51 protein-coding genes and 1 pseudogene (2 of these 52 only partly in view) are annotated in these 55,829 nt (G+C 71.1%); 36 read left to right on the top strand and 16 right to left on the bottom strand.

What is annotated here, in order from left to right; genetic code table 11:
* From JJQ90_RS02740 to JJQ90_RS02725, 4 genes are all read left to right on the top strand, one after another.
* Positions 1-2,556 carry the final stretch of a type I polyketide synthase gene (locus tag JJQ90_RS02740; RefSeq protein ID WP_216872909.1) on the top strand. It extends 4,743 nt beyond the left edge of the window, so 2,556 of the gene's 7,299 nt are visible here — the last part of the coding sequence; the start codon falls outside the window, past its left edge; its stop codon occupies positions 2,554-2,556.
* Between the two features lie 36 nt (positions 2,557-2,592).
* Positions 2,593-3,915 (top strand): aminotransferase class I/II-fold pyridoxal phosphate-dependent enzyme, encoded by a 1,323-nt coding sequence (locus JJQ90_RS02735; protein WP_216872908.1) that lies wholly within the window; start codon positions 2,593-2,595, stop codon positions 3,913-3,915.
* On the top strand, positions 3,912-5,024 hold the full coding sequence (locus JJQ90_RS02730) for a hypothetical protein (RefSeq protein WP_216872907.1): 1,113 nt from the start codon (positions 3,912-3,914) through the stop codon (positions 5,022-5,024). Before JJQ90_RS02735 ends, JJQ90_RS02730 begins: the two co-directional genes overlap by 4 nt.
* Before the next feature lie 92 nt (positions 5,025-5,116).
* The gene (locus JJQ90_RS02725; RefSeq protein ID WP_216872906.1) at positions 5,117-6,433 is read left to right on the top strand and encodes a capsule biosynthesis protein; all 1,317 of its coding nucleotides are present in this window, start codon (positions 5,117-5,119) and stop codon (positions 6,431-6,433) included.
* A 44-nt stretch (positions 6,434-6,477) separates the two neighbouring features.
* Here JJQ90_RS02725 and JJQ90_RS02720 read toward each other — a convergent pair whose 3' ends face one another.
* Positions 6,478-7,248, bottom strand: a complete 771-nt coding sequence (locus tag JJQ90_RS02720) for an SDR family NAD(P)-dependent oxidoreductase (RefSeq protein ID WP_329959350.1) — start codon at positions 7,246-7,248, stop codon at positions 6,478-6,480.
* Positions 7,245-8,996 (bottom strand): capsular polysaccharide export protein, LipB/KpsS family, encoded by a 1,752-nt coding sequence (locus JJQ90_RS27425; protein WP_216872905.1) that lies wholly within the window; start codon positions 8,994-8,996, stop codon positions 7,245-7,247. Before JJQ90_RS27425 ends, JJQ90_RS02720 begins: the two co-directional genes overlap by 4 nt.
* Positions 8,997-9,355: 359 nt before the next feature.
* Between JJQ90_RS27425 and JJQ90_RS02710 the strand changes: the two genes are divergently transcribed.
* The 8 genes from JJQ90_RS02710 to JJQ90_RS02675 all read left to right on the top strand — a co-directional run bounded on the left by JJQ90_RS02710 (position 9,356) and on the right by JJQ90_RS02675 (position 17,325).
* The gene (locus JJQ90_RS02710; protein WP_329959349.1) at positions 9,356-9,631 is read left to right on the top strand and encodes a DVU3141 family protein; all 276 of its coding nucleotides are present in this window, start codon (positions 9,356-9,358) and stop codon (positions 9,629-9,631) included.
* Between the two features lie 10 nt (positions 9,632-9,641).
* Positions 9,642-10,481, top strand: a complete 840-nt coding sequence (locus JJQ90_RS02705) for an ABC transporter permease (protein WP_216872903.1) — start codon at positions 9,642-9,644, stop codon at positions 10,479-10,481.
* A 9-nt stretch (positions 10,482-10,490) separates the two neighbouring features.
* Positions 10,491-11,141 (top strand): ABC transporter ATP-binding protein, encoded by a 651-nt coding sequence (locus JJQ90_RS02700; protein WP_216872902.1) that lies wholly within the window; start codon positions 10,491-10,493, stop codon positions 11,139-11,141.
* A gap of 28 nt (positions 11,142-11,169) precedes the next feature.
* On the top strand, positions 11,170-12,321 hold the full coding sequence (locus JJQ90_RS02695; RefSeq protein WP_230410310.1) for a capsule biosynthesis protein: 1,152 nt from the start codon (positions 11,170-11,172) through the stop codon (positions 12,319-12,321).
* 116 nt (positions 12,322-12,437) lie between these two features.
* Positions 12,438-14,192 carry a polysaccharide biosynthesis/export family protein gene (locus JJQ90_RS02690; RefSeq protein ID WP_230410309.1) on the top strand — a complete coding sequence of 585 codons (1,755 nt, stop codon included), beginning with the start codon at positions 12,438-12,440 and terminating at the stop codon, positions 14,190-14,192.
* Positions 14,193-14,345: 153 nt separating this feature from the next.
* Positions 14,346-15,326 (top strand): tripartite tricarboxylate transporter substrate binding protein, encoded by a 981-nt coding sequence (locus JJQ90_RS02685; protein WP_216872900.1) that lies wholly within the window; start codon positions 14,346-14,348, stop codon positions 15,324-15,326.
* Between the two features lie 67 nt (positions 15,327-15,393).
* Positions 15,394-16,317, top strand: a complete 924-nt coding sequence (locus JJQ90_RS02680) for a DUF1835 domain-containing protein (protein WP_216872899.1) — start codon at positions 15,394-15,396, stop codon at positions 16,315-16,317.
* Between the two features lie 54 nt (positions 16,318-16,371).
* Positions 16,372-17,325: a Bug family tripartite tricarboxylate transporter substrate binding protein gene (locus JJQ90_RS02675; protein ID WP_216872898.1), complete on the top strand. Its 954-nt coding sequence runs from the start codon at positions 16,372-16,374 to the stop codon at positions 17,323-17,325.
* A 59-nt stretch (positions 17,326-17,384) separates the two neighbouring features.
* On the opposite strand, the gene JJQ90_RS02670 is transcribed toward JJQ90_RS02675, so the two are convergent.
* Positions 17,385-17,816: a nucleoside deaminase gene (locus JJQ90_RS02670; RefSeq protein WP_216873740.1), complete on the bottom strand. Its 432-nt coding sequence runs from the start codon at positions 17,814-17,816 to the stop codon at positions 17,385-17,387.
* Positions 17,817-17,870: 54 nt separating this feature from the next.
* Here JJQ90_RS02670 and JJQ90_RS02665 point away from each other — a divergent pair, with 54 nt between their 5' ends.
* The 6 genes and pseudogenes from JJQ90_RS02665 (at position 17,871) to JJQ90_RS02640 (ending at position 23,186) form a co-directional block, all read left to right on the top strand.
* A complete protein-coding gene (locus JJQ90_RS02665) occupies positions 17,871-18,584 on the top strand; it encodes a gamma-glutamyl-gamma-aminobutyrate hydrolase family protein (protein ID WP_216872897.1) in 714 nt (237 codons plus the stop codon).
* Positions 18,581-19,342 (top strand): annotated as a pseudogene (locus tag JJQ90_RS02660) (pseudouridine synthase); the annotation flags it as partial. The gene JJQ90_RS02665 and the pseudogene JJQ90_RS02660, both read left to right, overlap by 4 nt.
* Before the next feature lie 136 nt (positions 19,343-19,478).
* Complete coding sequence (gene rsmD, locus JJQ90_RS02655) at positions 19,479-20,036, top strand: 16S rRNA (guanine(966)-N(2))-methyltransferase RsmD (RefSeq protein ID WP_329959346.1); 558 nt, start codon at positions 19,479-19,481, stop codon at positions 20,034-20,036.
* 11 nt (positions 20,037-20,047) lie between these two features.
* Complete coding sequence (locus tag JJQ90_RS02650; RefSeq protein WP_216872895.1) at positions 20,048-20,755, top strand: hypothetical protein; 708 nt, start codon at positions 20,048-20,050, stop codon at positions 20,753-20,755.
* A gap of 89 nt (positions 20,756-20,844) precedes the next feature.
* Positions 20,845-21,603 (top strand): EAL domain-containing protein, encoded by a 759-nt coding sequence (locus JJQ90_RS02645; RefSeq protein WP_216872894.1) that lies wholly within the window; start codon positions 20,845-20,847, stop codon positions 21,601-21,603.
* Between the two features lie 104 nt (positions 21,604-21,707).
* Complete coding sequence (locus tag JJQ90_RS02640; RefSeq protein ID WP_216872893.1) at positions 21,708-23,186, top strand: methyl-accepting chemotaxis protein; 1,479 nt, start codon at positions 21,708-21,710, stop codon at positions 23,184-23,186.
* A 20-nt stretch (positions 23,187-23,206) separates the two neighbouring features.
* On the opposite strand, the gene JJQ90_RS02635 is transcribed toward JJQ90_RS02640, so the two are convergent.
* The gene (locus JJQ90_RS02635; protein WP_216872892.1) at positions 23,207-24,562 is read right to left on the bottom strand and encodes a glycosyltransferase family 4 protein; all 1,356 of its coding nucleotides are present in this window, start codon (positions 24,560-24,562) and stop codon (positions 23,207-23,209) included.
* Between the two features lie 179 nt (positions 24,563-24,741).
* On the opposite strand from JJQ90_RS02635, the gene JJQ90_RS02630 reads away from it, so the two are divergent.
* The 3 genes from JJQ90_RS02630 (at position 24,742) to JJQ90_RS02620 (ending at position 29,267) form a co-directional block, all read left to right on the top strand.
* A complete protein-coding gene (locus JJQ90_RS02630) occupies positions 24,742-26,193 on the top strand; it encodes a mannose-1-phosphate guanylyltransferase/mannose-6-phosphate isomerase (RefSeq protein ID WP_216872891.1) in 1,452 nt (483 codons plus the stop codon).
* 63 nt (positions 26,194-26,256) lie between these two features.
* The gene (locus JJQ90_RS02625; RefSeq protein ID WP_216872890.1) at positions 26,257-27,051 is read left to right on the top strand and encodes a HugZ family pyridoxamine 5'-phosphate oxidase; all 795 of its coding nucleotides are present in this window, start codon (positions 26,257-26,259) and stop codon (positions 27,049-27,051) included.
* A gap of 38 nt (positions 27,052-27,089) precedes the next feature.
* The gene (locus JJQ90_RS02620) at positions 27,090-29,267 is read left to right on the top strand and encodes a glycosyltransferase (protein WP_216872889.1); all 2,178 of its coding nucleotides are present in this window, start codon (positions 27,090-27,092) and stop codon (positions 29,265-29,267) included.
* Positions 29,268-29,271: 4 nt separating this feature from the next.
* Here the strand turns inward: JJQ90_RS02620 and purD are convergent, their stop codons facing one another.
* Positions 29,272-30,540, bottom strand: coding sequence for a phosphoribosylamine--glycine ligase (purD, locus tag JJQ90_RS02615; RefSeq protein WP_216872888.1), 1,269 nt, complete (start codon positions 30,538-30,540; stop codon positions 29,272-29,274).
* A 55-nt stretch (positions 30,541-30,595) separates the two neighbouring features.
* Between purD and xseA the strand changes: the two genes are divergently transcribed.
* The 3 genes from xseA to JJQ90_RS02600 are packed head-to-tail and all read left to right on the top strand — an operon-like array spanning position 30,596 to position 33,614.
* Positions 30,596-32,065, top strand: coding sequence for an exodeoxyribonuclease VII large subunit (gene xseA, locus JJQ90_RS02610; protein WP_216872887.1), 1,470 nt, complete (start codon positions 30,596-30,598; stop codon positions 32,063-32,065).
* Positions 32,062-32,871: a M23 family metallopeptidase gene (locus JJQ90_RS02605; RefSeq protein WP_216872886.1), complete on the top strand. Its 810-nt coding sequence runs from the start codon at positions 32,062-32,064 to the stop codon at positions 32,869-32,871. The genes xseA and JJQ90_RS02605 overlap by 4 nt, the downstream gene beginning before the upstream one ends.
* Positions 32,868-33,614, top strand: a complete 747-nt coding sequence (locus tag JJQ90_RS02600) for an SDR family NAD(P)-dependent oxidoreductase (protein ID WP_216872885.1) — start codon at positions 32,868-32,870, stop codon at positions 33,612-33,614. The genes JJQ90_RS02605 and JJQ90_RS02600 overlap by 4 nt, the downstream gene beginning before the upstream one ends.
* A gap of 18 nt (positions 33,615-33,632) precedes the next feature.
* Here the strand turns inward: JJQ90_RS02600 and JJQ90_RS02595 are convergent, their stop codons facing one another.
* The 4 genes from JJQ90_RS02595 to JJQ90_RS02580 all read right to left on the bottom strand — a co-directional run bounded on the left by JJQ90_RS02595 (position 33,633) and on the right by JJQ90_RS02580 (position 38,154).
* Positions 33,633-34,664, bottom strand: a complete 1,032-nt coding sequence (locus tag JJQ90_RS02595) for an amino acid ABC transporter substrate-binding protein (RefSeq protein WP_216872884.1) — start codon at positions 34,662-34,664, stop codon at positions 33,633-33,635.
* 293 nt (positions 34,665-34,957) lie between these two features.
* Positions 34,958-36,598, bottom strand: a complete 1,641-nt coding sequence (locus JJQ90_RS02590) for an acyl-CoA synthetase (RefSeq protein ID WP_216872883.1) — start codon at positions 36,596-36,598, stop codon at positions 34,958-34,960.
* A 45-nt stretch (positions 36,599-36,643) separates the two neighbouring features.
* Entirely contained in the window at positions 36,644-37,447 is an 804-nt protein-coding gene (locus JJQ90_RS02585) for an enoyl-CoA hydratase (protein WP_216872882.1), read from the bottom strand.
* Between the two features lie 92 nt (positions 37,448-37,539).
* Positions 37,540-38,154, bottom strand: coding sequence for a hypothetical protein (locus tag JJQ90_RS02580; RefSeq protein WP_216872881.1), 615 nt, complete (start codon positions 38,152-38,154; stop codon positions 37,540-37,542).
* A 158-nt stretch (positions 38,155-38,312) separates the two neighbouring features.
* On the opposite strand from JJQ90_RS02580, the gene JJQ90_RS02575 reads away from it, so the two are divergent.
* From JJQ90_RS02575 to JJQ90_RS02560, 4 genes are all read left to right on the top strand, one after another.
* Positions 38,313-38,618 carry a DUF4212 domain-containing protein gene (locus JJQ90_RS02575; RefSeq protein ID WP_216872880.1) on the top strand — a complete coding sequence of 102 codons (306 nt, stop codon included), beginning with the start codon at positions 38,313-38,315 and terminating at the stop codon, positions 38,616-38,618.
* Between the two features lies 1 nt (position 38,619).
* Positions 38,620-40,407, top strand: a complete 1,788-nt coding sequence (locus JJQ90_RS02570) for a sodium:solute symporter family protein (protein WP_216872879.1) — start codon at positions 38,620-38,622, stop codon at positions 40,405-40,407.
* A gap of 88 nt (positions 40,408-40,495) precedes the next feature.
* A complete protein-coding gene (locus tag JJQ90_RS02565; protein ID WP_216872878.1) occupies positions 40,496-40,828 on the top strand; it encodes a YggT family protein in 333 nt (110 codons plus the stop codon).
* A 10-nt stretch (positions 40,829-40,838) separates the two neighbouring features.
* Complete coding sequence (locus JJQ90_RS02560; protein WP_216872877.1) at positions 40,839-41,129, top strand: hypothetical protein; 291 nt, start codon at positions 40,839-40,841, stop codon at positions 41,127-41,129.
* Between the two features lies 1 nt (position 41,130).
* Here JJQ90_RS02560 and JJQ90_RS02555 read toward each other — a convergent pair whose 3' ends face one another.
* Positions 41,131-41,754: a Tat pathway signal protein gene (locus JJQ90_RS02555; protein ID WP_216872876.1), complete on the bottom strand. Its 624-nt coding sequence runs from the start codon at positions 41,752-41,754 to the stop codon at positions 41,131-41,133.
* 173 nt (positions 41,755-41,927) lie between these two features.
* On the opposite strand from JJQ90_RS02555, the gene JJQ90_RS02550 reads away from it, so the two are divergent.
* From JJQ90_RS02550 to JJQ90_RS02540, 3 genes are read left to right on the top strand one after another with little or no spacing between them, the layout of a single operon-like run.
* Positions 41,928-43,646, top strand: coding sequence for a tetratricopeptide repeat protein (locus JJQ90_RS02550; RefSeq protein WP_216872875.1), 1,719 nt, complete (start codon positions 41,928-41,930; stop codon positions 43,644-43,646).
* Complete coding sequence (locus JJQ90_RS02545) at positions 43,643-44,488, top strand: 4-(cytidine 5'-diphospho)-2-C-methyl-D-erythritol kinase (protein WP_216872874.1); 846 nt, start codon at positions 43,643-43,645, stop codon at positions 44,486-44,488. Before JJQ90_RS02550 ends, JJQ90_RS02545 begins: the two co-directional genes overlap by 4 nt.
* Positions 44,488-45,018, top strand: a complete 531-nt coding sequence (locus JJQ90_RS02540; protein WP_216872873.1) for a hypothetical protein — start codon at positions 44,488-44,490, stop codon at positions 45,016-45,018. Before JJQ90_RS02545 ends, JJQ90_RS02540 begins: the two co-directional genes overlap by 1 nt.
* Here the strand turns inward: JJQ90_RS02540 and JJQ90_RS02535 are convergent.
* Positions 44,948-46,111: a pyridoxal phosphate-dependent aminotransferase gene (locus JJQ90_RS02535; protein ID WP_216872872.1), complete on the bottom strand. Its 1,164-nt coding sequence runs from the start codon at positions 46,109-46,111 to the stop codon at positions 44,948-44,950. The genes JJQ90_RS02540 and JJQ90_RS02535 overlap by 71 nt on opposite strands.
* Positions 46,111-47,502, bottom strand: a complete 1,392-nt coding sequence (locus JJQ90_RS02530) for a gamma-glutamyltransferase (RefSeq protein ID WP_216872871.1) — start codon at positions 47,500-47,502, stop codon at positions 46,111-46,113. Before JJQ90_RS02530 ends, JJQ90_RS02535 begins: the two co-directional genes overlap by 1 nt.
* A gap of 70 nt (positions 47,503-47,572) precedes the next feature.
* Between JJQ90_RS02530 and JJQ90_RS02525 the strand changes: the two genes are divergently transcribed.
* From JJQ90_RS02525 to JJQ90_RS02505, 5 genes are all read left to right on the top strand, one after another.
* Positions 47,573-48,970, top strand: a complete 1,398-nt coding sequence (locus JJQ90_RS02525; protein ID WP_216872870.1) for a M48 family metalloprotease — start codon at positions 47,573-47,575, stop codon at positions 48,968-48,970.
* Between the two features lie 8 nt (positions 48,971-48,978).
* The gene (locus JJQ90_RS02520; RefSeq protein WP_230410308.1) at positions 48,979-49,731 is read left to right on the top strand and encodes a DsbA family protein; all 753 of its coding nucleotides are present in this window, start codon (positions 48,979-48,981) and stop codon (positions 49,729-49,731) included.
* 96 nt (positions 49,732-49,827) lie between these two features.
* Positions 49,828-50,793, top strand: coding sequence for a Bug family tripartite tricarboxylate transporter substrate binding protein (locus tag JJQ90_RS02515; RefSeq protein WP_216872869.1), 966 nt, complete (start codon positions 49,828-49,830; stop codon positions 50,791-50,793).
* Between the two features lie 124 nt (positions 50,794-50,917).
* On the top strand, positions 50,918-52,075 hold the full coding sequence (gene argE / locus JJQ90_RS02510) for an acetylornithine deacetylase (RefSeq protein WP_216872868.1): 1,158 nt from the start codon (positions 50,918-50,920) through the stop codon (positions 52,073-52,075).
* A 5-nt stretch (positions 52,076-52,080) separates the two neighbouring features.
* Positions 52,081-53,049 (top strand): M14 family metallopeptidase, encoded by a 969-nt coding sequence (locus JJQ90_RS02505; protein ID WP_216873737.1) that lies wholly within the window; start codon positions 52,081-52,083, stop codon positions 53,047-53,049.
* A 9-nt stretch (positions 53,050-53,058) separates the two neighbouring features.
* Here the strand turns inward: JJQ90_RS02505 and phnE (JJQ90_RS02500) are convergent, their stop codons facing one another.
* The 4 genes in view from phnE (JJQ90_RS02500) to phnD are tightly spaced (at most 37 nt apart) and all read right to left on the bottom strand, a layout consistent with a single transcriptional unit that may run on beyond the window.
* Positions 53,059-53,877, bottom strand: coding sequence for a phosphonate ABC transporter, permease protein PhnE (gene phnE / locus JJQ90_RS02500; protein WP_216872867.1), 819 nt, complete (start codon positions 53,875-53,877; stop codon positions 53,059-53,061).
* On the bottom strand, positions 53,877-54,719 hold the full coding sequence (gene phnE / locus JJQ90_RS02495; RefSeq protein ID WP_216872866.1) for a phosphonate ABC transporter, permease protein PhnE: 843 nt from the start codon (positions 54,717-54,719) through the stop codon (positions 53,877-53,879). Before phnE (JJQ90_RS02495) ends, phnE (JJQ90_RS02500) begins: the two co-directional genes overlap by 1 nt.
* The gene (phnC, locus tag JJQ90_RS02490) at positions 54,716-55,519 is read right to left on the bottom strand and encodes a phosphonate ABC transporter ATP-binding protein (RefSeq protein ID WP_377097553.1); all 804 of its coding nucleotides are present in this window, start codon (positions 55,517-55,519) and stop codon (positions 54,716-54,718) included. Before phnC ends, phnE (JJQ90_RS02495) begins: the two co-directional genes overlap by 4 nt.
* Before the next feature lie 37 nt (positions 55,520-55,556).
* Positions 55,557-55,829, bottom strand: the 3' end of a protein-coding gene (gene phnD, locus JJQ90_RS02485; protein ID WP_216872865.1) for a phosphate/phosphite/phosphonate ABC transporter substrate-binding protein. It continues 723 nt past the right edge of the window; 273 of the gene's 996 nt are visible here — the last part of the coding sequence; its start codon lies beyond the right edge, outside the window; the stop codon is at positions 55,557-55,559.

The raw sequence follows: 55,829 nt of genomic DNA, 5'->3' as shown, positions 1-55,829 counted from the left end.
GACGTGCCACCCGCCAGCGCCCTGCGCGGCGCGCGGCTGCTGCTGCTGGCCGCGCCGGAGACGTCGGAACTGGCGGAGCGCCTGGCCACGGTCACCGCCATTGCGGAGGCCGCGGCCGGCCTCGCCAATGGTTTCGTGCTGGTGACCCAGGGTGGCCAGCAGCCGGCGGAGGGCGTGCATATGCCCGCCGCTGCCGCCTTGCAGGGCCTCGCCCGGGTGCTGGCCAATGAAATGCCGGCGCTGCGCGCGCGGCGCATCGACCTGGCGCCGGGCATGGCGCCGGAGGCCGCCGCGCGACGCCTGACCGCCGAACTGGCGCAACTGGCGCCGGAGCCGGAGGTGACGCTCGGCCCGGATGCGCGGCTGGTGCCGCGCCTGCAACGCGGCCTGACCAGCCCCGCCCCGGGCGGTCCGCTGGCGCTGGGCATCGGCCAGCCGGGCCGGCTCGGCACGCTGCGCTGGGAACCCGCCAGCCTCCGCGCCCCGGGGCCGGGGGAGGTGGTTCTGCGGGTCGAGGCTGCCGGGCTGAACTTTCGTGACCTGATGTGGGCGCAGGGGCTGCTGCCGGAGGAGGTTCTGGAAGCCGGCTTCGCCGGGCCGACGCTGGGCATGGAATGCGCCGGCATCGTCGAGCAGGCCGGGCCGGGGGTCGCGCTGCGCCCCGGCACGCGGGTGTTCGGCTTCGCGCCGGGGGCGCTCGCCGCCCGCGTCGTCACCCGGGTGGAGGCGATCGCGCCGCTGCCGGAAGGGCTGGACCCGGTGCAGGCCGCGACCATCCCTGTGGCCTTCATGACCGCGCTGCATGCGCTGGAGACCTGCGCCGACCTTCAGGCCGGCGAGACGGTGCTGATCCATGGCGGCGCCGGCGCCGTCGGCCTCGCGGCGCTGCAGGTGGCGCAGGCGATCGGCGCGCGCATCGCCATGACGGCCGGCAGCGCCGCCAAGCGCGCCTTCCTGCGCGCCGCCGGCGCCGAGCTGGTGCTGGACAGCCGCGACCCCGGTTTCGCCGATGCGCTGCGCGCTGCCTGGCCCGAGGGAGTCGATGTGGTGCTGAATTCCCTTGCCGGGGAGGCGATGGAACGCTCGCTGGGACTCGTAAAACCCTTCGGGCGCTTCGTGGAACTCGGCAAGCGCGACTATGTCGAGAACCGCCGCGCGCCGATCCGGCCGCTGCGGCGCAATGCCAGCTATTTCGCCGTGGATGTGGACGAATTGCCGCGCGCCCGGCCGGGCCAGGCCTCCCGCCTTCTGGGCCGGGTGCGGGACCGCTTGCAGGACGGCACGCTGCGGCCGCTGCCGCATGCGCTGTTCGGGCCGGAGGAGGTGGAGGCCGCCTTCCGCACCCTCCAGACCTCCGCCCATATCGGCAAGCTGGTGATCCGCCCGCCGGCGGAACGCCCGGCCGCCGCCGCCGCCTGGGCGCCGCCGGCCGACCAGACCATCGTGGTGGTCGGCGGCACCCGCGGCTTCGGCCTGGCGACCGCGCGCTGGCTGGTGGGCCAGGGCGCCAAGCACCTGGCGCTGATCGGCCGCAGCGGTGGCGACGAGGCCGCCGCCGCATTGCGGGAGCTTTCGGCCCTCGGCGCCCGCCCTGCCTTGCATCTGTGCGATGCGACGGATGCGGTGGCGCTGGATGCGACACTGAAGAAGATCCGGGCGGCGCGGCCGATCGGGGGCGTGGTGCATGCCGCGGCGGTGCTGGATGACGGTGCCGCCACGGCGATGAATGCGGCGCGCTTCCAGCGGGTGTTGTCACCGAAACTGCAGGCGGCCGAAAATCTGGACCGGCTGACGGCGGGCGATCCGCTGGGCCTTTTCCTGCTGTTCAGCTCCGCCACCACGGCCTTCGGTAATCCGGGCCAGGCCAATTACGTCGCCGCCAATGCGGCGCTGGAGGCGCTGGCCCGGCGCCGCCGCGCCGCCGGCCGCCCGGCCCTGGCCGTCGCCTGGGGGCCGATCGCCGATGTCGGCATGCTGGCCGATGACCGGGAGAAGGCGGAGAAGCTGAACCGCCGCCTGGGCGTCACGGCGATGACGGCGGCGGAGTCGCTCTCCGCCTTGTCCGCCATGCTCGCCGCCGCCGATGCCGCGCCGCTGCTGGTGCGGTTGTCCAATGGCGAGGGGCGGCTGGCCCTGCCGATCATGGTGGAGCCGATGCTGGCCGTGCTGGCCGGCTCCGAGGCCCCCGCCGCCGGCGAGGACCTTCGCGCCCGCCTGCCCAGCCTGCCACGGCCGGAGGCGGAGGCGCTGATCCTGCGGCTGGTGACGGAGGAGATCGCCCGCATCCTGCGCCTGCCGCCGGAGGCGGTGGCCATCGATGCCGCCGTGACCGGCCTCGGCCTGGACAGCCTGGGCGCGCTGGAGCTGCGCGGGGCGCTGGAACAGCGGCTCGGCCTGCAGGTGGCGCTGGCGGCGCTGACCGAGGAGTTGACGGTGGGGGGGTTGGCACGGCAGATCGCCGATGCGGCGCTGGCGCCGTCGGGCGATGAGGCGACCATCTCCACCCTGATGGAATCCTTCGAACCCAGCACAGATACGGTGCGCGCCGCTGAGTAGCGACGGCATGGGTCATTCGGGGGTTCGCACCACAGCATGAGTCGTGGGCAAGGTTTCGGGCTTTCCAACGCCGCGCGGCTCGCGCTGGTGCAACGCCTGGCCAAGCGCCGTGAGGGGCAGGAGGCGCAGGCCGCCTCCGACCACCGGGGCTTCGGCGCCATCCAGGGCCTGCGCGACTGGGGCCTGATGCGGGAGGCGATGGGCGCGCTGGCCATCGAGAGCCCGTTCTTCCGGGTGCATGAGGGCCGTGCCGGGGCGCATAGCCTGATCGGCAATCGGGAGACGCTGAACTTCGGCTCCTACGACTATCTGGGCCTGAATGGCGACCCCCGGCTGCACCAGGCGGCGGCGGAGGCCATGGCGCGCTACGGCATCTCCGCCAGCGCATCCCGCCTGGTCTCCGGCGAGCGGCCGGTGCATGGCGTGCTGGAACAGCGCCTGGCCGCGCTGTATGGGCAGGAGGCGGCGCTGGCCTTCGTCAGCGGGCATGCCACCAATGTGACCGTCATCGGCCATCTGATGGGGCCGCGCGACGTGATCGTGCACGACGCCGCCATCCACAATTCCTGCGTCGAGGGCGCCAAGCTTTCGGGCGCGCGGCGCGTCTCCTTCCCGCATAACGATGTCCGCGCCGCGGAGCGGGAGATGGCCAGCGTCCGCCGCAGCGCCGGGCGGGCGCTGCTGCTGGTGGAGGGGCACTATTCCATGGATGGCGACGTGCCGGACCTGGCCGCGCTGGTCCGCATCGCCCGCAAGCACGATGCCTGGCTGATGGTGGACGACGCACACGGCCTGGGCTGCGTCGGCGCCACCGGCAAGGGGGTGTTCGAGGCCGCCGGCGTCGATCCCGCCGAGGTCGATATCTGGATGGGGACGCTCTCCAAGACCCTCTGCGCCGCCGGTGGCTATATCGCCGCCCGTGCCGACCTGATCGACTGGCTGCGCCATACGGTGCCGGGCTTCGTCTATTCCGTCGGCCTGTCGCCGCCGCTCGCCGCCTCCGCCGCCGCGGCGCTGGATGTGATGCTGGCGGAGCCCTGGCGGGTGGCGAAGCTTCAGGCCAATGCCCGGCTGTTCCGCGACCTGTGCCGGCAGCATGGCTTCGACACCGGCGCCTCCGAGGGGTTGAGCATCGTGCCGGTGGTGCTGGGCAGCTCGGTGCGGGCGGTGCGGGTTGCCGTCGCCTTGCTCGAACACGGGGTGAACGCCCTGCCCATCGTCTTCCCGGCGGTGCCGGAGAAGCTGGCGCGGCTGCGCTTCTTCCTCTCGGCCGAGCATTCCGAACAGGATGTGCGCGACGCCGTGGCGGCGCTGGTGGCCGCCACCGATGGAGTGGCGCCGGCCGACCTCGCCGGGTGATCGTCGCGCGGCCTGTCAGCGGCGGGGCGGAGGCACGCGCCTTCCACGCCCTGCCGGCGCGCCTGCGCCCGCTGGGCTGGTCCGTGCCGCTGCGCTGGGACGAGGCGCGGATGTTCGACCCGGCGGTATTCACCTTCCTGGCGGACCATGCGGTGCAGCGCTTCCTGGCCTGGAAGGACGGCGCCGTGGCCGGGCGCATCGCCGCCTGCGTGCCGAAGGACCCCGCCGCGCCCGCGACCTTCGGCTTCCTCTGCCTGGAACGGGACCCGGCGGTGCTGGCGGCGCTGCTGGCGGCGGCGCGCGGCTTCATCCGGGAGCAGGGCAGGGCGGAGATGACCGGCCCGCTCTCCTTCACCATCAACCATGAGGTCGGCGCCCAGGCCGGCTTCTTCGGCCGCGCGCCGATGCTCCGCATGCCCGGCTCGCCGGACTGGCTGCCCGGGATGCTGGACGCCGCCGGCCTGGCCCCGGTGCGGGACATGCTGGCCTGCACGCTGGATGTGGCGGCGGAGCGCCATTCGGCGCGTTTCGCCGCGCTGGCCCTGAAGCGCCCGGCGGAGATGGCGCGGCTGCGGCTGCGGCCGCTGGTCCGGCGCGACTTCGATGGCGAGCTGCGCCGCATCGCCGCGCTCTACAACGACGCCTGGGGCGCCAATTGGGGCGCGGTGCCGCTGGGGGCTGCGGAGGTGAAGGGCCTCGGCCGGCTGCTGCGCCCGCTGCTGTGGCGGGGGGAGGTGATCTTCGCCGAATGGGACCGCAAGCCGGTCGGGCTGGTCTCCGTGGTGCCGAACATCGCCGAAGCCATCCCCGGCAATGGGCGGCTGCTGCCCTTCGGCTGGGCGCGGCTCGGCCTTGCTCTGGCCGGGCAGGTGCGCGGCGCGCGGCTGCCGATGCTCGGCATCACGCAGGATTTTCGTGGCCACCCCGCCTCCGCCCTGGCGATGGGCGCGCTGCTGCGGGAGGCGATCGGGCACTGCCGGCTGCGGGGGTGGCAACATCTTGAAATTTCATGGATTCTGGACAGCAATGCGGCGATGCTGAATGCCATGGCGCGGCTGCCCGCGCCGGTCGATGGGCGCTGGCGGCTGTGGCGCGGCGGCCTCGATTGAAATGTCGTGAAACCAGCCCTGCCCCGGGTGGCATTGACAGTCCCGCCACCGATGATGGCTATGGGCACAGTATGTCGGCAATGGACTCATGCTTGAGCGGGACGGCGGAACCGCGACGCCGGACGAGGCGCGCCGGGCCGCGCTGCTTCCTGTTCCTGCAGGGGCCGATCAGCCCGGTCTTCGCGGAGGTCGCGGCCGGGCTGGCGCAGCTCGGCCATGCGGTGCATCGGATCAACCTTTCGCTCGGCGACCGGCTGTTCTGGCGCCAGCCGCCCGGCGCGCCGCCGGCGGTGCAGTATGGCGGCACGGCGGAAGCCTGGCCGGAGTTCATCGCCGGCTACCTCGACCGCCACGGCGTCACCGACATCCTGTTGCTGGGCGAGCAGCGCGCCTATCACCGCGCCGCCATCGCCGCGGCGCAGCGCCGGGGCATCTTCGTCGCGGTGACCGATTTCGGCTATTTCCGCCCCGACTGGGTGACGCTCGAACAGGATGGCATGGGCGGGGACAGCCATTTCCCGCGCGACCCCGACAGCATCCGCGCCCTGGCCGCCAGCCTGCCGAGGGCCGACCTGACGGAACGCTACCGCGACGATTTCCGCCTTCAGGCGATGTGGGACATGGCCTACCACCTGGCCAATCTCGCGCCCTGGCCCTTCCCGCATTACCGCAGCCACCAGCTGCACCATCCGGTGGCGACCTATCTCGGCATCGGCCGGCGCCTGCTGCGCCGGCGGGCGGAGCATGCGGAGGGCGCCCAGGCGCTGGCCGCCATCGGCGACGCGCCCTTCTGGCTGTTCGCCATGCAGATGGAGACGGATTTTTCCGTCCGCGCCTATTCGCCCTATCCCGACCTCGACACCCCGATGGCGGAGGTGCTGGAGAGTTTCGCGCGGATGGCGCCGCCGGAGGCGCGGCTGCTGGTGAAGGTGCATCCGCTCGACCCCTGCCTGAAAAGCTGGGGCCGGCGCATCGGGCTGATGGCGCAGCGGGCGGGGCTGACGGGGCGGGTGCATGTCGCCCATCACGGGCCGCTGGATGCGATGCTGCTGCGCGCGCGCGGCCTGATCACCATCAACAGCACCGTGGGGCTGCGCGCTTTGGCGCTGGGCCGGCCGGCCAAGGCGCTGGGGCAGGCGGTGTGGAACGTGCCCGGGCTGGCACATCAGGGGCCGCTCGACCGTTTCTGGGCCGAGGCGGCGCTGCCCGACCTGCATCTGCGCGACGACTTCCTGGCGGCGCTTCAGGGCACCACCCAGCTTCGCGGCGTCTTCTACGCGCGGGAAGGGCGGGCGGAGCTGGTGCGCGCCATTGTCGCCACGCTGGATGAGGACCGTGTCGGCCCCTTCCTGCCGCTGGCGCAGGGGCGGATGGCGCCGGTGGCGGAGCCGGTGCGCGGCGCGGATTGAAGCTTGCCGCGTCCTGCCGGATTCGAAGCCCGGCTGATGCGTCGCTACCCCTCCGGGCTGACCCGGAAGCGCATGCGCCGCACCGCCCAGTCACCCAGGCGGGGCGGCAGCAGCGCCAGCAGGCGCAGGCCGAGCGCCAGCGGCCAGGGGAAGGCGGCGCGCGGCGCGCCGGCTTCCAGCGCGCGCCACACGCGATCCGCCGCCTGGTCCTGGCTCAGCACGAACATCCGCCGCCCGTGGAAGCGCGCACCCATGGCGCTGTCGAAGAAGCCGGGCGTCACCACCGTCACCCGGATGCCGAGCGGGCCGAGCTGGGCGCGCAGCCCCTCGCCCCAGCCGATCAGCCCGGCCTTGCTGGCGCAATAGCCCGGGAAATCGGGCAGGCCGCGCAGCCCGGCGACGGAGGCGATCAGCCCGACCCGCCCCGCGCGCCGTGCCCGCATGCCCGGCAGCAGGGGACCTACGAGGTTGATGGCGCCGATCAGGTTCACCGCCACCTGCCGTGCCGCCGCCGCCGCATCCTCCGGCGTGCCATCCGGTGCGGTGCCGGCGGAGGTGCCGGCATTGGCGATCACCAGATCGACCGGCCCGGCTGCTTCGAACACGGCCAGGGCGGCGGCGAGCGGCGCGGCCTCCGTGATGTCGCAGGCCAGGGTGGTGACGCTGGCGCCCTGCGCACGGCAGGCCTCGGCCACGCCTTCCAGCGCCGCGGCGGAACGCGCGGTCAGCAGCAGCCGCGCGCCCGGCACGGCGTAGCGCCGGGCCAGCGCCGCGCCGAGCCCGCGGGAGGCGCCGCTGATGACGACCCCGCTCACCGCCAGCCCCGAATCCAGGCGACGGCGCGCGTGACAAAACCCTGGGCGGCGCGGAGGCGGGCGCGGCGGCCGGGGGGGAACAGGTCGGGGCGGTCCATGCGGTCCAGCAGCACCTCCGGCGGGCAGGGCAGGCGCGTCAGCGGGTCGATGCAGCGGGGGTAGAGGATCAGTGCGCCGGCCACCAGCTCGTCCAGGGTCAGGCGGCGGCTGCGGGGCGGGGCGGCGTCGGGGCCGCGATCCCGGGTCAGGCCCCAGCCGGCATAGAAGGGCGTGCCCCAGCAGGTTACCTCCCGGCCGCGCAGCAGCGCCTCGAAGCCGGTGAGGGAGGTGATGGTATGAACCTCGTCCACCAGGCCGAGCAGCGGCGCCATCGGGGCGTGGCGCAGCACCTGGTCGGCCAGGCCGTCGAGGTCGGCGGCGGCGATGCGGCCGCGCCGGAAGCCGGCCTCGATATCCGGATGCGGCTTGTAGATCAGCCAGGCCTCCGGTGCTGCGGCGCGCACCGCGCGCAGCAGGTCGAGGTTGCGGCGGATGTCGCCGGCGCCCTGGCGGATGGAGGCATCGCCCTCCACCTGGCCCGGCACAAGGATGCGGCGGCGGCCGGCGGGGGCGGTGATCTCCGGCATGGCGCCGGGCAGGTTGTACTTGGTGACCCCCCGGTTCACCACCGCGCGGCGCAGGGACCGGGCGCGTTCCAGCAGGTCCGGCGGGAAGGGGGCCTCGGCCAGCAGCCGCGCCAGGTCGCTTTCCACCTGCGGATCGTAATAGGGGCCGCCCTGGTCGAGGGCGAAGGAGGCGCCGGCGCGGAAGGCGGCGCCGAGGCCGGCGGAGCGGATGAAGCCATCCTCCAGCCAGCGCAGTGGCACCCCGGCTTCCGCGCAGCGCGCGGGCAGGTCCGGCGGCGCGCTGGCGGCCCAGGCCAGCACCGCGCCGCCACGCTCTCGCGCGATGGTGATCGCGCGGGCAGGGGTGGCGGCGAAGGCGGGTGGCGGCGCGTCGCTGGCCAGCAATTCCCGCAGCCGGTCGCGCTTGTAGGGATGCACGCCGAGGCAGGCGGCGATGCCGCGCGATTCGGTGGCGCGCGCCTGCCACAGCGCCAGCAGATCCAGCGCCTGGGGAATCGGGCAGGGGCGGTTGTGGAAGGGGTCGGCCGCGCGGGTGGCGGCGAGCAGCGCGGCCCAGGACAGGGCCGGGTCGGCGCCGGCCAGGCGGCCATCGGCCAGGGGGACCCCGGCGGCCAGCGCCAGCAGCCCCAGCGGCAGGCTGGCGCCATGCAGCGGCAGGCCGAGATCGAGCAGCGCCCAGGGGTCCGGCGCCGGCAGGCTGCCGGGCAGCACCGCCTCGCCGGGGCCGAAAGGGTCGCGCAGCAGCAGCGGCGGGGTGCCGGCGGCGCGGTGTTGCACGAGCTGGGCGATGGCCGTGGCCTGGCGGGCGGGGTCGCAGGGGTCGAGCAGGATGGCGCGCGCGCCCTTCGCATCCATCGCCGTGCCGAGCGCCCCGGGCCGCATCGCCAGCAGCGCCGCCATCACAGCCCTGGCCTGGGCGAGATCGGGCCTGGCCGGCGGGTTGGCGAGGGCGCTGGCCAGCGGGTCCGGTCCCTGGCCCACCACCAGCAGCACCGGCACCTCACGCCCGGCGAGGCGAGGCGGGCGGAAGGGGCCGGGGCTGTAGCGCAGCGCTGCGGCGCCGGGCGCCCCCATCCCTTGGGCATCGGCGGCACGGGCATCGGCCGGCTCGGCGGCTTGCACCTCATGGCCGGGGAAAAAGGCCGGCAGGTGAGGCAGGGCGGCCAGCTCAGCCGGGGGAAGCCGGAGTATCGGCAGCGGGGCATCCTCGGGGTTGGGGCGAAACCGGCCCACGACGCCACCGCGCCGCGCCGCTTGCTGTGAAACAGATGAAGTTATTTGCATTTTGCCTAAGGCCCGGCCTTCGGCTAGTGTTCTTCATCATGATGCACCGCACACAAGCCGCAACCCGGCCCGTTTCAGCCCGCCTGGCCGGAACCTCCTCGGCAACGCGGCCCCTGCGCGCCCTGGTGGCCGTGATCGGGGTTGCTGCCCTGATGGGGTGTGCACGCAGCGGTGATCGCGCCTTCAGCAATGCCGCGGTGACCGCCCGGCCGGCCGTTGTGTCCACCGACCCGGTGGTGATCTTCGCCAGCCAGGCCCAGCCCGGCGCGTCGACGCGCCTGGCCCTGGCCGATGGCCGCACCGCGCAGGTGCGGCTGGTGCGCAGCTACAATGCCGCCAGCGGTCGCGAATGCCGTGAATTGCGGGTGGATGCCGGCATGGCGGAGCGTGCCCGCCTGGTCTGCGCCGCGCCCGAAGGTGGCTGGGTGGAAGCCCGCCCGCTGCTGCGCGGCGGCGGCTCCGCCCGCCCGTGAGATCCGCGCCATGAGTGCCGCGAGCGGCGGCATGCATGGGCTGCCCGAGGGTATGCCGCAGCGCAAGAGCGGCCTGGCGCGGACCATGGAGGGTCTGGCGGTCCAGCGGCGTGTCATCCATGCCCTGCTGCTGCGCGAATTGCAGACCCGCTTTGGTCGCGGCCATCTCGGCTTTCTGTGGCTGTTCCTGGAACCGCTGCTGCTGGCCTCGCTCATCGGCCTGCTGAAGACGCTGGTCAGTTCGCGGGAGATGGGCAATGTGCCGCCCTTCCTGTTCGTGGTGATCGGCTATGCGCCGTATTTTGCCTTTCGCGCCATCATCAACCGCGCCACCACCGCCTTCCAGGCCAACATGACGCTGATGTACCACCGCCAGGTCCGGCTGGTGGACATCATGCTGGCGCGAAATCTCCTGGAGATGGGCGCGGTCACCTGCGTTCTGCTGGTCGTCATCTCCGGCACCGCCTGGTGGACGGGCGCGACTCCGCATGACGTGCCGACCCTGGTGGGCGCTCTGATGCTGCTTTTCGCATTGGCCAATGGCCTCGGCCTGCTGGTCGCCGCCGGTGCCGCGCGGTGGGAGGTGGTGGACCGCATCGTCCACCCGATGACCTATGTCGCGCTGCCGTTTTCCGGTGCGCTCTTCGCACTGCACTACCTGCCCCGCCAATGGCGCGAGATGCTGCTGTGGAATCCCCAGGCCCATATCCATGAGATGATGCGCGACGGCATGTTCGGCAACATGATCCCAGCCTATTACGATCTGGCCTATGTGCTCGGCTGGGTGGTGGCGGTGAACCTTCTTGGCCTGGCGGCGGTGCGCGCGGTGCGCGCGCGCCTTGAATTCTGAGCCGCCGCCTTGATCTATTTCGATCGCGTCTCAAAACACTACGACCTGCGCGGCGGCGGCAAGAAGCACGTGCTGCGCAATGTCTCCGGCATCATCCGGCCGGGCGATTCGGTCGGCATCCTTGGCCGCAACGGCGCGGGAAAATCGACCCTGGTGCGCATGCTGGCCGGGGTGGAGCACCCGACCTCCGGCCGGATCGAGCGGCGCATGTCCGTCTCCTGGCCCCTGGCGCATGGCGTCGGCCTGCAGAATTCCATGAGCGGCGCCGACAATGCCCGCTTCATCGCCCGCATCTACAACCAGCCGGTCCAGCGCGTTCTCGACTTCGTCGAGGACTTCGCCGAACTTGGCCCCTATATGAACATGCCGGCCAAGACCTATTCGGTCGGCATGATGGGTAGGCTTCTGCTGGGCCTGTCCTTCGCCGTCGATTTCGACTGCTACCTGATCGACGAGGTGACGGCGACCGGCGACCAGCGCTTCGTCAACCGGGCGCAGAAGATCCTGGCCGAGAAGACGCGGGGGCGTTCCCTGGTGCTCGTTACCCATGTGCCCGATCACCTGAAGCTGTATTGCCGCACGGCCGCGGTGCTGAATGAAGGCAGCCTGACCTTCTTCGAGGACGTCGATGAAGCTGTCGCCACCTATACGGCCCTCTGAGGCTGCCACCACCTCCGGCCCGGGCGCATTGCCGCGCGCACAGGTGCGGCCGCGCCGCAGCATCCTGGCGCGGCTGAAGCCGCGCGGTCCCTTGGGATGGTACATACTGCTGGTGCTGCTGCCGACCCTGGTGGTCGGGCTGTACTACGCGACCTACGCCTCCGACATGTATGAGGCCGAAGCCCGCATCCTGGTGCGCGGCCGCCCCGGCGCCAGCGGTGGCGGCGGTGCGGGCGGCATCGCCAGCATCCTCGGCGCCAGCGCCGGGTCCATGCGTCCGGGTGGGGAGGAGGCGCAGGCCGTCACCTCCTTCGTCGACAGCATCTCCGCCGTGACCGCGTTGCAGGAGCAACTCGACCTCGCGGCGATCTGGCGCCGGCCCGAGGCCGACCGGGTGTCCCGCCTGATGTATGAGGATCCGGAGGCCGAGCGGCTGCTGAGCTACTATCGTCGCCGCGTCTCGGTCGATTACGACATGGAGACCAGCATCATCACCCTGAAGGTGCAGGCCTACCGGCCGGACGATGCGACCGCCATCGCCGAGGCACTGCTGACCATGTCGGAAGGGCTGGTCAACCGCTTCTCCGCCCGCACTTCCCAGGACACGCTGCGCGTCGGACGCGAGGAGGTGGCGATCGCCGAGGAACGGGTGGTTGCCGCCCGCGCCGCGCTGACCGCCTTCCGTGAGCGCGAGCAGACGCTGGACCCCACGGCCGCCGTCGGCAGCGCCGTGCAGACCGTCGCGCGGCTGGAGGGGGCCCTGGCCCAGACCCGGGCGGAGTTGCAGGAGAAGCAGGCCTTCATGCGGCCGGACAATCCGCAGATCCAGGTGCTGAACAACCGAATCGCGGCGCTTCAGGCGCAGATCGCCAGCGAGAGATCGCGCCGTACCAGCGGCTCCGAAACGCTGACGCAGCAGCTTTCCGGCTATGAGCGCCTTCAACTCGAACGCGAATTCGCCGAGCGGGTCTATTCCTCCGCCATCGGATCGTTGGAAGCGGCGCGCGCCGATGCGCAGCGCCAGCAGGTCTTCCTGATGCGGGTGGTCGAACCCAACCTGCCGGAACGCGCCACCTTCCCCAAGGCGATGTTCAACACCATGACCCTGCTGGTGGCACTGACCGTGCTTTACGCGATCGGCTGGCTGGTCATTGCCGGGGCACGCGAACACGCAAGCTGAGGGCCGTCACGCACGCCCCTTCCGGCGCGCGCCCATGTCCTGGCATTCTGCAACGAGACAGGACAGTTTAACGGCCGGCCGGCCTCGGCCGGCCCTACTTCCGGATTGTGCCCGACATGACCGACTTGCTTCGCCGCCTGCCCCACCTGCTGCCACGCCTGGCCTTGGCGCTGGCGCTGCTGTTGCCTGCCCTGGCCAGTGCGCAGGTGATGCCACCCGGCACCGCGACGGGCCAGGGCGCACGTGGCCCGCAGGTCGGCACGCTGCCGAACCTGCTTGGCGCGGCCGGGGATGCCATCACCACCTCTCGCGCCGGCTCCGCCACCGCGGCGGAGGGTGGCCCCACGGCGGTCGGGCCGATCGGCGACCCCTCCCGCGCCGCGGGTCCCGCCACGGTGGTGTTCGGCGCCGCCTTGTTCACCCGGGCGCCGCCGTCGGCCACTGATTCGCCCAATCCGAACTACGTGATCCGTGCCGGGGACCGCGTTTCCGTCACCATCTGGGGCTTCATCGAGGCCTCGGTGGTCGGCGTCGTGGACCCGGAGGGCAACCTGTTCCTGCCGCAAATCGGCCCGATCCGCGTCGCCGGCACCCGCGCGGGCGATGTCCAGCGGGTGGTGGAGGCGGAGGTGCGCCGCGTCTATTCGCAGCAGGTGCAGGTCTATGCCGTGCTGCTCAATGCCAGTCAGGTCGGCGTCTTCGTCACCGGCTATGTCCGCCTGCCGGGCCGCCACATGGGCGCGGGTTCCGACAGCATCCTCGACTACCTGACCCGTGCCGGCGGCGTCGATCCGGGCCGTGGTTCCTATCGCGACATCGCGGTGAACCGGGGTGGCCGCACCGTGGCCCGGGTGGACCTGTATCGCTTCCTACTGACCGGACAATTGCCCAATATCACGATGCAGGAAGGCGACACGGTCGTTGTCGCGCCGCAGGGCGCCATGGTCGGGGCCGATGGCGCGGTGCGCAACAACTTCCTGTTCGAGGTCTCCGGCCGCGCCATGCCGGGCAGCGAATTGCTGCGCCTCGCCTCCCCGCTGCCTTCCGCCACCAATGCGGTGATCCGCGGCACCCGCGGCAGCCAGCCCTTCGCCCGCTACGCCACGGTGCGGGAGCTGGGCAGCCTGCAGCTGATGGACCAGGACACCATCACCTTCATCACCGACAGCCCGGCGCCGACCGTGCGCGTCAGCATCGAGGGCAGCCGCATCGGCCCCTCCGTCCTGATCGCCGATCGCGACACCACGCTCTGCACCCTGCTCGACCATGTCGCGGTGGATCCGGTGCTGGCCAATCCCGCCGGCGTCTTCCTGCTGCGCCCCTCCGTCGCGGCCCAGCAGACCCGCGTCATCAATGAGGCGATGGACCGGCTGGAACGGCAGTTGTTCATGGCCGTCTCCTCCACCACCGGCGTGGCGGAGATCCGCGCGGTGGAGGCCAACCTGGTCTCCACCTACATCCAGCGCGCCCGGCGCACGCGCCCCGAGGGCCGCCTGGTGGTCATGGACCGCACCGGCCGCTGCGCCGATGTGCGGCTGGAGGATGGCGACGTCGTCGTGATCCCGGAGCGGGTGCAGACCGTGCTGGTCTCGGGCGAGGTGTCGGTGCCGCAGGCCGTGGTCTGGCGCCCCGACATGCGCATTCCCGATTATGTCCGGGCGGCCGGTGGCTTCGCCGAGCGCGGCGTGGAAACCCAGGTGATGATCCGCAAGGCTTCGGGCGAGCTGATCCTGGAGCCGACGGAAGGCCCGGCGCCGGGCGATGAGCTGATCGCCCTGCCGCGCCTGGATCCGAAGAACTTCCAGATCGCGCGCGACCTGCTGAACCTGATCTTCCAGTCGGCGCTCTCCGCCCGCGTCTTCATGAACTGAGCAGGCCTGCCACCGCCGCGCGCCGCGCGGCGGTGGCATCCGCAACATCACCCCCTGGTCATCCATCCGGCTGTTGCGGCCCGGAACGGCGCGCGATAGGCATTGAGGCCAGAACCGGCCCGAAGGCCGGCGCGTTGCAGGGGAACACGTTCGATGACCAGCCCAATCCGTTTCGCCATGGGTCGCCGCGCCACGCTGGGGCTGGGGGCGTCACTGCTCGCCGCCCCCACCGTCTGGGCGCAGGACCGCTATCCCAACCGGCCGATCCGCGTGATCGTGCCCTGGGGCGCCGGCGGCACCACCGATATCCAGATGCGCGCTTTGGCCGACCAGGCCTCCAAGCGCCTCGGCCAGCCCATCATCATCGAGAACCGCGCCGGCGCGGGTGGTATCCTCGGCCCCCAGCAACTGCTCAACGAGCGGCCGGATGGCTATGTGCTGTCGCAGATGCCGATCAGCGTGCTGCGCCACCCGCAGATGGCGCAGCGGGCGCTGTTCAACCCGCTGGAGGACTATTCCTACGTCATCCACCTGACCGGCTATCTGTTCGGCATCGTGGTGAATGCGGAAAGCCCCTGGCAGAACCTGGAGCAGTTCCTGGACTATGCGAAGGCCAATCCGGGCCGGGTGAACTACGGCACGCCGGGCGTCGGCACCTCGCTGCACATCACCATGGAGCAGATCGCGGGCCAGCGCGGCATCGAATGGACGCATGTGCCCTTCCGCGGCTGGGCGGAGAACAGCCAGGCGCTGCTCGGCAACCAGATCCAGGCCAGCGCCGATAGCTCCGGCTGGTCGGAACTGGTGCTGTCGGGCCGGATGCGGCTGCTGGTGACCTGGACGGCGGAGCGCGCCAAGCGCTTCCCCAATGTGCCGACGCTGAAGGAAAGCGGCATCGACATCGTCTCGGCCTCTCCCTACGGCCTGGCCGGGCCGAAAGGGATGAATCCCGATCATGTGAAGGTGCTGCACGACGCGTTCCGGGAGGCGCTGTTCGACCCGGCCCATGTCGCCATCCTCGACCGCTTCGACATGGCGCCCTTCCATATGGGCCCGGACGACTACGCCGCCTTCATGCGCCGCCAATATGAGGAGGAGGGGGCGATGATCCGTCGCCTCGGCCTGCGGCTCTGACAGGGGGGGCGCGGGTGACACCGCCCGCGCCTCTTTTCCGCCCCGCCGCATCGTGGCATGGGCGGGCATGACCTCCACGGCCCATATCCGCTGCGGCGACGATCTCCGCGACCTTCTGCCCCTGGCTGGATGGCAGGGCGACTACCTGCCGATCGCCGATCCGGTCTGCATCGGCGCCGTCTCCGATGAGGAGCTGATCCCCTATATGGGCCGCCGCGCCCGCGTCATCGCCCTGCATGCCGGGGTGGATGTGGAGGCGGCGCGGCTGCGGCTCGGCCGCGAATACATGGCGCTGAACGCGCTGGCGAAGTTCGACCGAGTGCTGCTGTGGTTCGAGCATGACCTCTGGGACCAGGCCTGCCTGATCCGGGTGCTGTCGCTGCTGGCAGGCCGCGCGCCGCTGGACGGGCGGCTGTTCCTGATGCCGGCGGATGGCAGGCGCCCCTTCGCCATGATGCCGGCGGAGGAGGTGGCGGCGCTGGAACCGCGGCCGCTGACGGCGCTGCAGCTGGAAGCCGGCGCCGAGGCCTGGGCCGCCTTCGCCAGCCCCGATCCGGTGGCGCTGGACAGCCTGACCCGCCGTGCCTCGCCCCTGCCGCATCTCGCCGGGGCGATGCGCCGGCATCTGCAGGACCTGCCCTGGCGCGCCGACGGCCTGGCGCTGAGCGAGCGGCTGCTGCTGCGCGCCGTGGCGGAGGGGGCGGGCGACCTGGCCGCCGCGCATCGCGCGCTGCGCGAGGGCGATCCCGTCTTCCACATGACCGACCTGATCGTGCGCGACCTGGCGGAGCGGCTTTCCACCGGCCCGCTGCGGCTGATCGCGCGGGACACGCCCTGGCGATTGACCGAGCGGGGGCAGGAGGTGCTGGCCGGCACGGCGAAGCACCGCCCGGCGCCGCGTTTCCAGGCCGGGGTGATGGTCGGGCCGGACCCCGCCTGGTGGTGGGACCCGCGCGCGGCGGGGGTGCTGGGGCGACCCATCGGGGCTTGAGCCTGCCGCCCGGCTGCGCCACGCTGCGCCCTGGGAAACGTCAGGACAAATACGATGGGAATGCGAGGACTCGCGGCGGCCTTGGCGCTGCTGTGCGGAATGCCGGCCGTGGCGCAGGAGGCCTGGCCGACGCGGCCGGTGCGCCTGGTGGTGGGCTTCCCGGCCGGTGGCCCCACCGACATCCCCGCCCGCATCATCGCGGAGAAGCTGCGCAGCCAGCTCGGCCAGCCTCTGGTGGTGGAGAATCGCAGCGGCGCCGGCGGCCGCATCGCGCTGGACCATGTGCTGTCCCAGCCGCGGGACGGCCATACGCTGCTGGTCTGCACCTATATCGACGCGCTGAACACGATGAGCGCCAGCCGCCCCTATGGGCTGGGGGAGATGGCGCCGATCAGCCAGATCACCCGCGCCTATTACGCGCTGGTGGTGCCCAACAGCGTGCCGGCGACCAATGTCGCGGAATTCGTCGCCCTGGCGAAGGCGCGGCCGGAGGGGATGGCCTTCGGCCATGTCGGCCCCGCCTCCATGCCCAATCTCGTCGCCCGGATGTTCGAGGGCGCGGCCGGCGTGACCATGGTGGAGGTGCCCTATCGCGGGACGCCGCCGGTGCTGCAGGACCTTATCGCCGGGCGGCTGCAGTTGTTCGTCGGTCCCCTCGTGAACACCATGCCGCTCGCCCAGGGCGGCCAGGTGCGCGCCATCGGTGTCACCAGCCCGGAACGACTGGGCGTGGCGCCGGGGGTGCCGACGCTGACCGAGCAGGGGATGAACCTGGTGGCCTTCGGCTGGCTCGGCATCTGCGGCGGTGCCGGCACGCCGCCCGCCGTCGTGCGGCGGGTGAATGAGCTGGTCACCGCGGCCGTCGCCTCCCCGGAATACCGCACGGCGGTGGAAGGCACGGGCGCCGCCGCGGTGTCCTCGACGCCGGAGGAGCTGGGGCGGCTGATGCAGGACACGGTCACGCAGTACGGGGCGGTGATCCGGCGCTTCAACATCCAGATGGATTAGAGCGTGATGACCGAAGGTGCGACCGCACCGGAGGTCTGAATCACGCGATCAAACAAGAGTCAGCGGAGCCCTGCGAAAAACCCCCGCAGCAGCGCGGCCGACTCGCGCTCCCGCACCCCGCCCACCACCTCCGGGGCGTGGTGGCAGGTGGGTTGGGTGAACAGGCGGGGGCCGTGGTCCACGGCGCCGCCCTTCGGGTCATAGGCGCCGAAGACCAGGCGCTTCACCCGGAAGAAGGCAATCGCCTGGGCGCACATGGCGCAGGGCTCCAGCGTCACCCACAGCGTCGCCTCGGGCAGCAGCTTGTCGCCCAGGGTCGCGGCGGCGGCGCGCAGGGCCAGCATCTCGGCATGGGCGGAGGGGTCGCGCCGGGCCTCCACCTCATTGCCCGCCTGCGCCAGCACCCGGCCGGCAGCGTCCGTCACCACGGCGCCCACCGGCACTTCCCCCCTTGCGGCGGCGGAATGGGCCTCTTGCAATGCGATTTCCATCGGGGACATGGCGCGATGCTTGCCCTGACGGCGGGCCGCGGTCTAGCAACCGGCATGAACAAACGCCCGGTCATCGGCGTGACCCTGGATGCGGAGCCGGCCGGTGGCTGGTCGAAGCTGCCCTGGTACGCGCTCCGCCAGAACTATTTTGCCAGCATCATCGCCGCCGGCGGCCTGCCCGTCGCCTTGCCGCATTTTCCCGAATTGGCGGTGGACTACCTCGACGCCATCGATGGGCTGCTCGTCACGGGCGGCGCCTTCGACGTCGACCCGGCGCTCTGGGGCGGCGGGGCGCCGCATCCGAAGGTCACGCTGAAGCCGGGCCGGACGGATTTCGAACTCGCCGCGGTGCGCGCCGCGCTGAACCGGGACATGCCCGTTCTCGGCATCTGCGGCGGCCAGCAACTGCTGGCGGTGGCGCTGGGCGGGACACTCATACAACATATTCCGGATGAGGTGCCGGGCGCGCTGGCGCATGAACAGCCCAATCCGCGCACGGAGCCGGGGCATGAGGTGGCGATCACGCCCGACACGCTGCTGGCCAGCATCGTCGGCGCGCCCCGCATGGCGGTGAACAGCGCGCATCACCAGGCGGTCGCCACGGCGGGGTCCGGCGTGGTGAATGCCGTGGCACCGGATGGCGTGGTGGAGGGCATCGAGCTGCCCGGCCACCGCTTCGCCCTCGGCGTGCAATGGCACCCGGAATATGCCGTGGACCCGCGCGACCCCGACATCCTCGCGGCCTTCGTGGAAGCAGCACGCCGATGACCGACGAGACCGAGGACAGCCCGGAACGCGGCGAACGCATCGCCAAGTTCCTGGCCCGCGCCGGCATCGCCTCCCGCCGCGACGCGGAGAAGCTGATCGCGGAGGGCGTGGTGAAGCTGAACGGCAAGAAGGTGGATGGCCCCGCCACCTTCGTGCAGCCGGGCGACCGCATCTCCGTCTCCGGCAAGACGGTGGCCATGCCGGAACGCACGCGGCTGTTCCGCCACCACAAGCCGGATGGCGTGGTCACCACCCATAAGGACCCGCAGGGCCGGCCCACGGTGTTCGAACGCCTGCCGCCGGCCCTCGGCCGCGTGATTTCCATTGGCCGGCTCGACCTGACCAGCGAGGGGCTGCTGCTGCTGACCAATGACGGCGCCCTGGCCCGCAAGCTGGAACTGCCGAGCAATGGCTGGCTGCGCCGCTACCGCGTGCGGGTCTTCGGCCATGTCGATGAACGCGCCTTCGCGGCGCTCGCCCGCGGCGTGACCATCGAGGGCGTGGCCTATGGCCCGATCGAATGCGGGCTGGACAGCCGCCAGGGTGGCATCGCCTGGCTCACGGTCAGCCTGAAGGAAGGCAAGAACCGCGAAATCCGCCGGGTGATGCAGCATCTCGGCCTGCAGGTCACCCGGCTGATCCGCACCGCCTACGGCCCCTTCCAGCTCGGCACCCTGCCCAAGGGCGCGGTGGAGGAGGTGCATCCCAAGGTGATGCGCGAACAGCTCGGCATCGGCGAGGCCCCCGCCAAGCGCCGGCGGCGGGAGGAGGTGGAGGCCGAGGCCGTTGCCGCGGCCGCCCCGCCGCCCGAACCCGCCGCGCCGGTCAGCAAGCGTCCGCCCCGCCCGGGCAATATCCCGCGCGCCCGCAACGCCGAACCGAAGAGGCCGCCCCGTGCTGCGACTCGTCGCCGGACTCCACCGCGGGCGTAGGCTGGCCGCGCCGCCGGGGGAGACCACGCGGCCGACCAGCGACCGTGTCCGCCAGGCCATCTTCGACATGCTTTGGCACGCCCCCTGGGCGGGCCGGGAGGCGGTGGAGGAAAGGCGCGTGCTGGACGCCTTCGCCGGCAGTGGCGCCCTGGGGCTGGAGGCGCTGTCGCGCGGCGCCGCCCATGCGAGCTTCCTGGAACAGGACCGCGTGGCGCTGGCGGTGTTGCGCCAGAACGTGGCCAGCCTGAAGGAGGAAGCGCGCTGCACCGTGCTGGGCGGCGACGTTCTGCGTCCGCGCGCGCCCGTCGCACCCTGCGAGCTGATCCTGCTCGACCCGCCCTATGGCAAGGATCTGGTGCCGAAGGCCCTCGCCGCGCTCGGCGCCGCCGGCTGGATCGCGCCCGGCGCGCTGGTGGCGGCGGAGCTGGGGCGGGAGGAGACGCTGGAGGTTCCGGGCTGGGCGGAGGTTGCGACGCGGGAGCATGGGGCGGCGCGGGTGGTGTTTTTGCGCGCGGGCTGAGGGAAGGTCCGATGCCGGTCTACGTCCTCACCCACCACAAATGCGCCAGTGCCTGGCTGGCGGGCTATGTGAATGACTATGCCCGGATGAACGGGCTGGCGAGCATCGCCACCCACCACAGCGCCGCCCTGCCGGACCGGCCGGCGGATGTGGCGATCCTGGCCAATGCCGATCACGGCTTCCTGGCCGGGCGCATCCCGGGCGGCATCCACATCATCCGCAACCCGCTGGACCTGGTGGTCTCCGCCTACCATTCCCACCGCAACACCCATCCGACCGAGGGCTGGCCGCAGCTGGCGGCGCAGCAGGCGCTGTTGCGCAGGGTGCCGGAGGCGGAGGGCATGCTGCTGACCATTGCCTTCCTGGAACGCGCGGATTTCCACCCCGAGGCGGTCGGCCCGCTGCACGCGCTGCGGCGCTGGGATTTCGACGATGCCCGATTCACCACCCTGCGGATGGAGGAGATGGTGCTGCGCCCGAATGAACGCCTCGGCGCCCTGCTGAAGGCCGCCCATCCCGGCCACCTGCTGCCCCCCGCCGAACGCCACAGTTTTGGCGCGGTGACGGGCCGCGCGCCGGGGCAGGTGGATGCGACGTCCCATTACCGGTCTGGCCTGCCGGGCGAAGGACGGCGCGCGCTGCCAGCCTCCGCCGTCGCCTATCTGCGCGCGCATCTGGAACCGCTGCTGCGGCGCTTCTATCCCGAAAGCCTGGGCTGAGCGGCCTGTTGGCCTGGTGTTAGCGGTTTCGTCAGAACCTCCGGCTACTTGGTCGCGTTGTTGACTTATTCTCTCCGGACAACCCGCCCATGCGTTCCTCCGCCACGGCCTGCGCCGCCTGTCGGACGCCCAGTCCGCTCTTTCCCTTCACCATGGCCTTCCAGCCGATCATCGACGTCGAGACACAGCGGATCGATGCGCATGAGGCGCTGGTGCGTGGCCCGGGCGGGGAGGGGGCGCAGAGCGTGCTGGACCAGGTCGATGCGGAGACGATCTATGCCTTCGACCAGGCCTGCCGGGTAAAGGCGATCGAACTGGCCGCCCGGCTCGGCATGACCACCCAGCTCAACATCAACTTCATGCCGAATGCGGTCTATGAGCCGCGCGCCTGTATTCTCCGCACGCTGCAGGCCGCCGCGCGCAGCGGCTTTCCGCTGGACCGGCTGACCTTCGAATTCGTCGAGAATGAGCATATCGTCGATGTCGCCCATACTCAGGCGATCATCACGGAATACCGGCGCCATGGCTTCCGCATCGCCCTGGATGATTTTTCCACCGGCTATTCCGGCCTGCTGCGCCTGGCGGAGTTGAAGCCGGACATCATCAAGATCGACCGTGGCCTGGTGCGGGATTGCGACCAGGACCGCGTGCGCCGGGCGATCCTGGCCAGCCTGATCGGGCTCGGCGCCGAACTCGGCATCAAGGTGGTGGCCGAAGGGGTGGAGCGGGCGGCGGAGGTGGCGACGCTGCGCGACATGGGGCTGCGCTACATGCAGGGCTTCTACTTCGCCCGGCCGGTCTTCGAGGGGCTGGCTTCCCCGACTGTGGCCCTGCATCGCGTCATGTGACGGATTCGTCATGATTTCATGACGAATTGGGCCGTGGTATGAGGCCGCGATTAACCAGACTCACCGCATTGTGTGCGGGTTGCCCCAACAAGGTCACCTCCACCATGTTCGCCACCCTGACCCGCAAAGCCCAGCCTCCCGCCACGGCCCGCGCCCTCGACGCACTGCGCGCGAGCGTCATGGTCGCCGACAATGACCTGGTCATCCGCTACATGAACCACGCCGCCATCAAGCTGATGCAGGAGGCGGAGGCGGAGTTGAAGCGCGACCTGCCGAACTTCAGCGCGGCCCGGCTGATCGGCAGCAGCATCGACGTCTTCCACAAGAATCCGGGACATCAGCGCGGCATGTTGTCGGCGCTGAAGGTGCCGCATGCCGCCACCATCCGCGTCGGCGGCCGCGCCTTCGACCTGCTGGTGACGCCGCTGGTCGAACAGGGCCAGCGCACCGGCTTCGTGGTGGAATGGGCCGATGCCCGCGAGCGCCTGCTGAATGTGGATTTCGCTGGGCAGATCGCCGCCATCGACCGATCCCAGGCCGTTGTCGAATTCGGGCTCGATGGCACCATCCTCGATGCCAATGCGAATTTCCTGAAGGCGCTGGGCTATACGATCGAGGAAGTGCGCGGCCGCCCGCACAGCATGTTCGTCGATGCCGCGACCCGCGACAGCCCCGACTACACCACCTTCTGGGACAAGCTGCGGCGGGGCGAACACCATGTGGGCCAGTTCCGCCGCCTGGGCAAGGCGGGCCGCGTGGTCTGGATCGAGGGCGCCTACAACCCGATCTTCGATGCCAGCGGCAAGCCTTGCAAGGTGGTGAAGTTCGCCACCGACATCAGCCTGCAGATGCGACTGCTGGCCGATCTCAAGACGCTGATCGACAGCAATTTCACCGAGATCGACGGCGCCATCGCGCAATCCACCGCGGAGGCGCATTCGGCCTCCGGCGCGGCGGATGAGACGGCGCAGAGCGTGCAGCAGGTGGCGGCCAGTGCCGAACAGCTTGCCGCCTCGATCGGGGAGATTGCCCAGAGCATGGCGCGTTCCCGCAGCGCCACCGACGATGCCTTCACCCAGACCGTCTCGGTCGCCGACAACACCGAATCCCTGGCCAGCGCGGCGCAGGCGATGAGCAGCATCGTCGGCCTGATCCGCAACGTCGCCAGCCAGATCAACCTGCTGGCACTGAACGCGACGATCGAGGCCGCCCGCGCCGGGGAGGCCGGGAAGGGCTTCGCCGTGGTGGCGAGCGAGGTGAAGAACCTGGCGGTGCAGGCGGCGCAGGCGACGCAGCAGATCTCGCGCGAGATCGACGGCATCCAGGCCACATCGGCCACCGTCGCCTCCGCCCTGGGCGCGATCCGGGATGCGGTGACGACCGTGCGCGAAAGCGTCGCGGCCACCGCCTCGGCGGTGGAGGAGCAGAGCGTGGTCACCCGCAGCATGTCGGCCAGCATGCACAACGCCTCCGCCGCCGTCTCCACCGTCTCCGGCAATATCGCCGGCATTTCGGGCGCGGTGGCGCAGGCGGCGGAAGCGGTGGCCAAGACGCGGGAAGCGGCGGAGGTGCTGGTGCGGTAGCGCGCCGGTGCCTGAGGCAATCAGCTATTCAGTGTTATCCCGATCCGGCTGTACATCTCCGCCAGCCGGCGGTCGTAATGCGCGGCGTCGAACAGCGCCGCCTGGCGTGGACCGCGTGCGGACAGCTCGGCGCGCAGATTGGCATCGCCGTCCAGCGCCTGGATCGCCTCCGCCATCGCCCTGGTGTCATAGGGATCGACGGTCAGCGCGGCATCGCCCACCACCTCCGGCAGGGAGGAGGTGTTGCTGGTCATCACCGGGGTGCCGAGCAGCATCGCCTCCAGCGCCGGCAGGCCGAAGCCCTCATACAATGAGGGGAACAGCATGCCCTTGGCGCCGCGGATCAGGCTGATGAGCAGGCGGAAGGGCGCGTAGTCCAGCAGGATCACGCGGTCCCGCAGCTTGCGGGTCAGCGCCTGGACACCGTCGAAGGGGCCTGGATCGGCCATGATCCGCTGGTCGTCCTCATAGATCAGGCCAAGTTCCTGGCGCATCTGCCAGGCCTGCTTGCCGCAGATCACCAGCGGCGCGGTGCTGCCGGAGGCGAGATAGGCCTCGATCAGCCGGCCGACATTCTTCTTCGGCTCGATGGCGCCAAAGAACAGCCAGTAATTGCCCCATTCCAGCCCGAAGGCGCCCTCCACCTCCCCGCGCGCCAGGTTCTCCGGCTTGCGCGCCAGGCGGTCGGGGATTTCCACGCATTGGAAGGTGTTGGAGATCTTCTCCGCCGGGATGCCGAGCAGGTTGATGATGTCCCGCTTCGAGGCTTCGCTGACCGTCACGATGTGGTCGGCGGTCGCGGCGATGGCGCGGCAGGTGCCCAGGTAGCGGCGCTTCACGTCCAGCGTCGCATAGGGCATGCGCAGCGGCACCAGGTCGTGGATGGTGTAGATGTTCTTCGCACCCTCCACCCGCAGCGGCAGCGGATAGGTCCAGTGCATCACATCCTGCCGGTCCGGCAGCCGCACCTTGCCCATGCTGTTCTTGGCACCAAAGCTCTGCACCGCCGCGCGGAACAGCTCCGGGATGTTCCAGGCTGTGTCGGCATAGGGCAGGCGGGCTTCCAGCCCCTTGCGGATCACGGCATCCGTCAGTTGGACGCGCTTCGCCTCCTCCCCCATCGACAGCCTCAGGCTGTGGACGAAGTCGTCGATGGCCCGCTTCAGCCAGTGCGGCGGCTTCGGGCGGGCGTCGTACAGCGTGACCTCCCGCAGCAACTCATCCTTGCCGCTGGAGCCGCGCTGGCCGTACAGGACGCCGACCTCTGCCCCCATGGCGCCGAGCCGATGCGACAGGTTGCGGGCATAGGTGGCGACGCCGGTGCCCTGGTCCAGCGCCAGGTTGTAGCCGTCGATCGCGATGCGGGGCTTCGCCAACGGTCATCCTCTCCTGCTCACGGCCTGATCGCCCTGGCCTCGTAGACGGCCTGTGGTGGCCGGCGTCAACCTGCGGGGTGGTGGGGCGACATGGGATGACACGGTTGCGCCGCCGCCTCGCCTTTCTTTTTCCCTACCCCTGCGACATACCGGCAGCGCCGCAGGAAAGAGAGCCCCCGATGCCTCAAGACACCGTGCCTCTCGCCGGGCATCCGGGTGACTCGATTGTTCCCGTGATCTTGTGTGGTGGCACGGGCAGCCGGCTGTGGCCGCTGTCGCGGGAGGGTTATCCGAAGCAGTTCTGGCCGCTGATCTCGGCCGGAACCATGTTGCAGGAGACTGCGGCGCGGGCGCGGGGTCCAGGCTTCGCCGCCCCGGTGGTGGTCTGTGGGGAGGCGCATCGCTTCCTGGTCGCGGAACAATTGCGGGAAGCCGGGATCGACGGCGCGCGCATCGTTCTGGAGCCGGAGGCGCGCAACAGCGCCGCCGCCATCGCCGCCGCGGCCGTGCTGATCGGGGAGGAGACGCCGGGCGCCACGCTCTGGATCATGGCGGCCGATGCGGCCGTGCAGGATGTGCCGGCCCTGCGCCAGGCCCTGGCGATCGCCGCCGCCGCCGCCGGCACCGGCCGCATCGCCACCTTCGGCATCCGCCCGACCATGCCGGAGACCGGCTACGGCTATATCGAGGTCGGCGCGCCGCTGCCCGGCGTGGAAGGCGCGCAGCAGATCGCCCGCTTCGTCGAGAAGCCGGATGCGGCGACGGCGGAGCGCTTCCTGCAGGGCGGGCGGCATCTGTGGAACAGCGGCATGTTCGTGGCCCGCGCGGCGACGCTGCTGGCGGAAATCGCCGCCCATGCGCCGGAGGTTCTGGCCGCCGCCCGGGGCGCGGTGGCGGAGGCGGTGCGGGACCTCGGCTTCGTGCGGCTGGGTCCGGGCTTCGTATCGGCGCCGTCGGTTTCCATCGACACCTCGGTGATGGAGCGCACGCAGTTGGCCGCCGTGGTGCCCTGCGAGCCGGGCTGGTCGGATGTGGGAAGCTGGTCGTCGCTCTGGGATATCGCGCCGAAGGACGGGGCGGGGAATGCGACGAAGGGACCGGTGGCGCTGCTGGATGCGAAGCGCTGCTTCGTGCGGTCGGAAGGCATCCTGGCGGCGGTGATCGGGCTGGAGGATGTGGTGCTGGTGGTCACCGACGACGCGGTGCTGGCCTGCCATCGCGATCGCGCCCAGGACGTGAAGAGGATGGTGGAGAAGCTGAAGGCCGCCGGGCAGCGGGAGGCGACGGAACATCGCCGGGTCTACCGCCCCTGGGGGTCGTATGAGGGGGTGGCGCTGGGCACGCGCTTCCAGGTGAAGAAGATCAATGTGCGGCCGGGCGGCAAGCTGAGCCTGCAGAAGCACTATCACCGGGCGGAGCACTGGGTGGTGGTGGCGGGCACCGCCATGGTGGAGCGGGATGGCGAGCGCATCCTGCTGCGGGAGAATGAGAGCCTGTACCTGCCGCTGGGCTGCGTGCACCGGCTGGAAAATCCGGGGATGATCCCCCTGACCCTGATCGAGGTGCAGTCCGGCTCCTACCTCGGCGAGGATGACATCATCCGGCTGGAAGACACCTACGGCCGCGTCTGAGCCGGCCCGGCGGCCAGGAAATCGATGTCCTGGCCCGACGCTGGTGGTTAAGGTCCCCGGCCCATGACGCCAGTGACCCATTCGATGCCGACTCCACCCCCCATCACGCCCCGTCCCCATGACCTGCCGCCGGTGGGCGATCCGGATGCGGATATGGGCGCGCATGCGCGCCGGGTGCTGCGGCTGGCCCGTCTCGCCGCCCTGGGAACGCTGGATGCCGGCAGCGGCTATCCCTTCGTCTCCTCCGCGCCGATCGCCACAGACATGTCCGGCGCGCCGCTGCTGCGGCTGAACCGCATCGCGCTGCACACCCGCAACCTGCTGGCCGATCAGCGAATCTCGCTGATGGTGCAGGCCCACGGCGATGATGGCGCGCCCCTGCCCGGCGTCCGGCTGACCCTGACCGGGCATGCGGCGCCGGTCGAAGACCCCGATGCGCTGCGCCGCTACCTGGCCCGGCATCCTAAAATGATGGTGACCACCACCCTGGACAGCTTCGACCTGTGGCGGGTGACGCCGAATGGCATCGACCTGCTGGGCGGCACGCGGCTCGCCCCCGAACTGACCGGTGCCGATCTTTTGACCGACCTCGCCGGGGCGGAGGCGCTGGTGGCGGCTGAGCCGGAACTGCTGCGCCGGCTGAACGCCGACCACGCCGCCACCCTGCGCGCGCATGCCTTGCGGCAGGGCGGCGAGGTGGGTGGCTGGCGCGCCATCGGCCTGGACCCGGAAGGGATCGACCTGCGCTTCGGCCATGCCCTGGCCCGCATCAGCCTGCCCCGGCGGGTGACGGACCCGGCGGCGCTGCTGGAGGCCCTGGCCATGATGCCGCTGCCCGAACCCGTTGGCATGCGCTAGACCATCCCCCGCAACACGGTGGGCGGGATTCTTCGGGCATGGATGGTGTGCGGCGGAGCGAGGGTGCGGGCCTGCTGGGCGAGGCGGATCGCCGGCGCGATGCGCGCGACTGGCGCGGCGCCGCCGAGGGCTACGCCGCCTGGCTGGCGCGGCAGCCGGAGGATTGGGGCATCTGGGTCCAGCACGGCCATTGCGTGAAGGAACAGGGCGACGCGCTCGGCGCCGTCGCCTCCTATCGCCAGGCGGAGCGGGGGATGCCGGGCGATGCCGACCTCCAGATCCAGATCGGCCATGCCCTGAAGCTGGCCGGCGACCGCGCCGGCGCCCGCCTCGCCTATGGCCGCGCCCTGGACCTCGCGCCCGAGAATGAGCAGGCCTGGCGGGAGGTGGCGACGCTGCTGGCCGAGGGCGGGCTGGGCGAGGCGGCCTCGGCGGAGGCCGGTGGGCTGACCCTGCTCGGCGACCTGGCGGTGGTCTTCGACCTCTCCGACCTGCTGTCCTGGTTCGGCGGCAACCGTGCGCCATCCGGCATCCAGCGGGTGCAGATGGAACTCGTCGGCCCGGCTCTGCGCCCGGGGGTGGCCGCGACCACGGTGCTGCTGGCGGTCTTCGATGCGGAGGCCGGCTTCTGGCGCGGCCTGCCGCGGGAGATCTTCCTGCGCCTGGCCGCGCTGGCCCGCGCCGGCGCCGATCCGCTGGACCCGGCCTGGCGGGAGGCGGTGGGGCTCGGGCGGCAGGCGGTGGCGGCCTCGCCGGAGCTGGTCTTTCCGCAGGGCGCCTGGCTGGTCAACCTCGGCTCCTCCTGGTGGCTGGGCGATTATCACCTGGCGCTGCGCGCGGTGAAGGCGCGGCATGGGGTGCGCTATGCGGCGCTGGTGCATGATTGCGGCCCGCTGCTGGTGCCGGAGCACAATGCGCCGGCGACGGTGGCGGAATTCGCCCGCTGGTTCGCCGGCCTCGGCGCCCATGCCGACCTGCTGCTGACCGTCTCCGACGCCACAAGGCGGGATCTGGAGGCGTTGCGGGACAAGCACCTGCCCGGCCTGCCGCAACCCCCGGCCGAGGTGCTGGGGCTGGATGCTTTGCCGGCGCGGGTGCCGCCGGGCGCGCGGCAGCATCCGGGCGCAGCGGCCCTGGCCGGGCGGCCCTATGTGCTGTTCGTCGGCACGCTGGAGTCCCGGAAGAACCATCTGTTCGTGCTGAATGCCTGGCTGGCGCTGACGCGACGGCACGGGCCGGGCGCCCTGCCGCTGCTGGTGCTGGTGGGCCGCCCCGGCTACCTCTCCGACCCCACTCTGGCGCTGCTGCGCAATGCGCCCGCCCTGCGGGACGGCGTGCGGCTGCTGTCGGATGTGCCGGATTCCGCCCTGGCCGGGCTGTATGAGGGCGCGCTGTTCACCCTCTACAACTCCTTCCATGAGGGCTGGGGCCTGCCGGTGACGGAGGCCCTGTCCCACGGCAAGGCGACGCTGGCGCCGGACCATAGCGGGCTGAAGGAGGCCGGGCTCGGCCTTGCCCTGCATTTCCGCCACCAGAGCGAGCCGGATTTCCTGGATGCGGTGGAACGGCTGGTCTTCGAGCCGGGCTTCCGGCAGGCGCAGGAGGCGAAGGTCCGCGCCGGGCTGAAGTTGCGCGATTGGCGGCAGGTGACGGATGACCTGCTCGGCCGCCTCGCCGCCGCGCCACCGTTGGCGGAGGCCGCGCCGATGGCCGCCGCCCTGGGCGCCGTGCACCGGCTGGCGGAGATCGCCGCCCCGCTGCCCGACCCCGCCATGGCGCTGGCCGACCTGCTGCGCGCGGGGGAGGGCTGGCATCGGGCGGAGGCCTGGGGCTGCTGGACCCGCCCGGGCCGCGCGCTGCTGCGCCTGCCGCTGGACACGCCCCAGGGCCAGCCGGCGCCCGGGCTGCTGCGGCTGCATCTGATGCTGCGCGCCCCGGCCACGGCACAGAGCGTCACCCTCTCGACGCCGGGGGCGGAGCCGCTGCTGCTGGAACTGGCCGCCGGCGCCCAGGCCGTGGCGGCGCTGGAAATCGCCGATCCGGGCGCGGTTCTGGAGATCGCCATCGAGGCGGCAGCGGCGCCGGAGACGGATGCGCCGCAGGCCCGGCAAGTGGGGGTCGGCGTTGTCTCCGCCATGGCCTGCGCGTCGGATGACCTGGCGGCCCGGCTCGCCTATCTGGAACGGCAGCGCTTCGTCTGGCCGGAGCCGGTGTGAGGCGCTACAGCGCCCGCCAGCCGATATCGCGCCGCCCAAAACCTTCCGGCCAGTCGATGGCATCCACCGCCGCATAGGCGGCCTCCCGCGCGGCGGCCAGGGTCTCGCCGCTGGCCTGCACGGCCAGCACGCGGCCGCCATTGGCCCGCACCGCGCCCGCCGCGTCCCGCACCGTGCCGGCGTGGAAGAGCTGCACGCCGGGGATCGCCGCCGCGCGCTCCAGGCCACGGATTTCGGTGCCGCGGCGCGGTGTGCCGGGATAGCCCTCGGCGGCCAGGATCACGACCAGGCTATGCGCCGCTTCCCAGTCCAGCGTCAGGCTGGCGAGGCTGCCGCTGGCGGCGGCCAGCAGCACGGGCAGCAGGTCGCTGCGCAGCAAAGGCAGAAGCGTCTCGCATTCCGGATCGCCGAAGCGGACGTTGTATTCGATGAGTTTCGGGCCGCTGGCGGTCAGCATCAGCCCGGCGAAGAGCACACCCCGGAAGGGCGCGCCGCGCTTCGCCATTTCCGCCAGGGTCGGGCGGATGAAGCGGCCCATCACCTCGTCCCGCAGGGCATTCGTGAAAGCCGGGGCGGGGGAATAGGCGCCCATGCCGCCCGTGTTCGGGCCGGTATCGCCATCGCCGACGCGCTTGTGGTCCTGCGCCGCGCCGAAGGCGAGCGCTTCCGTCCCATCGCAGAGCGCGAAGAAGGAGACTTCCTCGCCCTCCAGAAACTCCTCGATCACCACGGCGGCGCCGGCGCTGCCATGGATGCGGTCCTCCATGATGGCGGCGATGGCCGCCTCGGCCTCCGCCATGGTCATGGCCACCACCACGCCCTTGCCGGCGGCCAGCCCATCCGCCTTCACCACGATCGGCGCGCCCTTGTCGCGCAGGTAAGCGCGGGCGGCGTCGGCATCCTCGAAGCGCGCCCAGGCGGCGGTGGGCACGCCGGCGGCATCCGCCACCTGCTTGCAGAAGGCCTTGCTGCCCTCGAGCTGCGCGGCGGCGGCGGAGGGGCCGAAACAGGGAATGCCCAGCGCGGCGCAGGCATCGGCGAGCCCCAGGGTCAAAGGCGCCTCCGGCCCCGCCACCACCAGGTCGATCTTTTGGGACATGGCGAAGGCGGCAAGCGCGGGAATATCTTCTGCGCCGATGGCGACGCATTCCGCCACTTCGGCGATGCCCGGATTGCCCGGGGCGCAGAACAGCTTGCCCAGACGCGGCGATTTGGCGATCGCCCAGCACAGCGCATGTTCCCGGCCACCGCCGCCCACCACCAGCACCCGCATCACGATATCCCCGCCCGGCTTCCGCGTCGGGGGCCTCCTAGCATAGGGTCCGCCGATGGACACGACGCCCGCCGAAAACCCCCCCAGCAACATCCCCGAATATGCGGTGGCCGAGATCGCCGGCGCGGTGCGCCGCACGCTGGAAGGCGCCTTCGGCCGCGTCCGCGTGCGGGGCGAGGTGTGCGAGGCCAAGCGCTACCCCTCCGGCCACTGGTATCTCTCGCTGAAGGACGAGAATGCGAAGCTGGAGGCGGTGATCTGGAAGACCGCCGTGCCGCGCCTGTCGATCCAGCCGGAGAACGGGGTGGAGGTGATCGCCACCGGCCGCATCACCACCTATGCCGACCGCTCCAAATACCAGCTTGTGATCGACCGCCTGGAATTCGCCGGCGAGGGCGCGCTGCTGGCGCGCATCGAAATGCTGCGCAAGAAGCTGCTGGCCGAGGGTCTGTTCGAGGAGGACAGGAAGCGGCCCCTGCCGCGCCTGCCGCTGGTGATCGGCGTGGTCACCAGCGAATCCGGCGCGGTGATCCAGGACATCCGCACCACCATCCTGCGCCGCTTCCCGCGCCGGATCATCCTGTGGCCGGTGCCGGTGCAGGGGCAGGGCGCGGCGGAGAAGATCGCCGCCGCCATCCGTGGCTTCGGCGCGCTGCCGGAAGGCGGACCGATCCCGCGCCCGGATGTCATCATCGTGGCGCGCGGCGGCGGCAGCCTGGAAGACCTGATGGCCTTCAACGAGGAGGTGGTGGTGCGCGCCGCCGCGGCCTCCCCCATCCCGCTGATCTCCGCCGTGGGGCATGAGACCGACACCACGCTGATCGATTTTGCCTCCGACCGCCGGGCGCCCACGCCCACGGCGGCGGCGGAACTGGCGGTGCCGGCGCGGCTCGACCTGCTGGCCGACCTGGCGCAGCGGGAGGCGCGGCTGCGCGGCGCCATGATGCGGCAGTTGCGCGCGGCGGAGACGGTGCTGCTGCGGCTGGAACGCCGCCTGCCGGATGTGCCCGCCCGCGTGACCGACCTGCGTCGCCGCCTGGACGAGGCCGGGGAGGGGCTGGCCCCCGCCCTGCGCCACTTCCTGGACCGGCGGCGGGACTCGCTGGCCCGCCTGCCCATGCCCCACCCCCGCGCCGGCATCGCCGCCCGCCGCGCGACGCTGGCGCTGCTGGAAGGCCGCAAAAGCGCGGCCTTCGCCCGGCTGGTCCAGCGCGCCCAGGGCGCCCGCGCCTTGCAGGCATTTTCCCCTGCGCCGCTCGCCGCCTTGCTGCGCGAAAAGGCGGCGCGGCTGGCCGGGGCCTCGGCGCGGCTGGAAGCCGGGTCCTACCAATCCGTGCTGGCGCGCGGATTTTCCCTGGTGCGCGACGCGCAGGGGCAGGCGCTGACCCGGGCCGCCCAGGTGGCGCCGGGGGCGAAGCTGGCCATTGTCTTCGCCGATGGCGAGGTCGCCGCGACGGCCGACGGCGAGGCGCCGAAGCGCGCGCGCGCGCCGAAGAAACCTCCGGCACAGGAGAGCCTGCTATGATCGCACGACGCCTGATTCTTGCCGCCCCCGCACTGCTGCTCGCCCGGGCGGCGCAGGCCATCACCTGGAAAGGGGAGGCCGCCCAGGGCGCGCTGCTGCGCGGCCAGGCGCCGCCCGGCACGACCCTGGCGCTGGAGGGCCGCGCCGTGCGCGTCTCGCCGGAGGGCTTCTTCGCCATGGGATTCGGCCGCGACCATGATGACTCGGCGAACCTCACCATCACCCATCCCGGTGGCCGGCGCGAAACGCGGCGCCTGCCCGTGCAAAAACGGGACTGGGACGTGCAGCGCATCACCGGCCTGCCGCCGGCCATGGTGACGCCGGACGAGTCCGCGCTGGCGCGCATCACGGCGGAACGGGCCCGGCTGGCCACGGCGCGCGGCGTGGACAGCGCCGGCACCGACTTCATGCGCGACCTGACCTGGCCGGCGCGCGGCCGCATCAGCGGCGTCTTCGGCAGCCAGCGCATCCTGAACGGCCAGCCGCGCCAGCCGCATTACGGGCTGGACGTGGCCTCGCCGACCGGCACGCCGATCCATGCCGTGCTGCCGGGGCGCGTCACGCTGTCGGGCGATTTCTACTTCTTCGGGCAGATCCTGGTGGTGGATCACGGCCATGGGGTGAACACGCTCTATGCGCATCTGTCCCAGCGCATCGCCCGCGAAGGCCAGGTGGTGACGCAGGGGGAGCGCATCGCGCTGATGGGCGCCACCGGCCGCGTCACCGGGCCGCATCTGCATTTCTCGCTGTCCTGGTACCAGCTTTTCCTCGATCCCCGGCCGCTGCTGACGGGAGAACAGCCATGAGCTTCGCGATCTACCCGTCGCTGTCCGGGCGCGTGGTGCTGGTGACGGGCGGGGCTTCGGGCATCGGGGCGGAGGTGGTGGCGCAATTCGCGTCCCAGCAGGCGCGCGTCGCCTTCCTGGATTTCGACGATGCCGGCGGCCAGCGCGTGGCGGCGGAAACCGGCGCGCTGTTCGTCCATTGCGACCTGCGCGACATCGCCGCGCTGCGGGCCGCCATGGCCCATGTCGCGAATCTGCTCGGCCCGGTGCAGGTCCTGGTGAACAATGCCGCGCGCGACGACCGGCATGGGCTGGAGACGGTGGAGCCCGACTACTGGGACGAGCGCATGGCGACCAACCTGCGCCACATGTTCTTCTGCGCCCAGGCCGTGGCGCCGGCCATGCGCGAGGCGAAGGCGGGGTCCATCATCAATATGGGCAGCGTCAGCTGGCTGAGCGGCACCGGCGGCATGCCCGCCTATACCACCGCGAAATCCGCCGTGCGCGGCCTGACCCGCGGCCTGGCGCGCGACCTGGGCGTGGACGGCATCAGGGTGAACGAGGTTGTGCCTGGCTGGGTGTTCACCGAGCGGCAGGAGGCGCTGTGGGCGACGCCGGAAGCCGTGGAGCGGCACATGGCGAAGCAGTGCCTGAAGCGGAAGGTGATGCCGCCGGATCTCGCGCGCATGGTGCTGTGGCTGGCTGCGGATGACAGCGCCATGGTCACGTCGCAGAGCTTTGTCGTGGATGGCGGCGGGATCTGACCCGCCGCCGCCCATGCCTCAACGCAACGGCAGCGCGTAGATCAGCCCACTGTCGGTCCAGAGCCGGTTCGGCCCGCGCGGCAGGTTCACCGGCGTGCTCGGCCCGAAGTGGCGGTCGTAGATCTCGCCATAATTGCCCAGCGTGCGGACCACATTATAGGCCCAGGCCGGGTCCAGCTTCAGCGACTGGCCGAGTTCCGGCGTCACGCCCAACAACCGGCGGGTGTTCGGGTTCACGCTGGTGCGGCGCATCTGTTCCGCATTCGCGCGCGTCACGCCCTGTTCCTCCGCCTCGATCACCGCATAGGTGAACCAGCGCACAAGGTCGAACCATTCGTCGTCGCCGCGGCGGAGATAGGCGCCATAGGGCTCCTTCGAGAATCGCTCATCCAGGATGGTCCAATCCGCCGGACGGGTCATCGAGGACCGCACGCCGGCGAGCTGGGAGGCATCCGTGCCGAAGGCGTCGCAGCGGCCGGCCTGGAGCGCGGCGCTGGCCTGGTCCGTGCGTTCATACAGCACCGGGGTGAAGGGCACGTTGATGCTGCGGAAGTAGTCCGCCGTCACCTGCTCGTTCGTCGTGCCCTGGATCAGGCAGATGGTGGCGCCGCGCATCTCCGACACCTTGGAGACGCCGAGGTTGTTGCGCACCATGAAGCCGTGGCCGTCGTAGAAATAGGTCACCGCATGGCGCAGGCCGAGCGTGACGTCGCGCAGCATGGTCTGGGTGGAGGTGCGGAACAGCACATCGACCTCGCCCGAGCCCAGCGCGGTGAAGCGGGTGGAGGAGGACAGCGCGACGAAGCGCACCTTGCTGGCATCGTTAAAGATGGCGACGGCGACGCCGCGGCAGAGATCCGCATCCATGCCCTGCCATTCGCCGCGGCTGTCCGGCAGTGCGAAGCCGGCGACGCCGGTATGGATGCCGCAGACCAGCAGTCCGCGCGCGCGGATCGCATCCAGCGTCGGCCCGGCGGCGGCCGGTGCGGGTTGGAAGAAGGTCGCGCAAGCGGCGACGAACGCGGCCGAAAGGCCCCGTGCCCAAGACATTGATTGAAGCCCCCGATTTTATGGCGAGGACGGATCGTCACGCCGCCCGGGGAGTCCTGTCAATTGGCAAAGAAAAACCCCGGCGGATCGCTCCGCCGGGGCCTTTTGGCATGGGTGATGTGGCGTCGCCGCCTTCGAGCCTAGTGACTCGCCCCCGCTGTGGCGGTGGCAATGATCCAGCCCGCGGACCCGGCGCCCGCCTGCATTCCATGAGACACTGGATCACCTCCTTTCGGTTGTTGACGACTGTGGAAAGCTTGCCTTGCGGCGATGCCGCGCCGCAAGGGAAAAAATCATACCGTGCCTTCACGCGCCTGCGTGCGCAGGATGTGCTTCTGGATCTTGCCGGTGCTGGTCTTCGGCAATTCCGCGAAGACCACATGGCGCGGCACCTTGAAGCTGGCCAGGTGGTCCTTGCACCAGCCGATCAGATCCTCCGCCGTCGCCGCAGCACCCGGCTTCAGTTCGATGAAGGCGCAGGGCGTCTCGCCCCATTTCGCATCGGGCCTTGCCACCACGGCGGCGACGGCAACGGCCGGGTGCTTGTACAGCGCATCCTCCACCTCGATGGAGGAGATGTTTTCGCCGCCCGAGATGATGATGTCCTTGGAGCGATCCTTGAGCTGGATGTAGCCATCCGGATAGGTCACCGCGAGGTCGCCGGTGTGGAACCAGCCGCCGGCGAAGGCCTTTTCGGTGGCGGCGGCGTCCTTGAGATAGCCCTTCATCACGACGTTGCCGCGCATCATCACCTCGCCCATCGTCACGCCATCGGCGGGGATCGGCGCCATGGTATCGGGGTCCATCACGGTCAGACCCTCCAGCGCGATGTAGCGCACGCCCTGGCGCGCCATCAGCGCCGCCTGCTCCTGGGCGGATTTCGCGTCCCAGGCATGGTTCCACTCATTCACCACGGAGGGGCCGTAGCATTCGGTCAGGCCGTAGACATGGCAGACGGCAAAGCCGGCTTCCTTCATCGCGCCCAGCACGGCCTCCGGCGGCGGCGCGCCGGCGGTGACGAATTGCACCTGATGCGGCAGCGGCTTCTTCTCGGCCTCGGCGGTGGCCAGCAGCGTCGCCATGACGATCGGCGCGCCGCACATATGCGTCACGCCCTCGCTCGCCATCAGCGCCCACATCGCATTGCCGCGCACCGCGCGCAGGCAGACATGCGTGCCGGCCTGGGCGGTGATCGACCAGGGGAAGCACCAGCCATTGCAATGGAACATCGGCAGCGTCCAGAGATAGACCGGATGCTTGCCGATACCGGCCGAGAGCATGTTGCCGATGGCCAGCAACTGCGCGCCGCGGTGATGATAGACCACGCCCTTCGGCCGCCCCGTGGTGCCGGAGGTGTAGTTGAGCGAGATGGCGTCCCATTCATCGCCCGGCAGCGTCCAGGCGAAATCCGCCGAGCCCCCCGCCACCAGCGCCTCATAATCCAGCGCGCCGTCCAGGCGGTTGGCCCGCGCTGCGTCGCTGGCCTCGGCGTCGTCGACTTCCACCAGCAAGGGCTTCACCGCGCATTGCGTCAGCGCCAGGCGCGCCAGCGGCACGAATTCGCGGTCCACCACCAGCACCTTCGCCTCCCCATGGTCGAGGCAATAGGCGATGGTCCCGGCATCGAGCCGCGTGTTCAGCGTGTTCAGCACGGCGCCGGCCATCGGCACGCCGTAATGGCATTCCAGCATCGCGGGCGTATTGGGCAGCAGCACGGCCACCGTATCGCCCCGCGCCACGCCGCGCTTCGTCAGCGCATCGGCCAGTGCCACGCAGCGCGCGCGCAGGTCGCGGTAATTCCGGCGCGTCGCGCCGTGCACCACGGCGAGGTGATCCGGGAAGGTCAGTGCGGCGCGTTCCAGGAACAGCAGCGGCGTCAGCGGCTGGTGGTTGGCCGGGGTGCGGGGCAGGGCGTCGTAATCGATGGCAGCCATTCTCGGATTCCTCGGTCGTCTCTGCGGCTTGGCGCCTGGTTCTTGTCAGCGGCCCCAGACAGGCTTCCGCTTGCCGAGGAAGGCGCCGATACCCTCCTCGGCATCCGTCGCCATCAGGTTGTCCGTCATCACCGCCGCGCAATGCGCATAGGCCTCCGCCAAAGGCAGGCCGCGCTGGCGATAGAAGGCGGCCTTGCCGAGTTGCACCGCATGGGCGCTGCGATCGGCGATGTGCCGCGCCAGCGCCATGGTCGCCTCCGACAATTCGGCCGCCGGCACGACGCGGTTCACCAGCCCGATCCGCTGGGCCTCCGCCGCTGACACCATGGCGCCGGTCAGCAGCATCTCCATCGCCGGCTTGGCCGCCACGGCGCGGGACAGCGCCACGGCGGGGGTGGAGCAGAACAGGCCGATATCGACGCCGGGCGTGCAGAACCGCGCCGCCTCGCTGGCCACCGCCAGGTCGCAGGTGGCGACGAGCTGGCAGCCGGCGGCGGTGGCCACGCCCTGCACCTCCGCGATCACCGGCTGGGGCAAAGCGGTGATGGCCTGCATCACCTCCGCGCAGCGGTGCATGGCGGCGTCGAAGAAGGCGCGGCCGGCATCCTCGTCATTGCGATGGGCGGTGATCTCCCGCAGGTCGTGGCCGGCGCAGAAGACCGGGCCGGCGGCGGCCAGCACCAGCACGCAGATGCGCGGATCCTGGGCGATCTCCTCCAGCCCATGGCGCAGCGCGCCGAGCATGGCGAAGGACAGGCTGTTGCGGCTGTCCGGCCGGTTCAGGGTCAGGCGGGTGACGCCCCCTTCGCAGTCCTGGCGCTGCAAAAGGGGGGCGGTGCCGTCCGGCATGGTGGGTGATCCTCCTGCGACCGCGCGCGGGCGGCCTTGGCTATAGCCTGCGCCGGGGATGCGGCGTCGCGCAACCATCGGCACGGCCTGCCTCAATGGGATGCTGCCAGCAGGTTGCGGGTCAGCGGGGCCGCGTCGAAGCGCTTTTCCATCATCTGCTGCGCCGCCACCAGATGGAAGCGCAGCGCGCCGCGGATCGCCGGGGTCTCGCCAATTCGCTGGTCCGGATGGACCGGCAGGGTGGCCATCAGCGGCGCCTCGCAGCGCATCCGCAGCCGGTCCGCGCCGAGGGGCGGGTCCTGTTGCAGCGCCAGCAGATGCGCCTCCAGCACCGCCGCCGTCGCCTCCAGCCCCGGGCGTTCCTCGGCAGGCGCCGGCGCCTCGGCCAGGCCCTGGCGGCCGAGTGCGGCCAGGGCTGTGGCCAAGATCGGTTCGGCCCCTGTTGCATGCGGCCGCAGCCAGGCCTCCGCCGCCGCCAGGATATCCAGCGTGGCGCCGGACAGGGTCTGCCAGCGGCAATGCGCCAGCGCGGCCTGGAAGTCCGGGTCGGCGAAGAGCGCCCTTTCCCCCCGTCCGGCCTTGACCTTGCAGTAATCGACCAGCGGCTTCTGGGCCAGAAAGGCGGATTGGCGGGCCAGGAAATCCCCGAAGCCGGCCGGATCGCTGCTTCGTGCATCCTGAAAGTGGCGCGTGAGCCACGAGAGCATTGCGTTCTGATCTCCCGATGAGCAACGATATTGCGTGACGATTCCGGAACGTGCTAGCCGATGGATCGCATACGATTTACTCCCGGATCGTGTCCTGCGCGCCGGGAGGGTGGGGAACAAGCCGCAAAGTCGGCACCAGGAAAGAGGGAAAGTTTCGCATGCCGCTCGTGGGGGATGTGAAGGGACCGCGTGGGCCGGACACGGCCGCGGTGGATCGGGCAACGGGCGACGCCTATTGGCGGCGCACCTCCAGCCTGATGTGGACCATGCTGGCGATCTGGGCGGTGGCGGGTTTCGGTGTGCATCTGTTCGCCACCAGCCTGAACACCATCACGATCTTCGGCTTTCCGCTGGGCTTCTACATGGCGGCCCAGGGCAGCCTGATCATCTTCGTCGTTCAGTTGTTCTGGTTCGCCAAGCGCCAGAACGCGATCGACGAGGAATTCGGCGTGGAGGAGGAATGAGATGTCCGACTCCCCCAAGGCGCAATCCGGCGACTTCCTCTCCAATCTCGGGCGCATCTACGGCTGGTACACGGGCGGCTTCGCCGCCTTCGTGCTGGTGCTGGCGGTGCTGGAGCAGGTCGGCGTTCCGAACCGGATCATCGGCTACCTCTTCGTCTTCCTGACCATCGGCGTCTATGCGCTGATCGGCTACCTGTCGCGCACCGCGCAGGTCTCGGAATACTACGTGGCGGGGCGGCGGGTCCCGGCACTCTACAACGGCATGGCGACGGGGTCGGACTGGATGTCCGCCGCCTCCTTCATCGGCATGGCCGGCACGCTGTACATCCAGGGCTATGACGGCCTGGCCTTCGTGCTCGGCTGGACCGGCGGCTATGTGCTGGTGGCCATCCTGCTCGCGCCCTATCTGCGCAAGTTCGGCGCCTATACCGTGCCTGACTTCCTGGGCGCGCGCTATGGCGGCAACCTGGCGCGGCTGGCGGGCGTGATCGTGCTGATGTCGGCGTCCTTCACCTATGTCGTGGCGCAGATCTTCGGCACGGGCATCATCGCCTCGCGCTTCCTCGGTATTTCCTTCGAACTGGCGGTCTTCGTCGGCCTTGCGGGCATCCTGGTCTGTTCGATGCTGGGTGGCATGCGCGCGGTCACCTGGACCCAGGTGGCGCAGTACATCATCCTCATCATCGCCTATCTGCTGCCGGTGGTGCTGCTTTCGGCCAAGGTCACCGGCGTGCCGGTGCCGCAACTGATGTACGGCCAGGCGCTGGAGCAGATCGAGATGCTGCGCCAGACGAAGGAGGCCCTGGCGGGCGCGCCATCGCATATCACGCCCTTCATCAACTCCGACCCGATCAACTTCTTCGGGCTGATCTTCTGCCTGATGCTGGGCACCGCCTCCCTGCCGCATATCCTGATGCGCTACTTCACCACGCCTTCGGTGCGGGATGCGCGGCAGTCCGTGGCCTGGAGCCTGTTCTTCATCTTCCTGCTGTATTTCACCGCGCCGGCCTATGCGGCCTTCGCCAAGCTGGAAGTCTTCACCAACGTCATCGGCGCGCCGATCGCCAGCCTGCCGGAATGGGTCAGCATCTGGTCCAATATCGGCCTGGTGCGGATCAATGACGCGAATGCCGACGGCATCCTGCAATTCCGCGAATTCATCATCAATGCCGACGCCATCGTGCTGGCGACGCCGGAAATCGCCGGCCTGCCCTATGTCATCGCGGGGCTGGTGGCCGCCGGTGGCCTGGCGGCGGCGCTGTCCACCGCGGACGGGTTGCTGCTGGCCATCGCCAATGCGCTCAGCCACGACATCTACTACCGGATGATCGACCCGCAGGCGAATTCCAAGCGCCGGCTGGTGGTGGCGCGCGTGCTGCTGATCGTCGTCGCCATCGTCGCCGCCTGGGTGGCCAGTACGCGGCCCGCGGGCATCCTGGCCATGGTGGCCTGGGCCTTCTCCATTGCCGCATCGGGGCTGTTCCCGGCGCTGGTCATGGGGGTGTGGTGGAAGCGAACCACCTCCGCGGGCGCGGTGGCTGGCATGGTGGTGGGCTATGGCGTCTGCCTGTTCTACCTGGTCGGCACGCAGTACTACGGCATGCCGCTGTGGTTTGGCATCCGCAACATTTCCTGCGGCTTGTTCGGCATTCCGGCGGCCTTCCTGACGACCTTCGTGGTCAGCCTGATGACGCCCGCGCCGTCCCAGGCGATGCAGGACTTCATCGACAGCATCCGCACCCCGCGCGGCGGCGTGCGCATGGTGGCGGGCGAGAAGGTGCTGGACTGATCCGCCGCTTCCGTGCCTGAAACCCGGGCGGGGTGCCGGAAGGTGCCCCGCCCGACTCATGTTCCGCTGTTGCGAATACAGGGACCAAATGGACCAACCGCATTTCATCCTGGGCCATCTGCCCTTCTGGCTGGTGACCTATGGCCTCGCCGTGGTGGGCTGGACACTGATTGGCCGCTTCACCATGCAGTTCTTCGTCCCGCCCGACAGTCCCCTGTATATCTGGCGCTGGTTCCGGCGGCTGACGGATTGGGCGGTGCGCGGGGCGGCGCTGCTGGTGCCGCGCTATGTGGCGCCGGTCTTCCTGCCGCTGGTGGCCGCCTTCTGGGTCTTCACCTTCCGCATGGCCTTCGGCATCGCCATGTGGACCGCCGGGATGGCCCCCTCGCTGGCCCCGGCGGCGGCCCCGGCGGCGGGATGAGGGCGCGCGCATGACCCCGCAGACCCTGTTTCTTTTCGCCATCTCGGCCAGCCTGCTGACCGGCATGACCAGCCCCGCCACCGGGCTGGTCTTCGGCCTGTGGCCGCTGTGGTATCCGCAGGTGGTCACCCCGGTGCATGAGCTGGTCTATTATGGCGCCAGCCTGATCGTGGCGACCGCCACCCTGCTCAGCGCCGCCATCCCCGCCGCGATCGCGGAGCGGCTGGGGGCCAGCGAGCGCGCCACCATGGGCCTCTGGGCCGGTGGCGCGGCGCTGTGGCTGCTGCTCGGCTGGGTATGAATCAGCGCCAGACGAAGCTGTTCAGGCTGCAGGTTTCCTGCCGCCGCCGTTCGAAGGCGCGACCGTCCATATAGACCACGCGCATATCCACCGCGCAGGTCACGCCCGCCGGCAGCCGCACCGAGATGCGCTGGCCCGGCTGCATCACCTGCGTGCCCAGCCGGTCAGGCCCCCAGCCACCATCCGTGGACAGCGAGACATACAACTCCCGGATCGTGATGCCGGTGCCGTTGACGAAGTTGAAGGAGGGATTCATCCCCGCCGGCCGCGCCGGGGAGACCTGCGCTCCGGCGCCCGCACTGCCGCGGCCGCCGAAGACCACCTGGCTCAGCCCGCAGGCATTCACCCGCATCCGGGTCGCTTCGCCGCCACCCTGATAGGTCACCCGGATATCCAGGATGCAGTCCCCGAAGGCCGGGACCACCCAGACCCTCTCGCGGAACGGCAGCACCGAGGTGCCGAGGATGTCCGGCCCCCAATCCTGGACGCGGGAGGATGAGACATAGGCACGTTCGATCGTGCGGCCGGTCTCATTGACCAGCCAGAAGCGGTTCTGTGCCTCGGCGGCTCCGGCGGCCAACAAGCCCGCGAGCAGCGCGAAAAGGGCGAGGACAGGGCGACGCATTGGCATTCTACTCCCGCAAGTGACGATTGAGCCGGAACGTGTAACAGCCAGCAATATGGGCCATGGATGAAAGCGCGGTCATAATATTTCGACATATGGCGTGGCTGGCGTCATGCTGCGGCGCAGCCAAGCCCTGCTGGCGGAGCGCCGGATTTGCCTGCTAGGGTTCCGCCATGATCTGGTCCGTCCCGCCCCGCCGTGCCCTCCTCCTCGCGGCCGCGCTGCTGTCCGGCTGCGCTGCGGCCGGCACGCCCAGCCCCGCCACCACCGCCACCCCGGTGGCGGAGGCGGAACCCGATGGCGTCTTCGGCAACTACCTCGCCGGCCGCTTCGCCCAGAGCGAGACGGATACGCGCATCGCCGCCGAACGGCTGCTGGAGGCGCTGCGGCGGGAACCGAACCAGCCGGAATTGCTGAACCGCGCCTTCGCCGCCGCGCTGCTCGATGGGCGGCCGGAGGCCCTGCGCCTGGCCCGCCGCCTGCCCAACAACCAGGCCGCCGCCCTGCTGCTGGTCGGGGCGGAGGCGACCGCCGGGCGCTGGGAACGGGCCGAGCAGCGCATCCGCGCCCTGCCGAACCAGGGTCCCTCCCAATTGCTGAAGCCGCTGCTGCTGGCCTGGGTGCAGCAGGGACGCGGCCAGACCGATGCGGCCCTGGCCACCCTGCGCCCGCTGGCGGAGGCCGGGCGGTTGCGCGGCCTGCACCTGCTGCACATGGCGCTGATCGCCGATGTCGCCGGCCGACCGCGGGAGGCGGAGCGCGCCATCCGGCTAGCCCTGACGGAAACGCCGGAACCCTCCCTTCGCCTGCTGCAACTCGCCACCGCCATCCTGGCCCGCAGCGGGCGGGAGGCGGAGTCGATGGCGCTGGTCGATGGCCTGGCCCGCGGGCTCGGGGACTACGCGCTCGCTGCCGCCACCCCGGCCGGCCGGCGCGCGCTGATGGAAAGCCGCGCCGTGTCCTCGCCGGTGGAGGGCATCGCCGAATCCTACCTCGCTCTGGCCGCCGCGCTGCGCCAGCAGGGCGGTGGGGATGCGGCGCTGATCCTGGCGCGGCTGTCGCTGCGGCTGCGCCCGGATTTCAGCCCGACCCTGCTGCTGATCGCCGAAAACTATGCCGAGGAACGCCACCCGGAAACCGCGCTGACGGTGCTGGAAGCGGTGCCGGCGAGCGACCCGCTGGCACCCATCATCGCGCTCCGCCGCGCCGCCCTGTTCGACCGCATGGACCGGGTGCCGGAGGCCGAGGCCGCCTTGCGCGGGCTGGCCGCCGACCTGCCGCAGTCGCCGCAGCCGCTCGCCCGGCTCGGCGACCTGCTGCGTGCCCGCAGCCGCTTTCCGGAGGCGGTGGTCGCCTATGATGGCGCCGTCGCCCGCATCGCCGCGCCGAATGCCACCGATTGGCCGCTGTTCTACGCCCGCGGCATCAGCCGCGAACGCTCCGGTGACTGGCCTGGGGCGGAGGCGGATTTCCAGCGCGCGCTCCAGCTCGCGCCCGAACAGCCCTATGTCCTGAACTATTTGGCCTACACCTGGGTGGAGCAGGGCAACCGCCTGGCGGAGGCGCGGGCCATGCTGGAACGCGCGGTGCAGCTGCGGCCGGAGGATGGCAATATCGTCGACAGCCTCGGCTGGGCGCTGTTCCGCATGGGCGACATCCCGGCTGCCATCCGCACGCTGGAACGCGCGGTGGAGCTGGAGCCGCGCAATTCCGTCATCAACGACCATCTGGGCGACGCCTATTGGGCCGCCGGCCGCCAGCAGGAGGCGCGCTTCCAGTGGCGCCGGGCGATGGGGCTGGAGCCGGAGGCGGAGGAATTGGCGAAGATCACCGCGAAACTGCGCGACGGATTGCCGGACCCGCCGGCCTCCACGGCGCAGCGCCGCGATTGAGCAGGCTCGATCCGGGCTTCGCCCCGGCGAAGGTGAACCTGTATCTGCGCGTCACCGGACGGCGGGCGGACGGGTTTCATCTGCTGGACAGTCTGGCGGTGTTCGCCGGGGTGGGTGATCGCGTCAGCGCGACCCCCGCCGACACGCTGGCGCTGTCCCTGGCGGGGCCGGAGGCGGGGGCGCTGGCGGCGGAGCCGGACAATCTGGTTCTGCGCGCCGCCCGCGCCCTGGCGCAGGCCGCCGGCGTGAGCCGGGGCGCGGCGCTGCGGCTGGAAAAGAATCTGCCCATCGCCTCCGGCATCGGCGGCGGCTCGGCCGATGCGGCCGCCGCGCTGCGGGTGCTGGCCGCGCTCTGGGGCGTCTCGGCCGATCTGCCGGCGATGGCCGAGAGGCTGGGCGCCGATGTGCCGGTCTGCGTCACCGGCCAGCCGGCGCGGATGCAGGGGGTGGGGGAGGTGCTGTCCCCCGTGCCGTCTTTGCCGCCCTGCGGGCTCCTGCTGGCCAATCCGCGCCTGCCTCTGGCCACCCCCGCCGTCTTCCGCGCCCGGCAGGGTGGCTTCTCGCCCGAGGCCAGCCTGCCCGAAGCCTGGGCCGATGCTGCCGATCTGGCCGACTGGCTGCGCCCGCTGGGCAACGACCTTCAGGCCGCCGCCATCACCCTGTGCCCGCCTGTGGCCGAAGTGCTGGCCGCCATCGCGGCCCGGCCAGGCTGTCTGCTGGCCCGCATGAGCGGCTCCGGCGCCACCTGTTTCGGCCTGTTCGCCACGGCGGCGGAGGCAGCCGGCGCGGCCGCCGCGCTGCCCGCTGGATGGTGGCGGTGGGGTGGAGCGCTGGCGACGTAATGCCCACCTGGCTCGCGGCTGTCGCCCAGCGCCTGCACTTCATGGCACGGCGCCGGCGCGGACGGCGTAGGGCAGGGCGCCGACTGGCCGCCGTCCTGGCCCTGCTGCGGCAACAGGCCGCGGGGCCGGACGGGCAGGCGGCGGTGCTCGAACGTTTCCTTCAGGCCTGCCTCGACCTGCTGGAGCCCCGCCCCGGCCTCGCCGTGCCCCTCGCTTTGGCCCGGGACGCCCTGGCCGGCGACCGGACCGCGCTGCGGCGGCTGGAGACGTTGGAACCCGACCCGGGCGCGGATTACTGGGCGGCCTGCGTCCCGGCCCGGATCGCCTGGCTGGAGGCCGTGGCGCGCGAGGTGCTGGCGGAGCAGGGCGCCGCGGCGGCCATGCTGGTCAACGACCTTGCCGCCACCGGGCGCGACCTGCCGCTGCGGGCGCTGGAGGCCGCCGCCAGGGCCGGCGGGGTCAGCGCCCCAGCCATTCCCTCAGCCGCGCGGGCGCCTGCACCATCGCCGCCTCCGCCCCGCAATAGCTGAAGCGGAGAAAGCGAGCACCGCGATCGCGGTCGAAGTCGACGCCGGCGGAGGCGGCGATGCCCGCCCCTTCCAGCATCCGGGCGCAGAAATCCAGGCTGTCATTGGTCAGGTGCCCGACATCGCACCACAGATAAAAAGCGCCATCGGCGGCGGCGATGCGGTCGAAGCCGGCGGCGGGCAGGCCCGCCAGCAGGGCGGCGCGGGCGCGGGCATAGCCGGCCTTGTTGGCCTCCAGCTCCTCCGTGCAGTCGAAGGCCGCCTCGGCCGCCACCTGGGCGATATGCGGCGCGCTGATGAACATGTTCTGCGCCAGGCATTCCACCGGGCGGATCAGATCCTCCGGCAGCACCAGCCAGCCGATGCGCCAGCCGGTCATGGAGAAGTACTTGGAGAAGCTGTTCACCACGATGGCGCTGGGGGAGAAGGCCGCCGCCGTGCTCTCCGCCACCGTGCCATAGGACAGGCCGTGATAGATCTCGTCGGAGACCAGCCGCACCCCATTGGCATGGCACCAGCGTGCGATGGCGGCCAACTCCTCCGGCGCCAGCATGGTGCCTGCGGGGTTGCAGGGGCTGGCGACGATCAGCCCATCCGGGCGCGGGTCCAGCTTGTCCAGCATGTCCAGCGTCGGCTGGAAGCGGGTGCTGGCATCGCAGGCCAGCATCTGCGGCACCATGCCGAGCGCGGCCAGGATATTGGCGTAGGGCGGGTAGAAGGGCGCGGCCATGGCGATCCGGTCGCCGACATCGAAGGCGGCCAGGAAGGCGAGGGGGAAGGCGCCGGAGGCACCGACCGTCACCGCGATCCGGCCGGCCGGCACCGCCACCCCGTACTTCTGCCCGTAATGCGCAGCGATACGGGCGCGCAGCGAGGCGAGGCCGAAGGCTTCCGTATAGCCCATCGGATTGCCGGCCTGCAGCGCACGTATCGCCGCTTCCGCCGCGCCGCGCGGGGCGCCGCTGCCGGGTTGGCCGACCTCCATGCGCAGGATGGCGCCGGGCGGCAGGGTCGCGGCGCGCGCATTGGCGGCCGCGATCACATCCATCACCAGGAAGGGCGGCGCCGCCGCCCCCTTGCCAGCCTTCAGCGCCATCAGCGGTCCACGGCGCCCAAGGCGAGGCCGGCGCCGCGCGGGTCGGTCAGGCCCTGGCAGCTATTGAGGTCGCCCGGCAGGTAGCGCGGGCAGGCCATCAACTGGGTCCGCCCCGGCTCCGGCGCCGAACCAACCGCCGAGGCGGCGTCGCTGCCCGCCAGCACACGCGCCAGCGGCAGCGCCACCGCCAGCGGCGCGCCCTGCTGGCCGCTGCCGGCGGCGGCGGCGCGGAAGGCGCGCAGGTTGGGGCTGTGCACCAGCCCGGCCGAGAGCAGCGCCGGCCGCACCTGGCCGATGCCCGGCGCGGCGGCCAGCAGCAGGCCGGTGCCCGGTGCGATGCGACCGGTGCCGAACAGGTTGTTCATGCTGAAGGCGCAGGTCACGGACATGCCGTCCCGGTCCACCACCGTCAGCCCGGTCGAGGCCGGCAGCACGCCGAGCCCGCCGCCGGGCAGGTCGGTGGCGGAGAGCAGCGCCATGGCATCGCCACCCCGCGCCCGCCAGGCCGCCGCCGAAGCCTCCGCCCGCAGCGCCGCCGCATCGGGCGCCGCGCCGGATTGCAGCGCCGCGAAGGCCGCCGCCGCCGCCAGGCCGCCATCGGCGGGCGGCGGCAGGAAGGAGACCAGGTCGTTGCCGGCGCGCAGCTGCAGCGGCGGCATCACCTGCGGCACCGCCGCGCGCAGCTCCTCCACCGTCAGCCCGCCGCCGGCGGCGCGGGAGGTTTCCTCCAGCCGCCGGGCCAAGCCGCCCTGGTGCAGGTCACCGACGCCCGCGGTGCGCAGCGTGGCGAGGGTGGCGCCGAGGTCGGCCTGGGTCATCCGCGCCCCGGCCTGCAGCGGCTGCCCGCCGGGGCCCGCGAAGACCGCGGCCACCTGAGGGTCCTGGAACAGCGGGCCGGCGACGGCGGCGAGGTCGGCGGCGAAGGCGCGGCTGACCTCGGTGCCGAAGCGCGCGGCCTGTTCGGCCGGCGCGATCAACTCCTCGAAAGGCCGGCGGCCGGCGCGGGCATGCAGGGCGAACAACCCGCGCGCCATCAGCGGCACGGCGGCCGGGCGGTCGGCGCCGGCCGGCACCGCGGCGCGGGCGCCGGCGGGGAAGACGATGGCCTCCACCTCATTGCGGCTCGGCGTATAGACGAGGCAGGCGCCGCCGCCGCCGAGCCCGGCGCGGGAGGGCTGGGTGACCGCCAGCATCAGCGCCGCGGACACCGCCGCATCGGCGGCGGAACCGCCGGTGGACAGGGTGTTGCGCCCGGTGAGCGAGGCGCGCGGTTCCTCCGTGGCGATGCCGCCCAGGAAGCCGCGCACGAAGCCTTCCTGGCCCGCCTGCACGCCGCCACCCGAGTCGGTCAGCCCGCCGCAGGCCGCGAGCGCCGGCAGCAGGGCCAGCATCAGGGCCGCCTTGCCGGCGTTCCGATGCGAAGGGTGTGAAGGGGGCACCGATCGCGCTAGGCTGGCGCCCATGTCGCGCCCCCTGGCCTTCTCGATCGCTGGCACCAAGCTGGTCGTCATGCTGGTTGTCCTCGCCCTTCTCGCCGTGCTGGTCGTCCCTGGACAGGCCGCGGCGCAAGCGGCGTCGCAGCGCATCGTCACCATCCGGGATGCCGAGACCGAAAACCTGATCCGGCGCCTGTCCCACCCCCTGTTCCGTACCGCGGGGGTGGATCCGGGACTGGTTCGGACCACGCTGATCCAGAACCGCGCCATAAACGCCTTCGTCAGCACCGGCAACCGGCTGTTCATCCACACCGGCCTGATCCAGCAGGCGGGATCGGTGCGGGAGGTGATTGGCGTGCTGGCGCATGAGACCGGCCATATCGCCGGCGGCCACCTGGCGCGCCTGCCGGATGAGATGCGCGCGGCCATGCTGCGCTCCGTCGCGGCCATGCTGCTGGGCGGTGCGGCGGCTGCGGCAACCGGGCGGGCCGACGCGGTGATGGCCGGCGTGCTGGGTGGCCAGGCCGCCGCGATGGGGGAGTTCTACGCCTTCACCCGCAGCCAGGAACAGGCGGCGGACCAGGCGGGCGTCACCTATCTGGACCGCCTCGGCTGGTCCGCCCGCGGCTTGGAGCAATTGCTGGAAAAGCTGCTGGATCAGGAGCTTCTGGCCGTCGGCCGGCAGGATCCCTATTTCCGCACCCACCCGCTGTCGCGCGACCGGCTGGAATTCGCCCGCGAGCATATCGCCCGGTCCCGCTTCTCCGACGCCCCGCTGCCGGCGGGGTTCGAGGAGGAGTTCGCCATGGTGCGGGCGAAGCTGGACGCCTTCATCGATCCGCCTTCCAGCACCTGGCGCCGCTACCCGCCGGGCAACAATGCCCGCCCCGCCCGCTATGCCCGCGCCATCGCCCAGTTCCGCTCCGGCCGCATCGCGGAGGCGGTGGTGCTGATCGATGAATTGATCGCCGAATCGCCGCGCAGCCCCTGGCTGCATGAGCTGAAGGGCCAGATCCTGTTCGAGGGGCATCGCCCGGCGGAGGCGCTGGCCCCCTATGACATGGCCAGCCGACTCGCCCCGGACGAGGCGATGATCCGGCTCAGCCATGCCCGCGTGCTGATCGAGCTCGGCCAGCCGGCCCAGCTTCGCCAGGCGCTGGAGGAGCTGGAGGCGACGTTGCGGACGGAACGCGAAAGCGCCTTCGTCTGGCGCCAGGTGGCCATCGCCCAGGGCCGCTTGGGCAACATGCCGCTGGCCGACCTGGCCCTGGCGGAGGAGGCGCTGCTACAGGGCGACGCCCGCACCGCCCGCATGCTGGCCCGCCGCGCGGAAGCGGCGCTGCCCGCAGGCCCGCAACGGCTGCGGGCGCAGGATCTGCGCAACGCGGCCGAGGTCGAGAACACGTCGCAACGCGGCCGATGAGGAATTCCATGCGCAAGATGCTTCGCTGTGCCGCCGTCATCCTGGCCCTGGCGGTGCCTGTCACGGTTCTGGCCCCCCATGTATGGGCCCAGGGCTTCACCCCCGCCCAGCGGGCCGAGATCGTCGAGATCCTGCGCCAGGCGCTGCGGGAGGACCCGACCATCCTGCGGGATGCCATCGGCGGGCTGGAGGCGGCGGAGCAGCAGGCGCGGGCGGAGGCGCAGCGCGCCGCCATCACCGCCCAGGCGGCCGCCCTGTTCGAGGACCCCGCGGACCCGGTGAAGGGCAATCCGCGCGGCGACGTGACGCTGGTGGAGTTCTTCGACGCCCGCTGCGGCTACTGCAAGCAACTGCATCCGACCATGGAGGCGCTGATCCGCAGCGACCCCAATCTGCGGGTGGTGATGAAGGACCTGCCGATCCTCGGCCCGAACAGCGTGCTCGCCTCCCGCGCCTTGCTCGCCGCCCAGCGGCAGGGGGGCTACAGCCGCCTGTATGATGCGCTGATGGTCCTGCGCAACGAACCCACAGAGCCGGTGATGCGCCAGCAGGCCGAACGCGCAGGCCTCGACTGGTCGCGGCTGCGCCGCGACATGGACGACCCGGCGGTGCAGGCCCGCATCCAGGCCAATCTCGGCCTGGCCCAGGCGCTGGGCATCGAGGGCACGCCCGCCTTGGTCATCGGCCAGACGCTGGTGCCGGGCGCGGTCGACCTGCCGGCTCTGCAGCGGCTGGTGGCGGAAGCGCGCGCGGCGCGGTGATGGCCTGCGCCGAGCCCGCCGCCGGCCGGCGCGCTTGACCGCTCGGTTCCCCCAGGCTTCCGTCCGGAGGTAAGCAAGACCTCCGGGGAAACATCCATGTCCGATTTCACGCGCCGCGCCGCTTTGGCCTGCGGCCTTCTCCTCGCTGCCGTGCCTGCGATGGCCCCCGCCGTTCTGGCCCAGGACGCCTATCCCTCCCGGCCTATCCAGATGATCGTGCCCTATCCGCCGGGCGGGAATACCGACCTGATGGCCCGCGCGCTGCAGACGGAACTCAGCCAGGCGCTCGGCCAGGCGGTGGTGGTGGCCAATCGCGGCGGCGCGGCGGGCACCATCGGCGATGCTGCCCTGGCCCGTGCGACGCCCGATGGCTACACGATCGGCATGTCGCCGAACAATCCGCTGACGGCGCAGCCGCATCTGCAAAGCCTGTCCTATTCCATGGACAGCTTCCGCTTCCTTTGCCTGGTCTATGACAACCCGCAGGTGCTGGTGGGCGGCCGCGGCGCGCCCTTCCAGGACTTCGCCGGCATGATCGCCCATGCGAAATCGGGGCGGGAGGCGCTGATCTATGGCTCCCCCGGCCAGGGCAGCACCCAGCATATCCTGATGGCCGCCCTGCTGAAGGCGGCGGGGGTGGATGGGCTGCACGTGCCCTTCACCGGCGCCGGGCCGATGGCCACGGCCGCGCTGGGCGGGCAGATCCAGGTCTTCGTCGAAAGCCCCTCCATCCCCACCAATACCGGCCTGCCGATGCTGGGCGTCTTCGGCCGGGAACGCATGCCGGCGCTGCCGCAGGTGCCGACGGTGGCGGAGCTGGGCTTCCCGATCGATGGCAGCTCCGCCGGCGGCCTCATCGGCCCGGCCAATATGCCGGAGGCCGCGGCGGCGGCCATCGAGCGCGCCTGCGCCACCGCGGTCGCCAGCCCCGCCTTCAAGCTGGCCGCGGAGCGGCTGAACGCCGTGCCGCGCTACCTGCCCGGCGCCGCCTTCCGCAGCCGCTTCGCCGAGGAAAGCACCATGAACCGCACCGTGCTGCGGGAGCTGGGCCTGGCGCAGTAATCCCGGCGGGCCGGTCGCCTGACCGGCACGGCGCGGTCACGCGGAGGCCGTTGAAATACGCGAAACGGAGCCGCGATTGCCGCCATCCCCCTGCCGTATAGACTGCCTTACGGGAGATTCATGGATGGCGGCGGAACAGGCGGTCGCGATGCTGGACCGGCTGGTGGGGTTCGACACCACCAGCGCGCGCAGCAACCTCGACCTGGTGCATTTCGTGCGGGACGACCTCGCCCTGCAGGGCGTGGAAAGCCGGCTCGTCTTCGCCCCGGAAGGCGGCAAGGCGGCGCTGCATGCGGTGCTGGGGCCGCGCGTGGCGGGCGGCGTCGCGCTCTCCGCCCATAGCGACTGCGTGCCGGTGGAGGGCCAGGCCTGGGCCGCCGACCCTTTCGGGCTGCGCCGCGACCACGGCCGCCTGACCGGGCGTGGCACCGTCGACACGAAGGGTTTTTGGAGTTGCGTCATGGCCGCCGTGCCGGGCCTGCTCGCGAAGCCCATGGCGCGGCCGATCCACCTCTGCCTGTCCTTCGACGAGGAAACCACTTTTGCGGGTGCGCCCCTGCTGGTGGACAGCCTCAGCGAGGCCGGGCCGCCGCCGGCGCTGTGCATCGTCGGCGAGCCGAGCCTGATGGCGCCGGTGGTGGCCCATAAGGGCTATGCCTCCTGGGAGGTGGAGGTCACGGGCCGTACCGGCCATTCTTCCCAGGCGCATCGCACCGCCAATGCGCTGGAGGCGGCGGCGGAGGCCGTGGTGTTTCTCAAACACGCCGCCCGCCGCTTCGCCGCCGAGGGGCGCCGGGCGGAGGGCTTCGTGCCGCCTTATACCACCGTCCATACCGGCACCTTCCGGGCCGGCAGCATCCTGAACATCGTGCCCGACCTGGCGGAATTCGTCTTCGAGGCGCGCGCCGTGCCCGGCGATTCGGCGGAGGCGGTGCGCGACGCGCTCGAAGCCTTCGCGCGCGACACGCTGTTGCCCGATTTGCGCAACAGGGCGCCAGAGGCGGCGTTCCACATCCGCCGGCGCTGCCACGCCCCGCCGCTCAGCCTCGACCCCGCGCATCCGCTCTTTGCCCTGGCGGTAGATTGTGGCGCGGTGGGCGGGGCGGCGCGGATGCCCTTCGCGACGGAGGCGGGCGTCTTCCAGAACGCCGGCATCGCCACCCTGGTCTGCGGCCCGGGCGACGTGGCGCAGGCGCATCAACCGGAGGAATGGATCGCCGAATCGGAACTGGCCGCCTGCTGCGCCTTCCTCGACCGGCTCGGCGACAGGATGGCGGCGTGACCCATATGGCCGATCTCGGCCTGCCCTCGCTGGAGGTGCGGCTGCCGCTGCCGGCCCTGGCGCGCTGGCGGGCGGGCAATACCGGCCTGGCGGGGGTGTGGCGCTTCGCGGCGCCGCTGCCGGGGCCGAGCCTGGTGATCTCCGCCGCCGTGCATGGCAATGAGATTGCCGGCGCGCTGCTGCTGCAACGCTGGCTGCGGGACGGGGTGCGGCCGCGGCGTGGCACGCTGACCCTGGTCTTCGCCAATCTTGCGGCGCTGGACCGCTTCGACCCGGCGGACCCCACGGCCAGCCGCTTCATCGAGGAGGATATGAACCGCCTCTGGGCGCCGGAGCTGCTTGGCGGGCCGCGCCGCTCGGTGGAGCTGGACCGGGCGCGGGCGCTGCTGCCGGTGATGGCACAGGCGGATGTGCTGCTGGACCTGCATTCGATGCTCTGGCCCTCCGACCCGCTGTTCCTGTCCGGTCCCGGCGCGGCGGCGCGGGCGCTGGGCCAGGCGCTGGGCGCGCCGCCGCTGGTGGTGGCGGATGACGGCCATGCGGCGGGGATGCGCCTGATCGACCATACGCGCTTCAAGGACGGCGCCAGCGCCCTGCTGCTGGAAGCCGGCCCGCATTGGCAGCCCGAGACCCTGGCCCTGATGGAACAGGCCAGCGCCCGCCTGCTGCGCCATCTCGGCATGGCGGAGGACGGCGCGGCCCTGCCGCCGGAGGTGGCGCTGCCTTCCGGACGGCTGGCGCGGGTGACCCGCACCGTGACCGCCACGACCACCGGCTTCACCTTCCTGCGCGAATTCCGCGGCGGCGAGGTGGTGCCACGGCGGAACACGCTGATCGCCCTGGATGGGGAGGTCGAGGTGCGCACGCCCCATGACGTGTGTCTGCTCGTGATGCCGAGCCCGAGGGTGATGCGCGGGCATACGGCGGTGCGGCTGGCACGGTTCGAGGACCCTGGCGAGGCTGCGACTTGCTGACCTGATCCTTCAGATCACCGCGTGCCGCACCCGCGCCGAAAGCCATTCGCTGACCAGCACCGTGCCGAGGATCAGGATGAAGATCATCGTCACCTGTGGCCAGGCCAGCACGTTGATGCTGGCCTGCATCTGCATGCCGATGCCGCCCGCGCCGACCAGGCCCAGCACCGTCGCCTCGCGGATGTTGATGTCCCAGCGGAACACGCTGATACCGGCGAAGGCGGGCATGATCTGCGGCACGATGGACCAGCCCAGCACCTGTGGCCGCGATGCGCCGGTGGCGGTCACCGCCTCCACCTGCGTCGGGTCGATTTCCTCGATCGCCTCATAGAGCAGCTTGGCGATGAAGCCGACGCTGCGCAGCGCGATGGAGAGGATGCCGGCCAGCAGGCCGGGGCCGAGGATGATGACCAGGATCAGCGCCCAGATCAGCGAATTGATGGACCGGCTGGCGACGATGATGAACAGCACCGCAGGCCGCACGAAGGCACGGCTCGGCGTGGTGTTGTGCGCGGCCAGGAAAGCCAGCGGCACGCCGATGACGATGGCCAAAGCGGTGCCGATGGTCGCCATGTTGATGGTGTCGAGCAGCGGCTTCCAGAGCTGGCTGGCATAGGACCAGCGCGGCGGGAACATGCGGGCGATGAGATCGGCGCCCTGCGTCGGCGCATCCCAGACGAAGGCCCAGATGGTGCGGTCTGATATGAACTGGAAGCACAGCAGCGTCAGCGCCACCGCGCCGAACCAGCCGGCCCAGACCAGCAGGTCGGCGCGCGGCGTGCGGCGGCGCCATTCCGGCACGCCGTCCGCGCGGGTCAGGATGGCCATTACTGCACCTTCCGGCGGATGAAGCCGCTGGCATATTCACAGGCCAGCACGATGGCGATGATGATGAGCAGCACGGCCGCCGCGGTGTCGAATTCATAGCGGTCGAAGGCGGTGTTCAGCGTGTCGCCGATGCCGCCCGCGCCGACCAGGCCGAGCACCGCGCTTTCCCGGAAATTGATATCCAGGCGATAGGCCGAAAGCCCGATCAGCCGCGGCCGCACCTGCGGCAGGATGCCCCAGGCCAGAAGCTGGAACCAGGAGGATCCGGTGGCGCGCACCGCCTCCGCCTGGCTTGCCTGGATATCCTCGATATCCTCGGCGATCAGCTTGGCCATGAAGCCGATGGTGGCGAAGGCCAGGGTCAGCGTGCCGGCCAGCGGGCCGAAGCCCAGCATGGCGACGAAGACGATGGCGATGATGATTTCCTGGAAGGTGCGGCTGATGGCGATGATGCCGCGGCAGAACAGGTAGACCGGCAGCGGCGCCAGGTTGCGGCTGGCGCCCAGGGCCACCGGGATGGACAGGATGATGCCGATGCCGGTGGAGACCACCGTCATGGTCAGGCTTTCCAGCAGCCCCTCCATGATATCCTGGCGCTTGGAGACGAAATCAGGCGGGAAGAAGCCACTGAGGAAGCGCGCCGCGCGCTCCACCCCCTCCGCCGCGCGGGTCCAGTTGACCTCGACGGTGGTGAAGGCGAGCAGCGCATAGGCCAGCGCACCGAGATAGACGGCATAGCGCAGCCAGGGCGTCTCGATCAGCGGCGGCGGGCGCCAGGCGCGCGCGGCGGCCACCGGGTCGAAGACCCGGGCCTCGCCGGAGGGCAGGGTGCTGGCGCTCATGCCACCACCTCGGCCGATTCCTCCTCCTCCTCATCCGCCTTGCGGATGGTCTGCGACCAGTCCTCCTCGCCATAGATGGCGGTGAGCTGGTCGGCGCCGAGGGCCTCGGCGGTGCCGTCGAAGACGATGCGGCCGGCGCGCAGGCCGACGATACGCTTCGCGAATTGCTGGGCCAGCGCCACGTCATGGATGTTGATGATGGCGGCCAGCCCCCGCTCGGCGCAGAGTTCCACGATCAGCCGCATGATCTGGCGGCTGGTCTTGGGGTCGAGGCTGGCGGTCGGTTCATCGACCAGCAGCAGTTTCGGGTCCTGCATCAGCGCGCGGACGATGCCGACACGCTGGCGCTGGCCGCCGGACAGCGCATCGGCGCGCTTGTCGGCCATGTGGGCCAAGCCCACGCGGTCCAACAATCGAAAAGCTTCCTCGACATCCTTGCGGGGAAAGCGGCGGAACCAGGAGGCCCAGAAGCCGACATAACCGAGACGGCCCGACAGCACGTTCTCCATCACCGTCAGGCGTTCGACCAGCGCGTATTCCTGGAAGATCATGCCCATCTTCCGTCGTGCCCGGCGCAGCGCGCCGGAGCCGAGGCTGGTGAGTTCGATGCCGTCCAGCATCACCCGGCCGGAGGAGGGTTCCACCAGCCGGTTGACGCAGCGGATCAGCGTGGATTTGCCGGCGCCGGAGGGGCCGATCAGCGCCATCACCTGCCCCGCCGGGACCGCGAGATCGACCTTGTCGAGCGCGAGGTCGCCGGTCGGGTAGCGCTTGGTCAGCCCCTCGATGGTCAGCAGCACCGGATCATCATCCCTTGTCAGCTTCGCAGTCCTGGCTTCAGCGGCAGGTATAGGAGACTTCCATCGCCGTATCGATCTGCCGCACCACGTTCCAGTGTTCGCGATAGGTGATCGGGATGAACTTCTCGGCCGGCGGCTCGCTCTTCGCGAATTCGGCCTGCAGCGCGGTGCCGTCCCAGTTGAAGTTGAAGAAGGCGCCGCGGATGCGCTCCGCCAGGGCCGGGTTCAGGTTATGCGCATGGCCGTAGCCGGTCGTCGGGAAGGATTCGCTGCGGTAGATGTTGCGGATCTGGTCCGGGCGGACGACGTT

Source organism: Falsiroseomonas oleicola, assembly GCF_019029495.1.
GTDB classification, from domain to species: Bacteria; Pseudomonadota; Alphaproteobacteria; order Acetobacterales; family Acetobacteraceae; genus Falsiroseomonas; species Falsiroseomonas oleicola.
The sequence above is the reverse complement of the archived record's forward strand: the minus strand, read 5'-3'. Positions and strand labels throughout refer to the sequence as shown.

Excerpts from the sequence above, each read along its gene's own strand:
- JJQ90_RS02735 (WP_216872908.1), top strand. The coding sequence starts at position 2,593 with ATGAGTCGTGGGCAAGGTTTCGGGCTTTCCAACGCCGCGCGGCTCGCG.
- JJQ90_RS02705 (WP_216872903.1), top strand. The coding sequence starts at position 9,642 with ATGAGTGCCGCGAGCGGCGGCATGCATGGGCTGCCCGAGGGTATGCCG.
- JJQ90_RS02690 (WP_230410309.1), top strand. The coding sequence starts at position 12,438 with ATGACCGACTTGCTTCGCCGCCTGCCCCACCTGCTGCCACGCCTGGCC.
- JJQ90_RS02685 (WP_216872900.1), top strand. The coding sequence starts at position 14,346 with ATGACCAGCCCAATCCGTTTCGCCATGGGTCGCCGCGCCACGCTGGGG.
- JJQ90_RS02680 (WP_216872899.1), top strand. The coding sequence starts at position 15,394 with ATGACCTCCACGGCCCATATCCGCTGCGGCGACGATCTCCGCGACCTT.
- JJQ90_RS02675 (WP_216872898.1), top strand. The coding sequence starts at position 16,372 with ATGGGAATGCGAGGACTCGCGGCGGCCTTGGCGCTGCTGTGCGGAATG.
- JJQ90_RS02670 (WP_216873740.1), bottom strand. The coding sequence starts at position 17,816 with ATGGAAATCGCATTGCAAGAGGCCCATTCCGCCGCCGCAAGGGGGGAA.
- JJQ90_RS02665 (WP_216872897.1), top strand. The coding sequence starts at position 17,871 with ATGAACAAACGCCCGGTCATCGGCGTGACCCTGGATGCGGAGCCGGCC.
- JJQ90_RS02650 (WP_216872895.1), top strand. The coding sequence starts at position 20,048 with ATGCCGGTCTACGTCCTCACCCACCACAAATGCGCCAGTGCCTGGCTG.
- JJQ90_RS02645 (WP_216872894.1), top strand. The coding sequence starts at position 20,845 with ATGCGTTCCTCCGCCACGGCCTGCGCCGCCTGTCGGACGCCCAGTCCG.
- JJQ90_RS02640 (WP_216872893.1), top strand. The coding sequence starts at position 21,708 with ATGTTCGCCACCCTGACCCGCAAAGCCCAGCCTCCCGCCACGGCCCGC.
- JJQ90_RS02630 (WP_216872891.1), top strand. The coding sequence starts at position 24,742 with ATGCCTCAAGACACCGTGCCTCTCGCCGGGCATCCGGGTGACTCGATT.
- JJQ90_RS02625 (WP_216872890.1), top strand. The coding sequence starts at position 26,257 with ATGACGCCAGTGACCCATTCGATGCCGACTCCACCCCCCATCACGCCC.
- JJQ90_RS02620 (WP_216872889.1), top strand. The coding sequence starts at position 27,090 with ATGGATGGTGTGCGGCGGAGCGAGGGTGCGGGCCTGCTGGGCGAGGCG.
- purD (WP_216872888.1), bottom strand. The coding sequence starts at position 30,540 with ATGCGGGTGCTGGTGGTGGGCGGCGGTGGCCGGGAACATGCGCTGTGC.
- xseA (WP_216872887.1), top strand. The coding sequence starts at position 30,596 with ATGGACACGACGCCCGCCGAAAACCCCCCCAGCAACATCCCCGAATAT.
- JJQ90_RS02605 (WP_216872886.1), top strand. The coding sequence starts at position 32,062 with ATGATCGCACGACGCCTGATTCTTGCCGCCCCCGCACTGCTGCTCGCC.
- JJQ90_RS02600 (WP_216872885.1), top strand. The coding sequence starts at position 32,868 with ATGAGCTTCGCGATCTACCCGTCGCTGTCCGGGCGCGTGGTGCTGGTG.
- JJQ90_RS02595 (WP_216872884.1), bottom strand. The coding sequence starts at position 34,664 with ATGTCTTGGGCACGGGGCCTTTCGGCCGCGTTCGTCGCCGCTTGCGCG.
- JJQ90_RS02590 (WP_216872883.1), bottom strand. The coding sequence starts at position 36,598 with ATGGCTGCCATCGATTACGACGCCCTGCCCCGCACCCCGGCCAACCAC.
- JJQ90_RS02585 (WP_216872882.1), bottom strand. The coding sequence starts at position 37,447 with ATGCCGGACGGCACCGCCCCCCTTTTGCAGCGCCAGGACTGCGAAGGG.
- JJQ90_RS02580 (WP_216872881.1), bottom strand. The coding sequence starts at position 38,154 with ATGCTCTCGTGGCTCACGCGCCACTTTCAGGATGCACGAAGCAGCGAT.
- JJQ90_RS02575 (WP_216872880.1), top strand. The coding sequence starts at position 38,313 with ATGCCGCTCGTGGGGGATGTGAAGGGACCGCGTGGGCCGGACACGGCC.
- JJQ90_RS02570 (WP_216872879.1), top strand. The coding sequence starts at position 38,620 with ATGTCCGACTCCCCCAAGGCGCAATCCGGCGACTTCCTCTCCAATCTC.
- JJQ90_RS02565 (WP_216872878.1), top strand. The coding sequence starts at position 40,496 with ATGGACCAACCGCATTTCATCCTGGGCCATCTGCCCTTCTGGCTGGTG.
- JJQ90_RS02560 (WP_216872877.1), top strand. The coding sequence starts at position 40,839 with ATGACCCCGCAGACCCTGTTTCTTTTCGCCATCTCGGCCAGCCTGCTG.
- JJQ90_RS02555 (WP_216872876.1), bottom strand. The coding sequence starts at position 41,754 with ATGCGTCGCCCTGTCCTCGCCCTTTTCGCGCTGCTCGCGGGCTTGTTG.
- JJQ90_RS02550 (WP_216872875.1), top strand. The coding sequence starts at position 41,928 with ATGATCTGGTCCGTCCCGCCCCGCCGTGCCCTCCTCCTCGCGGCCGCG.
- JJQ90_RS02540 (WP_216872873.1), top strand. The coding sequence starts at position 44,488 with ATGCCCACCTGGCTCGCGGCTGTCGCCCAGCGCCTGCACTTCATGGCA.
- JJQ90_RS02535 (WP_216872872.1), bottom strand. The coding sequence starts at position 46,111 with ATGGCGCTGAAGGCTGGCAAGGGGGCGGCGGCGCCGCCCTTCCTGGTG.
- JJQ90_RS02530 (WP_216872871.1), bottom strand. The coding sequence starts at position 47,502 with ATGCTGGCCCTGCTGCCGGCGCTCGCGGCCTGCGGCGGGCTGACCGAC.
- JJQ90_RS02525 (WP_216872870.1), top strand. The coding sequence starts at position 47,573 with ATGTCGCGCCCCCTGGCCTTCTCGATCGCTGGCACCAAGCTGGTCGTC.
- JJQ90_RS02520 (WP_230410308.1), top strand. The coding sequence starts at position 48,979 with ATGCGCAAGATGCTTCGCTGTGCCGCCGTCATCCTGGCCCTGGCGGTG.
- JJQ90_RS02515 (WP_216872869.1), top strand. The coding sequence starts at position 49,828 with ATGTCCGATTTCACGCGCCGCGCCGCTTTGGCCTGCGGCCTTCTCCTC.
- argE (WP_216872868.1), top strand. The coding sequence starts at position 50,918 with ATGGCGGCGGAACAGGCGGTCGCGATGCTGGACCGGCTGGTGGGGTTC.
- JJQ90_RS02505 (WP_216873737.1), top strand. The coding sequence starts at position 52,081 with ATGGCCGATCTCGGCCTGCCCTCGCTGGAGGTGCGGCTGCCGCTGCCG.
- phnE (WP_216872867.1), bottom strand. The coding sequence starts at position 53,877 with ATGGCCATCCTGACCCGCGCGGACGGCGTGCCGGAATGGCGCCGCCGC.
- phnE (WP_216872866.1), bottom strand. The coding sequence starts at position 54,719 with ATGAGCGCCAGCACCCTGCCCTCCGGCGAGGCCCGGGTCTTCGACCCG.